Raw genomic sequence first — 56,000 nt, 5'->3', positions numbered from 1 at the left:
CGGGGTCGCCCCACTGGGTGGTCCTGAGGTTGAAGTCGCACGGCAGCGGCACGCCGCCGCGCTCCCGGATGGCCGCGACGAGGGGGTTGACCACCCCGATCAGGCCGACCGCGGCGCCCTCCTCGATGTCCAGCAGACCGGCGATGGCCGCGTCGCGGGCCGCGGCGCGGACCTCCGGGGTGCCGGCCGGGAGGGTGACCGGCTCGGCCTCTCCCGCCTCGGCGGCCGCGCGGTGCGGGCGCTGCTCCGCGAGGTAGGCGTCGAGGGCGGCGATCCGCAGCGGGCGCGGTGCCTCGCGCAGCAGTACGTCGAGCGGCGCTCCCGAGGCATCGCGGCAGATCGAGGGGTCGATCTCCCCGCCCTCGAAGGCGCAGCCGCCGAAGGAGGCGCCGAGGCGGACCAGGACGTACTGGTTGAGGTAGGTGGTGTCGCCGCCGGCCAGCCGGGTGCCGTGGTGGATCCAGAAGACGCTGGTCGCCACGCGCGTGGAGGGCAGCGGGCCGTGCTCGCCGGTGAGCACGGCCGACGTGAGCGAGTCGACCGTCAGCGGGGCGGTGCTCCGGGTGTGGGTGTCGGACTCGGTGCGGGTGGTCATAGGGGGGTCCTTGTCGTTCGATCAGGGGGCGGGTGGGGGAGCGGGGGCGCCGCGCAGCGGCCCGCGGCACAGGACCGCGGGGCGGCCCAGGGCGTCGGTGACCAGTTCGGCGTCCACCTCGAAGACCGCGGCGAGGCGGCCGGGAGTGAGGACGGCGGCCGGGGTGCCCGAGGCGACCAGGCGCCCTTGGTGCATGAGCAGCAGCCGGTCGCAGTAGCGGGCGGCGAGCGAGAGGTCGTGCAGGGCTACCAGGACCGTCCGGCGGGTCGCGGCCAGCAGCTCCATGAGCTCCAACTGGTGTCTGATGTCCAGGTGGTTGGTGGGTTCGTCCAGCAGCAGCGCGTACGGCTGCTGCGCGAGCGCGCGGGCGATGTGGGTGCGCTGGCGCTCCCCGCCTGACAGCGCCTTCCAGGGGCGCTCGGCGAGCGCGGTGAGCCCTACGCGGTCCAGCGCGGCGGCGGTGACCGCCCGGTCCGTGGCGTCCGGGCCGCGCCAGCGGTCGCGGAAGGGGGTCCGGCCCAGCCCGACGACCTCGGCGACGCACAGGTCGGTGTCCGGGGCGGAGTCCTGCTCGACGAAGGCGATCCGGCGCGCGATCCGGCGGGCGCTCCAGCCGCGTACGCGGTCGCCGTCGTAGCGCACGGTGCCCGCGTCGGGCACGCGCAGGCCGGCCAGGCAGCGCAGCAGCGAGGACTTGCCGGAGCCGTTGGGGCCGAGCAGCCCGACCGTCTCGCCCGGCCCGACGTCCAGGTCGACCCCGCGGACCACGGGCGTGCCCGCCGCCGACCAGCAGAGCCCCTCGGTGGTGATCCTCACAGCTCACCCCTCCTGCGCAGGACGAGGAGGAAGAGCGGTACGCCGACCAGGGCCGTGATCACGCCGACCGGCACCTCCCGGGGCGCGAAGGCGACCCGCGCCAGCGCGTCGGTCCACACCAGGAACACGGCGCCCGCGAGCGCCGCGTACGGGAGCAGGACCCGGTGCGTCGGCCCGACGAGGAAGCGCACCCCGTGCGGGACGATCAGCCCGACGAACCCGATGGCGCCGACGGTGGCCACCGCCACCGAGGTCAGTACGGCCGTCACCACGAGCAGCAGCATGCGGGTGCGCCGTACGCCGATCCCCAGGGACGCGGCGGTGTCGGCGCCGAACGCAAGCGCGTCCAGGGCCGGCGCGCACAGCAGGGCGACGGCCAGCCCGAGCGGTGTGACGACCGCGCAGATGACGACGGCGTCCCAGCGGGCCGGGGCCATCGAACCCAGCAGCCAGTGGGTGATCGCCCGGGTGGTGTCGGCGTCCGCCGAGGCCATCAGGACGAGCGAGGTCAGCGCGGTGAACAGCTGGCCCACCACCACGCCGGTGAGGACGATGCGGACCGAGTCCAGCCCCGTCCGGCGCAGCAGCGCGAGGAGCAGGCCGAAGGAGAGCAGGGCCCCGGCCAGGGCGCCACCGGTCACGCCCAGGGCGCCGACGCCGGCCCCGGACAGCGGCAGGACGGCCACGGCGACCGCTCCGGCCGACGCGCCGGAGGACACGCCGAGCAGGTACGGGTCGGCGAGCGCGTTGCGGGTCACGGCCTGGAGCACCGTGCCGCACACCGCGAGCGAGGCGCCGACCAGGGCCGCCATCAGGACCCGGGGCAGCCGCAGGTCCCAGACGAGCGAGTCCACCAGGGGCGGCAGCGGCTCGGCGCCCAGGCCCAGCCGGCTGCCGAACACCCGGGCGAGGTCGGTCCACCCCACCTCGGCGGTGCCGACGCGCACTCCGGCCGCGACCGAGGCGGCCAGTACGGCGACGGCCCCGAGGAGCAGCCCCGCGCGGGCGGGCAGGGACCGGCCGGCCCGGGCCGGTGCGTACGGCGCGGGGTCCGCACCCGGCACCGCCATGCCCCGGGCGGCCGGATCGAGCAGGTCCGGGGGTCGCGGGGGACCCGCCGGCGCGGACCGGACGGCGACGGGGTCAGCGGACATGACCGAGGTCCTTCATCCCGGTCGCCAGCAGTCCCAGCGCGTGCACCGAGCGGACGGAGGGGTCCAGTTCGATGCCCGGTACCTCGACGATCCGGTTGTCGCGTACCGCCGCCAGCCGGGACACCACCGGGTCCTCGGCCATCGCCTTGCGCTTCTCGGCCGCGCTGTCCCCGGGGCGGCCGCGTTCGGACAGGTCGCCGATCACGATGAAGTCGGGGTCGCGCTTGGCCACTTCCTCCCAGGAGACCTCGGGCCAGTCCTCGTTCACGTCGTCGAAGGCGTTCCGCGCGCCGACGATCCGGCTCATCTCGCTGGGCAGGCCGGTCCGGCCCGCGACGTACGGCATGCCGTTGAAGACCGAGTAGAGGTAGACGACGGTGGGCTGCTTCCCGGTGCCGGCGACCTTCGCGCCCGTCTCGCCGGCAGAGGTGACCGCGGCGCGCTGCCGGCGGGCCAGCTCCGCCGCGCGCTCCTCGGCGCCGAAGACCCGGCCCAGTTGCTCGTAGTCGGAGAAGAGCAGCTCGAAGGGGGTCTTGCCGGTCCCGTCGTGCTGCGGGCAGTCCACGGCGCTGACGAACGTGGGGACCTTGAGGGTGCCCAGTTCCTCGCGGGTCCCCGCACGGTCCTTGGTGTAGAGGTCGGCGGAGCCGGCCACGACGAAGTCCGGTGTCGCGGACCGCACTTGCTCGGCCGTGGCGATCTTGGGGGCGATGACCGGCACCGTGGCGTACGCGTCCTGGTACTGCGCGGGGATCTTCGTTTTGAGGTTGGCCGTACCGGCCATCCGGTCCTGGAGCCCGAGCTCCAGCAGGGTCTCCGTCGAGGTCTGGTCCAGGGCGACGGCGCGCTCCGGGGGCCGGGCGAAGGAGAGTTCGCGACCGCAGCTGGTGAGGGTCGAGGCCGTGCCGGCGGACGGACCGGCCGCCGCGGGGCGGTCCGCGGCCGTCGAGCAGCCCGCGGTCGCGAGGACGAGGGCGAGGGTGAGGCCGAGGCGGGTGCGGTGGCGCATGGGGTCTCCGGTCTGGGAAGGGCGTGGGTGTGTTCGTGCACCGGGCGGGAGTGCCGCGTTCGAAGGGTACTGTAATGGTAATCATTTTCATTAGCACCTCCGGGGGTGCGGTTCGACGAACCGCGGCCCGGCACCTGCCGAAGAATCAGGAGCACCACACCGTGGCGACCACACCCGCGCTCTCGACGCCCAAGTCCGTCCCACCGCCCCCGCGTTCCGTCCTGCGCGACGTCGCGTTCCTGCGCCTGTGGGCGGGCACCACGGCCTCCGGACTCGCGACCTGGGCCCTGCCCTTCGTCCTGGGCCTCGCGGTCCTGCACCGCGAACTGGGGGCCGCCGGCCTCGGCCTGGTCCTCGCGGCGCGCACCGCGGGCTTCCTCGCCGCCGTCGCGGTCGGCGGAGTGCTCGCCGACCGGCACTCGCGCCGGGCCGTCGTGCTCTGGTCCGCCCTCGCGGCCGCCGTCGCGGCTCCGCTCCTCGCCGCCGGGCTCGGCCGGTCACTGGTCCTGATGACCGCCGCCGCCGCCCTCGCCGGCGCGGGGCAGGGGGCCTGCCGCCCCGCCTTCCAGGCGCTCACCGCCGAGGTCGTCGACGCCGGCCGGCGGCAACAGGCCAACGCCGCCACGACCCTCGCGGTACGCGGCTCGACGCTGGCCGGCCCCGCCCTGACCGCCCTGCTCGCCGCCTTCCTCGACGTCGGGACCCTGCTGCTGGGGATCGGCCTGCTCTGGCTGGTCGCCGCCCTGGTACCGGGCCGGGGGGCCGCCCCGGGCACGGCGGTGGAGCCCGCCCCGCGCGCCTCACTGCGCGCCGAGTTCGTCGACGGGATACGCGAGGCCCGCCGGCACCCCTGGTTCCTCGCCGGACTCGGCGCACTGACCTCGGTGATAGCGCTGGGCTACTCCGCCACCAGCGTCGCCCTGCCCCTGATCAGCCGTGACCGCTACGGAACCGAGTGGGTGCTGGCCGCCGCCGTGACCGCGTACACCTTGGGCGCGCTCGGCGGGGCCCTGATCACCGCCCGCTTCCGGCCCCGCTCCCCGGGCCGGGTCGCCTTCGCCGGGCTCGCCGCGTACGGCTTCGCCCCGCTGAGCCTGATGCTGCCGGTCCCGCCGGCCGTGGTGATCGGCGCCTACGTGGTGGCCGGCGTCGGCATCGAGCTGTTCAACGTGCCCTGGTTCACGGCCATCCAGCGCGAGGTCGCCCCGGACAAGCTGGCCCGCGTGTCCTCCCTGGACTTCCTCGTGTCCTACGGCCTGGCTCCGATCGGACTGGCCCTCATCGCCCCGTCCATCGGGGTCTTCGGGGTGACCCCCGTGCTCGCCGTGTGCGCCGCGGTCTGCTTCCTCGTACCGGCCGGCGCCGCACTGGTGCCGACCGCCCGACACCTCGGCCGCACGGCGCGGGCGACGCGGGACTGACGGCCACGCCCCGACGGCGGACGTGCTTGGAGGCGGGTGCCCCCGGCCCCGGGCCGACCGGGGGCCGGGGCCGAGGTGCTCAGGCCTCCGGCCGGGACCGGACGAGGGTGAAGACGGCGCCCTCCGGGTCCGCCACCGTGGCCGACCGCCCGCGCGGACCCTCGCGCGGGGGCTCGACGACGCGCCCGCCGAGCGCGACGACCCGCGCGGCGGCCTCGTCGGTGTCGGCGACCTCGAAGTACGCCATCCAGTGCGGTCCGCGGTCGTGCGGAAGCGAACGCCCCACCCCGTGCACGGCCGCCACCGGACGGCCCTCCAGGCGCAGGGTCAGGTAGTCGAAGTCGTCGGAGGCCGTCCCGTGCGTCAGCGCCTCGTGCCCGAAGACGTGCTCGTAGAACTTGCCGACCGTCGAGCTGTCCTGGGTGACCAGCTCGTTCCAGACCGGGGTGCCCGGCGCCCCGTGCAGCCGGGTGCCCATCCGCGTCGAGGCCTGCCAGATCCCGAAGATCGCCCCCAGCGGGTCGGAGCAGATCGCCACCCGCCCGGCGATCCCGGCGTCCAGCGGCCCCACCGCCACCGTGCCGCCGCGCGAGCGGATGGCCTCGGCCGTGGCGTCGGCGTCGTCGGTGGCCAGGTACGTGGTCCAGGCCACCGGCAGGTGCCGGTCCGGGGGCATCTCGCCGATCCCGGCCACCTCCTCGCCGTCCAGCAGCGCGCGCACGTACGGGCCGAGCTGCTCGGGTCCGGGTACGTACTCCCAGCCGAACAGGTCGGCGTAGAAGTCCTCGGTGGTTCCGAGGCTGTGCACCATCAGGCTCACCCAGCACGGTGTTCCGGGTGTACGCCGGGTCGCTTGCGCTGCCTCGGTCATGTCAGCAGTCTCCTCATTCGTCCCGCTCGGTGGAGCCGATGCTTCCACTCCGCGGGGCTCGGCGCGCCCCGACCGGCCGCGTCCGCGGGCGGGGGACAGAGATGACCGGATCGGTGCGTCCTGCTTGGCGACGGGGCGCTACGCGGGCCCGGCGCGCGGAGGAAGATGGCGGCATGACTGCGAAATCCACGATCCTCTCCGCCGCCGAACTCCAGGACGAACTGGCCGGTTCCCGGCCGCCGGTCCTGCTGGACGTCCGCTGGCGGCTCGGCGGCCCCGACCAGCGGCCCGCGTACGAGTCCGGCCACCTGCCGGGCGCCGTGTACGTCGACCTCGACCGCGAACTGGCAGGTCCGGCAGGGTCGGGCGGCCGGCACCCGCTGCCGGATCCGGAGGCCTTCGCGGCGGTGATGCGGCGGGCCGGCGTCTCGGCGGACCAGCCCGTGGTCGTGTACGACGGGGGCCAGGGCTGGGCGGCCGCCCGGGCCTGGTGGCTGCTGCGCTGGACGGGTCACCCCGACGTGCGGGTGCTGGACGGGGGCCTGGCCGCGTGGACGGAGGCCGGAGGCGCGGTGACAGCCGAACGAGTGACTCCTGACAAGGGCGATTTCAAGCCAACTCTGGCGTCGACCGGGCTGCTGGACGCGGACGGAGCGGCCGCGCGGGCCCGCGCGGGGGTGCTCCTGGACGCGCGCGCGGGCGAGCGGTACCGGGGCGAGGTCGAACCGATCGACCCGGTCGGCGGTCACATCCCGGGCGCGGTCTCGGCCCCGACCACCGAGAACGTGGGCCCGGACGGCAGGTTCCTGGCGGCGGACGCGCTGCGCGCCCGCTTCGAAGGCCTCGGCGTCAGCGGCGCGGCGCCCGTGGGGGTGTACTGCGGCTCGGGCGTCTCGGCTGCCCAGCAGGTCCTGGCCCTGGCGGTGGCGGGCATCGACGCGGACCTGTACGCGGGCAGCTGGTCGCAGTGGTCCGCGGACCCGGAGCGCCCGGTGGCCACGGGGCCGGACCCGCAGTAGCCGCGACGCCGGGCGGCGTCACCCGTGGGCGACGCCGCCCGACGTCTTCCCCGCGGGTGTCCTGCTCCCGCCGCCCGCGTCCGCCGCCTATTCCTGCTTCTTGCGCCGGGTGCCGAAGACGATCTCGTCCCAGCTGGGCACCGCGGCGCGGCGCCCCGGTCGGACCCCGTCGGCCTCGGCCTGCCGGTCGGTGGTGCCCGTCAGCCGGTCGCGGTGGCCCGCCACCGTGCGGGGCATCAGGACGTCGGCGTACGCGGAGCCCGCGCCCGCCGAGGCGGCCGGGGCCGGCGGTTCCTCCGCCTCCGGTTCCTCCACCGGGGCTTCGGTGCGCTCCGGGACGACCATGTCGCCGCGGAAGCTGGGGACGGCCTCCAGCAGGCTGGTCAGGGTGTCCCGTTCCTCCTCCGGATCCGGAGCCGGCGGGACGGGCCGTTCCAGCTGCCGGTCGAGCGCGCGGTCCAGCGGCCGGTCGCGCGGCAGCCGCGCGATCCTCGGTACGAACGGGAAGCTCGGCTCCGGCGTCGCCGGCAGGTCGTCCGACTCGCCGATCAGGGAGCGGGCCTCGTCGTCGACGGCCACGACCAGCCGGCGCGGAGGGTCGTAGGTCCAACTCGCCGAGTGCGGCTCGCCGGCGACCAGGTAGACGAGCAGGACCTCCCAGGTCCCGTCGTCGCGGCGCCAGGAGTCCCACTGCACGGACTCCTTCTCGGCCCCGCGCAGGGTCAGCCGTTCCTGCACGGCCTCGCCGAGCTGGGGCCCGGTGTTCTCGCCGGGGCGGCGGACCGGAGTCTTGCGGGCCCGCTCGGCCATGAACGCGCGCTCGGCGAGCACGGGGCCCTCGAAGCGGCGTACCCGGTCGACGGGGATGCCGGCGAGTTGAGCGACCTCCTCCGCGGAGGCACCGGCCCGTATGCGGGCCTGGATGTCGCGGGGGCGGAGGTGGCTCTCGACCTCGATCTCGATCTGGTTCAGGCGCGCGCGGTCGTTGCGCACGGCAGCCCGCAGCCGCTCGTCGATCGGAAGCGTGTACTCCGTGCTGTCCCCAGCCTTGAGCACCAGTCGTGTGCCGTCATTTGAGACGGCCACGACACGCAGTTCGGGCATGGGGACCTCCCGGGTGGTGCCTGCCGACGTCACGTGCGTCGCTGCTTCCGCTAGTCGAGTGTGGCCTGCCCGGGTGCAGCCTGCCACAACCTTGCCGAGTTAAACCGGCGTGTCGGGCATGCGCCCTTGATCGCCGTTATGGCACGGTTACCTGTTGGGCACGCACAGTGACCGAACGATTACTGTGTGCAGCAGGAGCCCGTGCAATGCCGCGGCATCACCGGTCTTCGAGCGCCGTTTTCCATCAGCCGGCCCCCTCTCCCGGGTCCGGACATCCGAAAGGAAGGACGGCCCCAGGGCTCGCCACAGTACTCCATTCGGGCCACCTGGGTGGACCGCCGCGCCGCCGACATTCTGCCGGACGGCGGGAGTTGGCCTGCCCGCTGTCCGGCTCCACCTGCACGCCTGTCTGATTCCAGGTGTCTTGCTTCACGGAATCCCCAGAAACGGAACTAATCGTTTCGCTCGGGTGTCAGTCACTGCTGAGAGCGCCGTCACCCGTCCCCCTCCCCCGCGTGTGCTGCCCATCGCGAGCCCCCGGGCCGGCCGACCGGCCGGCCCGGGGGCTCAGTCGCCCAGGACCCGCCGCAGGTAGTCGTTGCCGAACACCCGGTCCGGGTCCAGCCGGTCCCGCAGTTCGGTGAACTCCCCGAAGCGCGGGTAGACCCCGGCCAGGTACTCGGCGTCCCGGGTGTGCACCTTGCCCCAGTGCGGCCGCCCTCCGTGGGCGGTGAAGATGTGCTCCGCCATGGTGAAGTAGGCCTGGTACGGGGTGCCCCGGTACAGGTGGACCGCGATGTACGCCGTCTCCCGCCCGGAGGCCGTGGACAGCGGGATGTCGTCCGCGGGCGCCGTCCGCACCTCGACCGGGAAGCTGATCCTCAGCCCGGAGCGGTCGACCGTCGCCTTCAGCTCCCGCAGGGCCTCGATCACGCGCTCGCGCGGAAGGGCGTACTCCATCTCCACGAACCGCACCCGGCGCGGACTGGTGAACACCTTGTACGGGATGTCCGTGTACGTCCGCGCGGACAGCGCCCGGCTGGCTACGCGGGCGATGGAGGGTATGGCGGCCGGGACCGCGCGGCCCAGCGAGTTGGCCGCCTGGAACAGGCCGTTGGACAGCAGCTCGTCCTCGACCCAGGCGCTCATCGCGCCGGGCGGGGCGGCCGGGCCCTGGCTGCGGTTGTTGCGCTTGGTGTTGCAGTTGCCGGTGTGGGGGAACCAGTAGAACTCGAAGTGCTCGTTCTCCGCGACGTGTCCGTCGAACTCCGCGGTCACCCGGTCGAAGGCCATCGGCTCCTCACGGGCGGTCAGGAAGAACAGGGGCTCCACGGCGAAGGTGATCGCGGTGACGATGCCGAGCGCGCCGATGCCCAGCCGGGCCGCGGCGAAGACCTCGGGGTTCTCCTTGTCGGAGCAGGTCAGGAGCCGGCCGTCGGCGGTGACCAGCTCCAGGCCGCGGATCTGGGCGGCGATGGAGGCCGAGTCGCGGCCGGTGCCGTGGGTCCCGGTGCTGGTGGCGCCGGAGACCGTCTGCTCCATGATGTCGCCCATGTTGGTGAGCGAGAGGCCCTGCGCCGCCAGGGCCCGGTTCAGGTCTTTCAGTACCGTGCCCGCCGCCACCGTGACCGTGCCGGCTGCCCGGTCGACCTCCCGGATGCCGGCAAGTGCCTGCGGGCGTACGAGCAGACCGTCGGTGGCGGCGGCCGCGGTGAAGGAGTGGCCGGAGCCGACCGCCTTCACCCGCAGCCCCGCCGAGGCGGCCCGGCGGACCGCTTCCTGGAGCTCCCCGACCGAGGCCGGGGTCACCACGCGTGCGGGTGTGGCGGTGACGTTGCCCGCCCAGTTACGCCACGCGGTCGGTTCCCCGCTGCTCTTCCGTGCTGTCGCCGTCCCCATCGGTTGCTGGCTCCTCCCCTTGCGCCGGCATCGTGAGCCGGCGGTATCCCGCGAACGCCACCGCGGCCGCGGCGACCCCCGCCGAGATGGAGACGACGTACCCGGTCCGCGCTCCGGCGGCGTCGACGACCCAGCCGGTCACGGAGGACCCCAGCGCGACACCGACCGCGAGGCCGGTGCTGATCCACGTCATTCCCTCGGTCAGCTTCGCGTGCGATACGTGCGCCTCGATCAGGGCCATCGTGGTGATCATCGTGGGAGCGATGGCGAGGCCCGAGACGAAGAGCGCCACGGCCAGGAACGGCAGGCTCCCGGCCAGTAGGAGGGGGATCATACTCACGGCCATCGCACATACGCCCAGTACCCAGCGGCGTTCTGTCCGGCCTTCGAGGTGCAGCAGGCCGAAGGCGATGCCGGCGAGGCAGGATCCGAGCGCCCAGACGGCCAGGATGAGGCTTGCGGAGGACTTGCTTCCCTGCTCCTCGGCGAAGGCCAGGGTGGCCACGTCGATGGAGCCGAAGATCGCGCCGGTCGCGACGAACGTGGCCGTCAGGACCTGGAGGCCGGGGGAGCGCAGGGCCGAGGTGCGGTCCGAGTGCTCGTCGCGCGGGTGCGGCGCCGGCTCGGTGGACTTCTGGGCGGTGAGCAGCCACACGCCGACCAGCAGGCAGACGGCGGCGATCAGCGGACCGGCCTCGGGGAACCAGGTCGTGGACAGTCCGATGGCGATGATCGGGCCGAAGATGAAGCAGACCTCGTCGACCACCGACTCGAAGGAGTAGGCGGTGTGCAGCTCGCGCGGGGAGTCCCGGTAGATCACGGTCCACCGGGCGCGGACCATCGAGCCGACGCTCGGCACGCAGCCGGCGACCGCGGCGCACACGAAGAGCGTCCAGTCCGGCAGGTCGTACGAGGCGGCCAGCAGCAGCCCGGTGACCGCGGCCACGGAGATCAGGGTCGCGGGGCGCAGGACGCGCCGCTGGCCGTACTGGTCCACCAGCCGGGAGACCTGAGGCCCGATCACCGCGGCGGCGAGCGCCAGGGTGCCGGTGAGCGCGCTCGCCATCGCGTAGCGCCCGGTGATCTCGGAGATCATCGTGAGGATGCCGACGCCGACCATCGAGATCGGCAGGCGGCCTATCAGACCGGCGGCACTGAACCCCTTGGATCCGGTAGCCGCGAAGATCGCGCGGTAGGGATTGGGCAAGGGGGGCCCTCCGTAAGGGACGTCAGTGGCCCATACAGGTTACGACCGCCTCCTGGGCACCCGCACGGGGAAGCTCCGGACGATGGAACTTAGGTTCACCTTACCCATGGGTGGGGGCGGGTGGGCGGCCGGGCCGCTTCTCGGTCGAGGGCGCCGGGTGGCAGGATTCGAGGCATGTCAGACCAGCCCATCCCGCCCGCCGGCGGGCCCGCCGCCCCGTACGACGCCCTGCTGCTGCTCTCCTTCGGCGGCCCCGAGGGACCCGACGACGTCGTGCCGTTCCTGGAGAACGTCACACGCGGCCGCGGCATCCCGCGCGAGCGCCTCAAGGAGGTCGGACAGCACTACTTCGGCTTCGGCGGGGTCAGCCCGATCAACGCGCAGAACCGCGAACTGCTGGACGCGCTGCGCGAGGACTTCGCCCGGCACGGGCTGGACCTGCCGGTCTACTGGGGCAACCGCAACTGGGCGCCGTACCTGACCGACGTGCTGCGGGAGATGGTCCGCGACGGCCGACGCCGCATCGCCGTACTCGCCACCAGCGCGTACGCCTCGTACTCGGGCTGCCGGCAGTACCGCGAGAACCTCGCCGACGCGCTGGCCGCGCTCGCCGAGGAGGGGCTGGAGCTGCCCCGCGTGGACAAGCTGCGGCACTACTTCAACCACCCCGGCTTCGTCGAACCCATGATCGACGGGGTGCTGGCCGCGCTCGCCGCGCTGCCCGAGGACGTCCGGGGCGGCGCCCACCTGGCCTTCACCACGCACTCCATCCCGACCACCGCCGCGGACACCTCCGGCCCGGTCGAGGACCACACCGCCGGCGGCGCGGGCGGCGCGTACGTCAAGCAGCACCTCGACGTCGCGCGGGTGATCGCGGACGCCGTGACCGCCGGCACCGGCCGCACGCACCCCTGGCAGCTCGTCTACCAGTCCCGCAGCGGCGCCCCGCACATCCCCTGGCTGGAGCCGGACATCTGCGACCACCTGGAGGCCCTCCACGCGGCCGGCGCACCCGCGGTGGTCATGGTGCCCATCGGATTCGTCTCCGACCACATGGAGGTCCTCTACGACCTCGACACCGAAGCCGCTGCCAAGGCCGCGGAACTGGGCCTGCCCGTCGCCCGGTCCGCGACCGTGGGCGCCGACCCGAGGTTCGCCGGGGCGGTACGGGAACTCGTGCTGGAGCGGGCTGCCAAGGAGCGCGGCGAGGCCGCCGAGCCGTGCTGGCTCGGCACACTCGGCGCCGGCCACGATGTGTGCGCCGTGGGCTGCTGCCCGGCGCGGGCGCCCCGGCCGGCGGCCGCGGGCGCGGACAGTCCGTACGCGTGAGGAGCGAGACCTTGATCTCCGAAGAACAGAAGGCGGAACTGCTCGCCGTGGGCCTGGAGGCGGCCCGGCGGGCGGGCGCCCTGCTGCGTGACGGCCGACCGGCCGATCTGGCGGTGGCGGCGACGAAGAGCAGCCCGATCGACGTGGTGACCGAGATGGACATCGCGGCGGAGAAGCTGATCACCGATGTCCTGGCGGAGCGCCGCCCCGAGGACGGGCTGCTCGGCGAGGAGGGCGCCGACGTGCCGGGAACGAGCGGGGTGCGCTGGGTCGTCGACCCGCTGGACGGCACCGTGAACTACCTCTACGGGCTGCCGAGCTGGGGCGTGTCGATCGCGGCCGAGTTCCGGGGCGAGACCGTGGTGGGCGTGGTGGCCGCGCCGATGCGCGGCGAGACCTACCACGCGGTCCTCGGCGGCGGGGCGTGGACGGGCGGGCGGCGCATGGCCTGCCGGGCGTCCGCACCGCTGGACCAGGCACTGCTCGGGACGGGTTTCGCGTACGTCCAGACCCGGCGGGTCCAGCAGGCCGAGGTCGTGCGGCGGGTCATCCCGCTGGTGCGGGACATCCGGCGGGGCGGGTCGGCGGCGCTGGACCTGTGCGACGTGGCCGCGGGCCGGCTCGACGGGTACTACGAGCGCGGCCTCAACCCGTGGGACCTTGCGGCGGGGGAGCTGATCGCCCGCGAGGCGGGCGCCCTGACCGGCGGCCGCCCGGGGGAGCCGGCCTCGGGCGAGCTCGCCCTCGCCGCGAGCCCCGCGGTCTTCGCCTCCCTCCAGCCGCTGCTGGAGGAGGCCGGGGCCTGGCACGACTGACGCCCGGCGCGAGCCCTCGCGACGAGCGCGGACATGACGGGACCCCGGCCGCCCGAGGGCGGCCGGGGTCCGGCGTGACGTCTGGGACGTCAGGGAGTTCGATCAGAGGGCCGGCACGGGAGCCGAGACCGGGACCCCGTGTTCGGCGGCGAGGCGCTGGAGATCCTCCAGCTCCGCCAGCTCCACTTCCGCGAGGAAGTCGTCGCCCGCCTCGCGGGCCTGCCTGAGGTCCGACTGCGTGGTCCTGATGCGCTGCAGGAGACCCGCGGTGAATGCGTCCATGGTGGGTTCGCCCCCTCTTCGTGGGACGACGGCGGCACGTGGCGATCCGCCGTCAGGGAGTGGATGGGGTGTGATCTCGTCCTCCCCGGCACTCCGCGCCCAGAAACCTCGCGAGGCCGAAGAATCCTCACTTCCGCCCCGTCAGGCCCTCCGAGCACCGCCTTACAGCCGGTTTACGGCCGAAACGGGCAGGATGGACGACGCAATACACGTGTGCCCTTCTGGGCTCGAAGGAAGGAAACGACGTGCGCGTACTCGTCGTCGAGGACGAGCAGCTGCTCGCCGATGCGGTGGCCACCGGACTGCGCCGGGAGGCCATGGCCGTGGACGTCGTGTACGACGGCGCCGCGGCCCTGGAGCGCGTCGGGGTGAACGACTACGACGTGGTCGTGCTCGACCGGGACCTTCCGCTGGTGCACGGCGACGACGTCTGCCGGAAGATCGTCGAGCTGGGCATGCCCACCCGCGTGCTGATGCTCACCGCCTCGGGCGACGTGAGCGACCGCGTGGAGGGCCTGGAGCTCGGGGCGGACGACTACCTGCCCAAGCCCTTCGCCTTCACCGAGCTGACCGCCCGCGTGCGGGCGCTGGGCCGGCGCACCACCGTCGCCCTGCCGCCCGTACTGGAGCGCGCCGGGATCAAGCTGGACCCGAACCGCCGCGAGGTGTTCCGCGAGGGCAAGGAGGTGCAGCTGGCTCCCAAGGAGTTCGCGGTGCTGGAGGTCCTCATGCGCAGCGAGGGGACCGTCGTCTCCGCGGAGCAGCTGCTGGAGAAGGCCTGGGACGAGAACACCGACCCCTTCACCAACGTCGTGCGGGTGACCGTGATGACGCTGCGCCGCAAGCTCGGCGAGCCGCCGGTCATCGTGACCGTGCCCGGCTCGGGATACCGGATCTGACGCGCGTGGCAGCCACCCCGGCGCCACCGGCGGCGCCACCGAAACCGACCTGGGACCCCGGCCAGCCCGAGGGTCCTTTCCCTTGGCTGCGGCCGACCATCCGGATACGGCTCACCCTGCTGTACGGCGGGATGTTCCTGATCGCCGGCATCCTGCTGCTCTCGATCATCTACCTGCTGGCCGCGCAGGCCCTGCGGGAGGGCAACGCCCTGCCGTTCAAGATCGTGGGCGGCAGCCAGGTGCAGGTCACCAGCACCACCTGCCCCGGCGTGAACAGCGGCAGCGGACTGACGATCGACGAGTTCTACACCGCGATCAGCCAGTGCGCCCTCGATCAGCGCCGGCACGCCCTGGACGACCTGCTGAGCCGGTCGCTGATGGCCCTGCTGGGCCTGAGCATCATCGCCTTCGCCTTCGGCTACGCGATGGCCGGCCGGGTCCTCTCGCCGCTGGGCAAGATCACCCGGACCGCCCGCCGGGTGGTCGGCTCCGACCTGACCCGGCGGATCGAGCTGGACGGGCCGGACGACGAGCTCAAGGAGCTCGCCGACACCTTCGACGAGATGCTGGAGCGGCTGGAGCGGGCCTTCACCGCCCAGCAGCGGTTCGTGGCGAACGCCTCGCACGAGCTGCGGACGCCGCTGGCGATCAACCGGACGCTGCTGGAGGTGCACCTCTCCGACCCCGGGGCCCCGGTCGAGCTCCAACAGCTCGGGAAGACCCTGCTCGCCACCAACGAGCGCAGCGAGCAGCTGGTGGAGGGCCTGCTGCTGCTGGCCCGCAGCGAGAACCAGATCGTCGAGCGCAAGCCCGTGGATGTGGCGGAGGTGGCCTCGCGCGCCCTCGACCAGGCGCGCGCCGAGGCCGAGGCGAAGGGCGTGGAGATCCGCGGCGAGCGGGCTCCGGCCGTGGTCCAGGGCAACGGCGTGCTGCTGGAGCGGATCGCGCTCAACCTGGTGCAGAACGCCGTCCGGTACAACGTTGCGGAGGACGGCTGGGTGGACGTCACCACCGAGGTCCAGCACGGCCAGGCGGTGCTCCTGGTTTCGAACACGGGTCCCGTGGTTCCCGCGTACGAGGTGGACAACCTCTTCGAGCCCTTCCGGCGGCTGCGTACGGAGCGCACGGGCAGCGACAAGGGCGTCGGGCTCGGCCTCTCGATCGCACGCTCCGTGGCGCGCGCACACGGCGGACGGATCCAGGCGACGCCCCGGGAAGGCGGTGGCCTCGTGATGCGTGTCACTCTTCCTGTGTGAGACGTTGAGCCCGTGTTCGCTGCCGGCTGAATCGTTGGCGCATGCAGACACCGGTCACTGTGTGATCGATCACAGTGGCGAGTGTCGGGCCATGTGCGTTCAGTGACCCCACGGCGGCCGGAACGCCCGGGAAGTCCGGGTTTCCGGCCCCCTGGATGGCGGGAAATACACGGGGTGGCGTTTGTGCAAGACGGCCCCCGGACCGTGTACGGTCCCGGTCGTCATCCCAGCCAATCGCACCTCCCGGTGCGCGGCTGGGTGTCGATTGAGTAACAGACCTTGATGTGAGGCAAAATCTCCGCCTCAGGTCGGGCACAAGTCCGGCCTCTCGCGCGTTACGTGCGCTGAGACACCGCTAACACCCAGAGGGGGAGAGCGAACAATGGCAACGGACTACGACACCCCACGCAAGACCGACGACGACGTCGACAACGACAGCATTGAAGAGCTGAAGGCCCGGCGCAACGAGAAGTCGTCCTCGTCCGTCGACATGGACGAATTCGACTCGGCCGAGAGCCTTGAGCTTCCCGGCGCGGACCTCTCCAACGAGGAGCTGGCCGTCCGGGTCCTGCCCAAGCAGGCGGACGAGTTCACCTGCATGAGCTGCTTCCTGGTGCACCACCGCAGCCAGCTCGCACGAGAGAAGAACGGTCAGCCGATCTGTCGCGACTGCGACTGAGAGGCATCGGCCGTGGCTGGCTCGACACCATTTCGGAAGCTCCGCTTCCGGAAGTCCGGTGATCAGGCGGAGACGGCGGGAGCCACGGACCCGGTAACGGGTACCGCAGCCCCCGGCGGCCCCGTCGTCGAGGCGTCTGCCGTGTCCTCCGACACCGCTCCGGCGGTGCCGTCGGCCACGGAGGCCGACGAGGAATCCCGGCACAGGCCCGGGGCTCGTCGGCTGCAAGCCGTCAAGCACGGTGTACGCAGGGGCGGTGAGGGCGTCAGGGACGCCGCCCTGTACATCGCCGAAAGGATCATCGAGAACGCGCCACGCGTTCCGGTTCGGGACCTCGCGACCCTGCGCGCGCAGTTCCCGGGCCTCGGTCCCGATCAGCTCGCCGACAAGTTGATCTCGGGCGCTGCCAACGCCACCTCGACCGTCGGCGCGGGCATCGGCGCGGCGGCGATGCTGCCCGTCCCTCCCGCCATGCCGGCGGAACTCGCCGCGGAGATCACCGGCGTCGCGGCCATCGAACTCAAGCTCGTCGCCGAGCTCCACGAGGTCTACGGCCAGCGGCCGGCCGGCGGCCTGAAGGACCGCAGCTTCGCCTATCTGACCGCGTGGACCGAGGAGCGCGGGGTCGACCTGACCAAGCCGACCACGCTGAACGCGGCGCTCGGCGGCCAGATGAAGCGCGAACTGCGCCAGCAGATCACGAAGCGGATGGTCCGCAACCTGCCGAACCTGATGCCCTTCATGATCGGCGCCGCCGTCGGAGCGGTCATGAATCGCCGCGACACCCGCAAACTCGCCGAGAAGGTCCGTAGCGACCTGCGGAGCCGGGCGGTGTCCTGGGATGCCCTGCCCGCCCTGCCGCCCCTGGAGCACCCCACCCAGCCCCTTCCGGAGGCCACCAGGGCCGCACTGGAAGGACGCCGGCAGCCCCCGCCGCGCGACTGAACCGTCCGGGCGCGGGCCGACCGGACCGCCCGCCGGGCCGCGGCGGCCTCCCCTTACGGCGCGTCCGCGCCCTTCGCGGCGATGAGCGCCGCCCGCAGGGCCTCGGGCTCGCGCGTGGAGACGTACACGTACGGGGTCGGGTCGGCGGGGTCGGTGACCTCGATCCGGACCGCCGTGGGCACGTAGCTGCGCATCAGCATGAAGGCGCGGCTGTCCGCCTTGTACGTGCGCCAGGCGCGCGCCTGCTCGGCGTCCAGGATCTCGGGCTCGCCCAGGGCCGACACCGGGATCCGCGCGTCCCCCGCGGCCAGCGCCCCGTTCACCACGCGCACGCGCGCGGAACCGTACGAGCTCACCAGCAGCCCGGCCAGGGCCGAGCCGCCGACCAGTCCGGCCAGCAGCGGCAGGGTGCCCAGCGGCAGCAGCATCAGCGCGCAGGCCAGCCCGATCAGTGCGGCGATGCCCCACCAGGAGCCGGGGGCGGTCAGACGTTCGTCGTGGTGCGCGGGGGGGAGCGGCATACGCCAAGCCTGCCACGAGGCGACCGGCGGGTAGCCGCGCGGGTAAGGTCTGCGGCTGTGAGTGGACGAAACACAGCGTTGACGCCTCCGGCCGATGCCGCGGCACCGGTGCGGCATCCCGACGCCCCGGCACCCGGCGAGCTCCTCGGTGCGCACTACGAGCACTGTTTCGGCTGCGGCGGGGGCCAGCCGCACGGGCTCCACCTGGAGGCCCGGGCGGGCGAGGGTGTGCGCGTCACCGCCGAGTTCACCGTCAAGGCGGCGCACCAGGGTGCCCCCGGTCTCGCCCACGGCGGCGTGCTCGCCACCGCGCTCGACGAGACGCTGGGCTCCCTGAACTGGCTGCTGCGCGTCATCGCCGTCACGGGGCGGTTGGAGACGGACTTCGTCCGGCCCGTCCCCGTGGACACCGTGCTGTACCTGGAGGCCGAGGTCACGGCCGTGGCCGGCCGGAAGATCTACTGCACGGCGGTGGGCCGGACGGGCGGCCCGGAGGGCCCGGTCGCACTGCGCGGCGACGCCCTCTTCATCGAAGTGAAGGTCGACCACTTCATCGACAACGGACGGCCCGAGGAGATCCGGGCGGCGATGGCCGACCCGGACCAGGTCAGGCGCGCACGCGCCTTCGAGGTGAACCCCTGATGTCCCAGAACAGCAACGGGCCGCGTCACGACGTCGACGTGCTGATCCGCCGCATCGACCCGGACGTCCCGATTCCGGCCTATGGCCACCCCGGCGACGCCGGCTGCGACCTGGTGACCACCGAGGCCGCCGAACTGGCCCCCGGCGAGCGCGCCGTGCTCCCCACCGGGGTGTCCATCGCGCTGCCCGACGGGTACGCGGCGTTCGTGCACCCGCGTTCCGGCCTGGCCGCCCGGTGCGGGCTCGCGCTCGTGAATGCCCCCGGGACGGTGGATGCCGGGTACCGTGGGGAGATCAAGGTGATCGTGGTCAATCTCGACCCTCGCGAGAGCGTCCGGTTCGAGCGTTTCGACCGCATTGCCCAGCTGGTTGTCCAGCGGGTCGAGAAGGTGCGCTTCCACGAGGTGGCGGAACTTCCCGGCTCGGCCCGGGCCGAGGGGGGCTTCGGCTCCACCGGCGGTCATGCGGCCGTGGCCGGATCCGGCGCTGGTCAGCAGGGTGGGAATGGCTACGCTTCGGTCGTAACCGACCGGGAAGGACAGTGACGTGTTCGGACGTCGCAAGAAGAACGACTCCGCCAGGGACGGCGGCGCGGCCGAGCAGGTCGTTGACGGCGTCGGCGCCGACGAGCTCGACGACGCCGAGCAGCGGGACGACTCCGCCGCACCGCGCCGCGTGAACCTGCCGCCGGCCCCGCGTCCCGACGGCCCCTGGGACATCTCCGAGGTACCCGGCAACCCGGCCGAGGGCCGGGTCGACCTGGGCGGCATCCTCGTCCCCGGCGTCGAGGGCATGGAGCTGCGCGTCGAGGTCGCCGGTGACGCGATCGTCGCCGCGACCGTCGTCCTGGGCGACAGCGCGGTGCAGCTGCAGGCCTTCGCCGCACCCAAGAAGGAAGGCATCTGGGGCGAGGTCCGCGAGGAGATCGCCTCGGGCATCACCCAGCAGGGCGGCATCATCGACGAGGTGCAGGGCGCACTGGGCTGGGAGCTCCGCGCCCAGGTCCCCGTACCGCTCCCGGACGGACAGACCGGCGCCCAGCTGGTCCGCTTCGTCGGCGTCGACGGCCCCCGCTGGTTCCTCCGGGGCGTCATCTCCGGCCAGGGCGCGGTGCGCCCCGAGTCGGCGGGCGTACTGGAGCAGATCTTCCGGGAGACCGTCGTCCTGCGCGGCGACGGTCCGATGGCTCCCCGCGACCCGATCGTCCTGAAGCTGCCGAACGACGCCCAGATGGTGCCGGACGGCGTGCAGACGGAGGAGCAGGAAGGCTCCCGCTTCGGCGGCGGCATGGGTCAGCTGGAGCGCGGCCCGGAGATCACCGAGGTCCGCTGACCTCCCCTCCGATCCCGCCCTGGATCCCGCCGCGCGGCGGGGGCCCGGGACGGCCCGCACACACGTTTTCGGCCGGTGGGCCCCACTCTCGCGGGTGGGGCCCACCGGCTTTCGTGCGGGCGCGTCAGGGATCCGTCAGGGATGGGCGCCGGGGCCCCCGTCGGTGAGTGATCGGCGCAGGCGTCATCGAGAATGGGCGCATGGGACGCGGCAAGCTAAGGATCTATCTCGGCGCGGCGCCCGGTGTGGGCAAGACCTACGCGATGCTCTCCGAGGGCCACCGCCGGGTGGAGCGGGGCGCCGACTGCGTCGTCGGCTTCGTCGAGCACCACGGGCGGCCGCGCACCGAGGTCATGCTGCACGGCCTGGAGCAGGTGGAGCGCAGGGAGCTGACGTACCGCGACGCCCTCTTCACCGAGATGGACGTGGACGCGCTCCTCGCCCGCGGGCCGGGCCATCGCGCTCGTGGACGAGCTGGCGCACACCAACGTGCCCGGCTCGCGCAACGCAAAGCGCTGGCAGGACGTGGAAGAACTGCTGCGGGCCGGCGTCGATGTGGTGTCCACCGTCAACATCCAGCACCTGGAGTCCCTCGGGGACGTGGTCGAGGCGATCACCGGGGTGCGGCAGCGCGAGACGGTGCCGGACGAGGTGGTCCGGCGGGCCGACCAAGTGGAGCTCGTCGACATGTCCCCGCAGGCCCTGCGCCGCCGGATGGCACACGGAAACATATACAAACCGGACAAGGTCGACGCGGCCCTGTCCAACTACTTCAGGCCCGGGAACCTGACCGCCCTGCGCGAGCTCGCGCTGCTGTGGGTGGCCGACCGGGCCGACGAGTACCTGCAGCAGTACCGCGGCGAGCACGGCATCCGCTCCGCCTGGCAGGCGCGGGAGCGGATCGTCGTCGGGCTCACCGGCGGGCCGGAGGGACGCACGCTCATCCGGCGGGCCTCCCGGGTGGCCGCCAAGGGCTCGGGCAGCGAGATCCTGGCCGTGTACATCGCCCGCAGCGACGGCCTCACCGCCGCCTCCCCCAAGGAGCTCGCGGTCCAGCGGACGCTCGTCGAGGACCTCGGCGGAACGTTCCACCACGTGATCGGCGACAACATCCCCGACGCGCTCCTCGCCTTCGCCCGGGGGGTCAACGCCACCCAGATCGTGCTCGGCTCCAGCCGCCGCCACCACCCCTGGCAGAACGTCTTCGGCCCCGGAGTGGGCGCGACGGTGGCCCGCGACTCGGGGCCCGACCTCGACGTGCACATCGTCACGCACGAGGAGGCCGCCAAGGGGCGCGGCCTGCCCGTCGTCCGCTCGGCGGCCCGGCTGGGGCGGCCCCGGCTGGTCGCCGGCTGGGCGGTGGGCGTCATCTGCCCGGCCCTGCTGTGCCTGCTGCTCACGCACATCGACGCGGACCCCGGCATCGCCAACGACATGCTGCTGTTCCTGGCGCTGACCGTGGCGGCCGCGCTGCTCGGCGGACTCTGGCCCGCCCTGGCCTCGGCCGCCGTCGGCTCGCTGCTGCTGAACTACTACTTCGCTCCGCCGCTGCACCGGTTCACCGTCTCCGACCCGCGCAACATCGTCGCCATCGCCGTCTTCTTCTGGGTCGCGGTCTCCGTGGCCTCGGTGGTGGACCTGGCGGCCCGGCGCACCCACCAGGCCGCGCGGCTGCGCGCGGAGTCCGAGATCCTCTCCTTCCTGGCCGGCAGCGTGCTGCGCGGCGAGACCACGCTGGACGCGCTGCTGGAGCGGGTGCGCGAGACCTTCGCGATGGAGTCCGTGGCGCTGCTGGAGCGCGCGAACGACGTCGAGCCCTGGAACCGGGCCGCGAGCGTCGGCCCCCACCCGGCCGACCGGCCCGAGGATGCGGACGTGGACATGCCGATCGGGGACCACATGGCGCTGGCCCTGTCCGGGCGGGTGCTCCCGGCCGAGGACCGGCGGGTGCTCGGCGCCTTCGCGGCACAGGCCGCCGTGGTCCTGGACCGGCAACGGCTGGTCGGGGAGGCCGAGGACGCCCGCCGGATGGCCGAGGGAAACCGGATCCGGACCGCCCTGCTGGCCGCGGTCAGCCACGACCTGCGGACCCCGCTGGCCTCCATCAAAGCCTCGGTCACCTCCCTGCGCTCCGACGACGTGGAGTGGTCCGAGGAGGACCGCGCCGAACTCCTGGAGGGCATCGAGGCCGGCGCCGACCGGCTCGACCACCTGGTGGGCAACCTGCTGGACATGTCCCGGCTGCAGACCGGCACCGTCACCCCGCTGATCCGGGAGATCGACCTCGACGAGGTGGTCCCGATGGCGCTGGGCGGCGTACCGGAGGACAGCGTGCTGCTGGACGTGCCCGAGGAACTGCCGATGGTGGCGGTGGATCCCGGGCTGCTGGAGCGGACCGTGGCCAACGTGGTGGAGAACGCCGTCAAGTACAGCCCGGCGGGAGCGCCCGTACTGGTGGCGGCCAGCTTCCTCGGCGACCGGGTCGAGGTGCGCGTCGTCGACCGGGGACCCGGTGTGCCGGACGAGGCCAAGGACCGGATCTTCGCCCCCTTCCAGCGGCACGGGGACGCCCCGCGCGGGGCCGGGGTGGGACTCGGGCTCGCGGTGGCCCGGGGCTTCGCCGAGGCCATGGACGGCAGCCTGGCGGCCGAGGACACCCCCGGTGGCGGGCTGACCATGGTGCTCACCCTGCGCGCCGTGACCCGGGGGCGGGCGGCGGCGCCGGTCACCGTGGACGGGGAGCAGCTCGGCCGCGGCCGGACGGGGCCCACCCGAAGGACCCCCACCGACCCGACGGGCCCCTGTCCGGCGGGCCCCGACCCCACCGCCCCCGACCCCGTGAAACCTGATCCGATGCGACAGAAAGCAGGACCTCGATGACCCGGGTGCTCGTGGTGGAGGACGAGCCGCAGATCGTCCGAGCCCTCGTGATCAATCTGAAGGCGCGCACGTACGAGGTGGACGCGGCCTCCGACGGTGCGACCGCCCTGGAGCTCGCGGCCGCCCGCCACCCCGACGTGGTCGTCCTCGACCTCGGACTGCCCGACATGGACGGCGTCGAGGTGATCAAGGGCCTGCGCGGCTGGACCCGGGTGCCGATCCTGGTCCTCTCCGCCCGGCACAGCTCCGACGAGAAGGTCGAGGCCCTGGACGCCGGCGCCGACGACTACGTCACCAAGCCCTTCGGCATGGACGAGCTGCTGGCCCGGCTGCGTGCGGCCGTCCGCCGGGCCGAGCCCGCCGCGGGCACCGGCGAGGACGAGGTCGTCGTGGAGACGGCGGGCTTCACGGTGGACCTGGCGACGAAGAAGGCCGTCCGTGGGGGCCGCGACGTACGGCTCACGCCCACGGAGTGGCACCTGCTGGAAGTCCTCGTCCGCAACGGCGGCAAGCTGGTCAGCCAGAAGCAGCTGCTCCAGGAGGTCTGGGGCCCTTCGTACGGAACCGAGACGAACTACCTGCGGGTCTACATGGCCCAACTGCGCCGCAAGCTGGAGACCGACCCCTCGCACCCGAGGCACTTCATCACCGAACCGGGCATGGGATACCGCTTCGAGAGGTAGTGGGGACGCCGGTACGCTTCCTGTATGAGTGCTGAACCGCGTCCCGAGAAGCCCGCGAAGCCGGTGAGGCCGGCGGGCCGGTTCCGCCGGATGATAGAGCGGCTGTCCACCTCGCAGGAGGAGCTGCATTCGGCGGAGCTGCAAGAGGACGCAGAGGCCGCGGGATGCACGCGGATCTGCGACTGCCACGACCGCCAGATAGTCAAGGTGACCGGGACGCTGCGTACGGTCACCCTGCGGCCGAGGGCGGGCGTCCCCGCCCTGGAGGCGGAGCTGTTCGACGGCTCGGCCGGGCTGGACGTGGTCTGGCTCGGGCGTCGCTCGATCGTGGGAATCGAGCCCGGCCGACGCATGATCGCCTCCGGACGTATTTCCATGAGCCACGGCCGTCGGGTGCTCTTCAACCCGAAGTACGAACTCCGACCGCTCGGACAGGAGCAGTAACCGGTGACGTCACTCGACAAACCGACCACGCCAGAACCCGGCGCCGCGCCTTCGGAGGACCAGAAGGCGGTGACGCAGGCGGCGCTCTTCGACGCCTTCGGGGGCATCCGGGGCACCGTGGAGACGATGCTGCCCGGACTGCTGTTCGTGATGATCTACACGATCAACAAGGACGTGAAGATGTCCGCCATCGCGGCGGGCGCCGTCGCGGTCCTGCTCGTGATCGTGCGGCTGCTGCGCAGGGACACGGTCAAGCACGCCTTCAGCGGTGTCTTCGGCGTGGGCGTGGGCGTGGCCTTCGCCCTCTTCACGGGCAGTGCGAAGGGCTTCTACCTGCCGGGCATGATCTACGGGGTCGGGCTGGGCGTCGCCTTCACGGTGTCGGCGCTGGTGGGTTTCCCGCTGCTCGGCGTGATCCTGGGGCCGGTGTTCAAGGAGAACCTGTCCTGGCGCACCCGCAACCCCGGCCGCAAGAAGGCGTACACGAAGGCCAGTCTGGCCTGGGGCATCATCTTCCTCGCCAAGTACGCGATCCTCTTCCCGATCTACTGGTGGGGCGACGCGACGCAGTTGGGCTGGGTCCTGATCGCTCTGAAACTCCCGCCGATGGTGCTGGCGGTGTACTTCACCTGGCTGTTCCTGGCGAAGGCCCCGCCGCCGATCGACGTGATCGCGGAGTGGGAGGCCAAGGAGGCGGCCGCCGAGCAGCGCAAGGCCTGACGGCCTGCGGCCCGCACGGGACGACGCGAGGGGCGGAGCCCCGGCCCGCACGGCCGGACTCCGCCCCTCCGCGCTGCCCGCGCGCCTGGGGCCGGGGGGCGGACGCGCAAGCCGAAGGGGGCGGGCGACCACCGGTCGCCCGCCCCCTTCGTCGTCCGCACGTGCCCGCAGGACTAGCGGCGGGCCTGGAGGAGGTCCTCCAGTTGCTCCTCACGGGCCTGCGCGGCCACGAACAGCAGCTCGTCTCCCGGCTCCAGGGTCTCCTCCGCGTGCGGGGTGAGGACCCGGTTGCCCCGGATGATCGTGACCAGCGAGGTGTCCTCGGGCCAACTGATGTCGCCGATCTGGGTGCCCGTGACCGAGGAGTCGGCCGGCAGGGTCAGTTCGACCAGGTTGGCGTCGCCGTGGCTGAAGCGCAGCAGCCGCACGAGGTCGCCGACGCTCACGGCCTCCTCGACCAGGGCCGACATCAGACGGGGCGTGGAGACGGCGACGTCGACGCCCCAGGACTCGTTGAACAGCCACTCGTTCTTCGGGTTGTTGACGCGGGCCACCACGCGCGGGACCCCGTACTCGGTCTTGGCCAGCAGCGAGACGACCAGGTTGACCTTGTCGTCGCCGGTCGCCGCGATGACCACGTTGCAGCGCTGGAGCGCCGCCTCGTCCAGCGAGGTGATCTCGCAGGCGTCGGCCAGCAGCCACTCGGCCCGCGGTACTCGTTCCACGGAGATGGCGCTCGGCGCCTTGTCGACGAGGAGCACCTCGTGGCCGTTCTCCAGCAGTTCGCCCGCGATGGAACGACCCACCGCACCTGCCCCGGCGATCGCGACCCTCATGCGTGTGCCTCCTCAGGCCCTTCGGAGAAGGCCGCCTCGACCTTGCCGATCTCGTCCGTGCGCATCATCACGTGGACGAGGTCGCCCTCCTGGAGGACCGTCGCCGACGTGGGCAGCATGGCCTCGCCCAGGCGGGTGAGGAAGGCCACGCGGACGCCGGTCTCCTCCTGCAGCTTGCTGACCTTGTGCCCGATCCAGGCGGCGGAGGTGTGCACCTCGGCGAGTTGGACACCGCCGCTCGGGTCGCGCCACAGCGGCTCGGCGCCCGAGGGCAGCAGCCGGCGCAGCATCTGATCAGCGGTCCACCGCACGGTGGCGACGGTGGGAATGCCCAGACGCTGGTAGACCTCGGCGCGCTTGGGGTCGTAGATACGGGCGGCGACGTTCTCGACGCCGAACATCTCCCGGGCCACGCGGGCAGCGATGATGTTGGAATTGTCACCGCTGCTGACCGCGGCGAAGGCGCCCGCGTCCTCGATACCGGCTTCCTTCAGGGTGTCCTGGTCGAAGCCGACCCCGGTGACGCGGCGGCCGCCGAACCCGGCCCCCAGCCGGCGGAATGCGGTGGGGTCCTGATCGACGACTGCGACCGTATGCCCCTGCTGTTCCAGGGTCTGCGCGAGGGCGGAGCCCACTCTTCCGCAGCCCATGATGACGATGTGCACGGCCGTCCTTCCGGCTGTCAGCGCTCGCTGGTTCCCAGCCTCATTGCATGCTCTGGCATAACAGGGTCTCAGACCATGGCCCAAGCTACACACGGGCGGTCACGAGTGCGGGCTGTTGCGACCCAGTCGGGGAGGAATTGCGGGGGGATCGCGGTGTGAAGGGGTGGGGGGTTCGTCCCTTCCATTTCGAACGCTTACGATCCTCTCCGTGTCCAAACTGACCGACGTGCCCAAACGGATCCTGATCGGCCGGGCGCTGCGCAGCGACCGACTGGGGGAAACCCTCCTCCCCAAGCGGATCGCCCTGCCCGTCTTCGCGTCCGACCCGCTCTCCTCTGTGGCATATGCCCCGGGCGAGGTCCTTCTGGTCCTGTCGATCGCCGGCGTATCGGCGTACCAGTACAGCCCCTGGATCGCCCTCGCTGTCGTCGTGCTGATGTTCACGGTGGTGGCCTCCTACCGCCAGAACGTCCACGCCTATCCGAGCGGGGGCGGTGATTACGAGGTCGCCAACACCAACCTCGGGCCCAAGGCCGGTCTCACCGTGGCGAGCGCCCTGCTCGTCGACTACGTGCTGACCGTGGCCGTCTCGATCTCCTCCGGCGTCGAGAATCTCGGTTCCGCCGTCGATTTCGTCATCGAGCACAAAGTGCTCTCGGCGATGATCATGATCGTGCTGCTCACGCTGATGAATCTGCGCGGCGTGAAGGAATCCGGCAGCCTGTTCGCCATCCCGACCTACATCTTCGTCGGGGCCGTCTTCGTCATGGTCGCTTACGGCGCCTACCGGGGCCTCGTGCTCGACGAGACGATGTCGGCGCCGACCGCCGACCTGGAGATCAAACCCGAGCACGAGGGACTGGCCGGCTTCGCGCTCGTCTTCCTGCTGCTGCGGGCCTTCTCCTCGGGCTGCGCCGCACTGACCGGCGTCGAGGCCATCAGCAACGGCGTCCCCGCCTTCCGCAGGCCCAAGAGCAAGAACGCGGCCACCACCCTCGCCCTCATGGGCGGCCTGGCGGTCACCATGTTCTGCGGGATCATCGGCCTGGCCATGGCCACCGACGTCCGGATGGCGGAGCAGCCCGCCACCGACCTGCTGCAGGACGGGGTCCCGGTCGGCGACGACTACGTCCAGAACCCGGTGATCTCCCAGGTGGCCGAGGCCGTGTTCGGCGACGGCAGCTTCCTGTTCATCCTGCTCGCCGCGGCCACCGCGCTGGTGCTGTTCCTGGCCGCCAACACCGCGTACAACGGCTTCCCGCTGCTCGGCTCGATCCTCGCCCAGGACCGCTACCTGCCGCGCCAGCTGCACACCCGCGGCGACCGGCTCGCCTTCTCGAACGGCATCGTGCTCCTCGCGGGCGCCGCCATGCTGCTCGTGTGGCTCTACGACGCGGACTCCACCAAGCTGATCCAGCTCTACATCGTCGGCGTCTTCGTCTCCTTCACGCTGAGCCAGATCGGCATGGTCCGGCACTGGAACCGCCACCTGCGGTCCGAGCGCGACCCCGCCGCCCGCCGGCGCATGCACCGCTCCCGGGCGATCAACACCTTCGGTGCCTTCTTCACCGGCATGGTGCTGGTGGTCGTCCTGGCCACCAAGTTCACCCACGGCGCATGGGTCGCCCTGCTCGGCATGGTGATCTTCTACGGCACCATGTCCGCGATCCGCAAGCACTACGACCGGGTCTCCGCCGAGATCGCCGCGGCCGAGGGTCCGAGCGACGACAGCGTGCGGCCCTCCCGGGTCCACTCGATCGTCCTGGTCTCCAAGGTCCACAAGCCCACGCTGCGCGCCCTGGCCTTCGCCAAGCTGACCCGCTCCGACACCCTGGAGGCGCTCAGCATCAGCGTCGACCCGGTGGAGACCAAGGCCCTGCGCCAGGAGTGGGAGCGGCGCGGGATCAACGTCCCGCTCAAGATCCTCGACTCCCCGTACCGGGAGATCACCCGCCCGGTCGTCGAGTACGTGAAGGGCCTGCGCAGCGAGAACCCGCGCGACGCGGTCAGCGTGTACATCCCCGAGTACGTCGTCGGACGCTGGTACGAGCACCTGCTGCACAATCAGAGCGCCCTGCGGCTCAAGGGCCGGCTGCTCTTCACCCCCGGTGTGATGGTCACCTCGGTGCCCTACCAGCTGGAGTCCTCCGAACTCGCCAAGCGGCGGGCGAAGAAGCGCCAGGAGTGGAACGCCCCCGGCGCCGTGCGCCGCGGCCCGGTGGACACCCCGCGGCCGCCGAAGGACCCGGCCGGCAAGGCCTGACCCGGTTGGTGAACGGCCGGACGAGATCCACGTAAACTGGTGGGTCGGTCGTCCGGCCGTTCCCGTTTATTTTTTGGAGTCTCCCCACCATGACCGAGCAGATCGAGAAGCAGTCACTGGTCGGGGAGGAGTACGAGGTCGAGGTCGGCCCCGTCGCGCACGGCGGGCACTGCATCGCCCGGACGGCAGACGGCCGGGTCCTGTTCGTCCGCCACACCCTGCCCGGCGAGAAGGTCGTCGCGAAGGTGACGGAGGGCGAGTCGGACTCCCGCTTCCTGCGCGCCGACGCGATCACCGTGCTGGAGGCCTCCAAGGACCGGGTGCCCGCCCCGTGCCCGTACGCCGGCCCCGGCAAGTGCGGCGGCTGCGACTGGCAGCACGCCAAGCCCGGCGCCCAGCGCCGCCTCAAGGGCGAGGTCGTCGCCGAGCAGCTGAAGCGGCTCGCCGGGCTCACCCCCGAGGAGGCCGGCTGGGACGGCACGGTCATGCCGGCCGAGGGCGACAAGCTGCCGGCCGGGCAGGTCCCGCAGTGGCGCACCCGCGTCCAGTACACGATCGACGAGGACGGCGTCGTGGGCCTGCGCAAGCACCGCTCGCACGACATCCAGCCCATCGACCACTGCATGATCGCCGCTGCCGGCGTCAGCGAGCTGGGCGTCGAGAAGCAGGACTGGCCCCAGATGGCCTCGGTCGAAGCCATCGCCGCCACCGGCTCCAACGACCGCCAGGTCGTCCTCACCCCGCGCCCGGGCGGCCGCCTGCCCCTCGTCGAGCTGGACCAGCCGGTCTCGGTCCTGCGGGTCGAGGAGAAGGACGGCGGCGTCCACCGCGTCCACGGCCGCCCCTTCGTCCGGGAGCGCGCGGACGGCCGCACGTACCGCGTCGGCATGGGCGGTTTCTGGCAGGTGCACCCCCAGGCCGCCGACACCCTGATCAAGGCCGTCATGCAGGGCCTGATGCCGCGCAAGGGCGAGATGGCCCTGGACCTCTACTGCGGCGTCGGCATCTTCGCGGGCGCGCTGGCGGAGCGGCTGGGCGAGACGGGCGCGGTGCTCGGCATCGAGTCGACGAAGCGCGCGGTCGAGGACGCCCGGCACAACCTGACCGACTTCCCCCGGGTCCGGATCGAGCAGGGCAAGGTCGAGCAGATCCTTCCGAAGACCGGCATCACGGAGTGCGACCTGGTCGTCCTGGACCCGCCCCGCGCGGGCGCCGGCAAGCAGACGGTCCGCCACATCGCCGGCCTCTCGGCCCGCCGCATCGCCTACGTGGCCTGCGACCCGGCGGCCCTGGCCCGCGACTTGGGCTACTTCAAGGAGAACGGCTACAAGGTCCGCACCCTCCGCGTCTTCGACCTCTTCCCGATGACGCACCACGTGGAGTGCGTGGCGATCCTCGAACCGGTGCGGGAAGACGCCTGACCTGCGGTTTTGTCAGTGCACATTATGTGCGCTGTGGGCGTTACGGGCGATATCTTGACGCTGATCTGACGCTCGTTTGACGCTCACCGGAGGTGCTTCTTGATGGGGCGTCAGCATTAGCTGACGTAGCGTCAGCACCGGGAGTCGCCTCCCCGGCTGGGCCGTGTGGGCCGGGGAGGCGGCCTTGTGCATGCCGTGGTGCCGAATGCCGGGCCTTGCCGGTTCGATGTGCGAGAGCCCCTGCCGGTCACACTCTGTAGCAATTTTTGCTATCCGCTATTCGTGTCGGCGGTAGGGGCCAGGCCCCTCAGCCTGTCTTTTACCGTCCTGGCCGCCGTCCCCACTTCCGTGGGCAGAACGTCTAGCCGATGCCGGTCGAGGTGGGGTCAGGTCGTGTCCCTTCTCGTGGTGTAGCCGATCAATCGGGCGTTGTGTTGGTGGTGTTGGGTAGCGTGGGGGCGCTTTCGGGGAGCTTGGCGGGGTAGAGCTGGTCCATGCTGCCTTCGGGCAGGTAGCGGCGGGGGAAGGCGGTCCACTCGTCGTGGAGCTCGAAGGGCACGGCGGCGACCAGCCGTAGGAGCGCGTCGTCGTTCGGGAAGACCTGGACGACGTCGGCGCGGCGTTTGACCTCGCGGTTGACCGTTCCAGCGGGTTCGTCGACTGGATCTTCTTCCAATGTCGCTCCGGAAGGCCGCGAAGGCGGTCAGGTCGTCCTTGGCCCCCAGCAGCATCGCTTTGACCTTGGGGAACTGGGTGCCGAGCATGTCGGCGACGGTGTCGAGCTGGGTGCGGACCGCGTCGGCGGTGCGCTGGGCGAAGATCGTGCCCCCGGTGTCCGCGCCGAGGGCCTTGACCAGGGCCGTCGACAGACCGGGGACACCCCCCGGATGTAAGCCTCCATGATCACCGCGTATAGGGCCTGGTTGATCCGGCGCCGCCGTTCCAGCAGGGCGGGGAAGAAGCTCCCCGACCGGAGCTTGGGGATCGCGAGGTCCAGGTCGCCGGCCTGGGTGGTCAGCGCCTTGTCCCGGTGGCCATTGCATAACGCGGTGCGCGTGTCGGTGTGCTCCTTCCACTCCGCGCCGATCCTCGCGGTGGCCTCGGCCTCGATCCTGTCGATGACGTCGCAGCCGTCGGGGCATCCCTGGCCGAACCCCGCTGTCGGCGGGTCAGGGCAATGATGCCCCGTGACCGCAAGCACTTCCACCGAGGCCTGGATACGGGCACGCAGCCTCTCTGCAGGAGTTCCGCGAAGTCGGAGGTCCCAGGTATGCGCGTACAGGCTTCCCGCGCCCGGGAGCGGAACGGCGCCGCGCGCCGGCGGGCTTCTCGGAGCGCTGGAGAACCATTTGCGGGATTCGCTGGAGCGGGTTGGGTCAGCCCGGGCTCGGGCCGTCGTCGCTGAGGCTCGGGGGCAGGGGGCCGATGAGGTAGAGCTGGATGGTGGGGGCGATGAGGTCGGTGACGGAGGAGGCGGGGAGGGTGGCGATGGTGCCGATCTGCCAGATGTAGCGGTTCATGACCATGCCGACGATCTGGGTGGAGATGAGGCTGGCCCGCAGGTTGCGTTCGGTGTCGGGCAGGCTGTGGGAGACGACGGCCAGCACGAGTTCGGAGAAGAGCTGCCGCAGGCGTTGCAGGGCGGCGGGTTCCTGTGCGGCGGTGAGGATGATGGCGCGCAGGGTCTCGGCGGAGACGGGGTCCTCCCACAGGTTCAGGGCGGCCGCAACGAAGGCGTGCCCCCGGCGGTCCATGGGCTGTTCGGCGGCGGCGGCCACGGCTGCGCCGAACGCCTCGGGGGGTTGCATCACCTCTTCCAACAGCCCGGTCTTGGTGCGGAAGTAGTAGTTCACCAGGCCGGGGTCGACGCCGGCCTCCTGGGCGACCGACCGGAGTGAGGTCGCGGCGTAGCCGCGCGTGGCGAAGGCTCTGCGGGCGGCGGCAACGATCTTGTCCGCCTGCTCTCCGCGCTCACCCCGAGGTCCTCGACCGGTCACACCGCATCACCTTCCGTAACGGCTGGAAGAGGGGCTTCCCTCAGCGAGAGTTTCAGTATACGTTGAAATTAATTTCCACGCATGAGGAAATTAGGAGCTGCCATGCATACGATGAAGAACGAGTGGATCACCGCGTCCGACGGCGTTCGGATCTGCGCCGATGTGTACCTGCCGGAAGGGGACGGGCCGTTCCCGGCTCTGTACGCGGTGGCGCCGTACCAGAAGGACCTGCTGTACCTGCCGGCCGTGCCGATGTTCCGGTTCATCGAGACCGGCCCCCTCGACTACTGGACCGGCCACGGCTATGCCGTCGTGGTCGGCGACCAGCGCGGCACCGGCAGGTCCGAGGGGCAGTTCGAGCTGTTCGGCCCCGCCGAGCAGCGCGACTTCTACGACACCATCGAGTGGATCGCCGCCCGCCCCTGGTCGACCGGCAAAGTGTCGATGATCGGGGAGAGCGCCTACAGCGTGAACCAGTGGCTGGCCGCCGCGCAGCGCCCGCCGCACCTGACCTGCGCGCTCATCTACAGCGGATTCACGGACCTCTACCACGACGCGGTCTACCACGGCGGGGTCTACTCCATGGGGTTCCTCAACTTCTGGTCGACCGACAATCTCCGCGCCGGCGCCACGATCGGCGGCGGCACCGCGCCCCGGCCCGGCGGCACCGCCGACGTCGTCGGCATGACCCTGGACCGGCCCGTCTTCGACGACTGGTGGAAGCAGCGGGCGGTGAAGGTGGAGGACATCGACGTCCCGGTGCTGAACATCGCCTGGTGGTACAGCGTCGGCCTGCACCTGCGCGGTCAGCTCGACGGCTACGAACGGCTGGGGGGCACCGACAAGCGTCTCGTCGTACTCGCCGGCACCGACAGTCATGAGCGTTACTACCAGCCCGATTTCCTCGACACCCACATCCGCCCCTGGTACGACCACTGGCTCAAGGGCGTCGACAACGGCGTCATGGACGGCCCGGCGGTCCGCATCGAAGTCGCCAACTCAGGGCGCCCGCCACGGGAGGAATCCGAATGGCCGCCCCGGCGCGCCGTGCCGGTCACCCTCTACCTGGACCCCGAACCCGCACGCGCCGTCCCCTCACTCAACGACGGCAGCCTCTCCACCACCCCGCCCACCCGGCAGGCCTCAGCGGCGACCGCCTACGACTACCCCAACCCCGAGTGGACGGTGGGCACCACCGTCATCACCGAAGGCATCCCCCAACCCACCCGGGGCATCCTCACCTTCACCACCGCGCCCCTGAAACACGACACCGAGGTCACCGGGAAGATCACCCTGGTGCTGTACGCGGAGTCCGACCAGACCGACACCGACTTCCACGTCAAGATCTCCGAGCAGAAGGCCGTGCCCAGGCTCAAGAAGGCCCTCATGCGCAAGGTCGCGGAGAACGTACCGCCGCCGTCCGTCATGGTCACCCGCGGCTGGCTGAAGGCAACCCATCGCACCCACCCGCCCCAGCCGATCGAGCCGGGAAAAGTCGTCCGCTACGAGATCGAGGTCTGGCCGACCTCCTACCTCTTCCCCAAGGGCAGCCGAATCCGCCTGGAGATCGCCAACGGCGACTCGGCGGTCGCCGACGGCCTGTTCCACCACTACTACGGCCACCAGGTCGGCCGGACCCTGATCCACCACCACGCCGACCACCTCTCCCACCTCGTCCTGCCCGTCATCCGCCAACCCGCCAACTGACAACGGAGCATCCATCATGGCCATCACATCGTCCTCACCGAGACCGCCCGCCCGCCACCTCACCGACACCCCCGGCAGAGCGGCTCGACCGGCTGCCATCGGCATCGGCCTCCTCACCAATCTCGTCTACGTCGTCGTCCTCACCACCGTCGCCGGATACGATCTGATGGCCCCCGCAGGTTTCGGCCGGCCGGCCCAGACCGTTCAGATCGGCGTGGTGATCGCCGCCTCCGTCGTTCCTGCGCTGCTCGGCTGGGGACTCCTGGAGCTGCTGGAACGATTCATCCCACGGCGGGCCACCCTCATCTGGTCGACACTCGCGATCCTGCTGCTCGTCGGCGGTCTTCCCTACAACGGGGCCGGTGTCACCGCAACAGACCAGTTCCTGCTGGCCCTCATGCACCTGGTGGTCGGCGCGGCGGTGATCCCCGCATTCGTGATCACGTCGCTGCGCAAATCCTGACGCCCGGCTCGGGCCGCCCGACGAACGCGTGGTGCACATCGCCGAGGCCGCTGAGGAGGTCTGCGCTCCCTCCCGGCCGAATGGCGCCGCCCCGCAGGCCCTCGCCGACGCCAGCGCCCAGCCCCCTTCCCCACCCGGCCCACCACACGGGCCGCCCCACCCACGCCCGTCGGTAGCACGCACGCCGCGCCGCCGACTGGAGTCCGCCTGTCATCGGCCTGTTTGCACTGTCGCCCGCTGCTGACCGGCGTGGGCTGACGAGAGAAGTGAGGAATCCTTCATGGTCGTTGTGCGCGGCCGCCTGGGATGGCGGGCCGTTTGGCATGGTCTGCGAGCGATGGCGGACCGGCTGGGCGTGGGGGCCGGCGGGCGCGGCCCGTCCGTGGCGTGGTGGCGCCGTGATTCGCGGATGGCGACGGCGCTCTTGCTCCTGATGGCGACGCTTGCTGCCGGCGCAGTGGTGACGCCACCCGTGCCGGCGCAGGCCCAGGTGAACGGACACCATGCCCTTACCTGGAACAGCAACGGCGCGCGCTGGGATGAAGTTCGCGGGCTGACTGACCACTACGACGTGATTGCCATTCAGGAGGCAGGGACGCGGGATCCTGCAGGCACCGGCCAGTTTGATACGGGGACGGTGACCGGGAATTCATGGACTTCCCCCAGCGGCAACTGGACCGTGAACGAGTACACCTGGCGAATGGGATCGGGCACCCGAGGCCGGACGGTCTATCTGTACTACCTGGATATGCCGGCGACAGCCATCCGCAACAGCCTCGCGATCGTCTCGCGGGAGCAAGTCACCGACGTGTTCTTCGAGGAACCGCAACCCTGGGAAGGCGTCGCCACCGCTTCCCCCAGCGCGCCGACTCCGACGCCGCCCTCGCGGATCACTCCCGCAGCCGAGCCGAGCAAGTGCCTGCAGACCGCCTCCCCGGTCCCCGATTTGGCCAATGCCAACAACCGCACCGTGACCGCCTGCAACCCACGGACCAGCGACGGGTACTGGACGATCAAATCGGACGGCACCGTGCGCAACACTGCCCACGGAACGTGCCTGTACAACGACGGTGCCAATTCCAACAACGGCAATCGGGTCAGTACCCGTTCCCCTATCCCTCCTTGGGGTCCCAGCAGTGGTCCTACTCGTTCGGGAAGATCGTCAACCTCCCGACCAACAAGTGCCTGGATTCCACCCCACCCACCTCCAGCGACGGCGTTCCCCTGCCCGCGAACACTGCGGGCATGAGCCTACGAGCGTGCAACGGAGGCGCCAGCCAGAAGTGGAACATCGTCCCAACGGCCCCGCCCGCCACGCAGATGTCGGTCGCCGGCGACGGGACCAACGGCGCGCTGGTCGGTGAAGTGGATGCGAACGGCACGGCCTGGGTCCAAGAGGGTTCCGGCTCGTGGATCCAGGTGCCCTACACCGGGGTGACTCAGATCGCGGTGGCCACCGACCCCACCAACGGCCCGCTGATCGGGGTCGTGGCACACACTTACGGCTACATCAACCAGGGGAGCCCGACCAATCCCTGGCTATCAGCCATCAATTCGTTCTTCATCCGAAGTTCGCGGTTCTCTTTTTCGACCTCTCGCAGGCGGGCGCGCTCGGAGACAGTCAACGGCGATTCTTCGACGGGGTGCTCACGCCGGTAGGTGTTGACCCAGTTTCCAAGGGTTCCCTCGATGATCCCGAGTTCTCGGGCAACCTGAGCAATCGGACGGGACCCCTCGATCACCATCTTGATCGCCTCGTCCTTGAATTCAGGACTGAACTTCCTGCGCTGTTGTGCCACGTACCTTCTCCGTTGTTCCGGACAAAAATTCTAGTTGGCCCGGTGTCCGGAAACTTCGGGGCGCCTCAATGGAACATCTGTCCGCCGTACCGGCGGATCGTGTGGGACAGGCCCCACCCACGAGAACTACCGGCCGGCCCCCACTCAACCCGGAAGGCATCCGTCCCAGGCGCGACCCTTGTGACCGTCTTCGGGAACCTGGTCGACGACCTCGAACCCGGGTTCGCCCCAAGGCGCAGTAGCCGCCGCGTGCCGCATCGCATCCGTACCGCGCACGACCCATTGGCCCCACACAACTGCTCACAGGTGCCATTCCAGCCACTCATGCATGAGCAGCACCTTGATCCCGACAAGGAGTCCCGCCCCCGTGACCGCTTCCCTCGACACTCATCGCCTGATCGTCACCCTTCCGAACCAGGGCCCCGCCGACGTCCGCTCGAACCTCCCGCGCGCCACCGCCGCCGCCATGCTGCGCCGTCTCGCCAACGAGCTCGACGCAGAGCGGCCGCTCGCCGTCCTGCCCGGGGAAGCCTTCGCCGCCCTCACCCAGCAGCTCGCCCGCCGCCACCGCCCCGCCGAGGCAGCCCGGCTCGCCGCCACCGCCCTCGCCGACCACACCCGCGAGCTCGCCGGCATGCTCTCCGCCGCCCTCGACCGAGGCATCCCCGCGGAAGCCCCGTCGGTCGGCCGGCACCTGGTCTCGATGCTGCGCAGCCACGCCATCAATCTCGACAGGCCGCCCCGGACCGCCATCGACGACGTACTCGACCTCGCAGCCGCCCGCCGCGCCCGCCTCACCCGCCGGACGCAACGATGAACAGCGACACCACCCTCGGCGTGGCCGCCGCCGTCGACGCCCCCCACCGGGCCCGCGCCGGGCGGGCAGGCCCCGGCCGAGGCCGCAGTGGGCGTCAGCCACGACGAGACGGCTGTCCTTGCCCGCGTTGCGCAGTGGTGGTGGTCATGGCTGTCACGGGTTGCCAGGCTGCTGCCGTCAGGCGCTCATCGCGACCTGACAGCACCATGGACGCGACCCTCCACTCCCCCTCAGCTCGGGGCACGCACCACGGCTGAGCCCGCGCAGCAGCCGTCCACCGCTTGCTGTGTGCGCCTGGCCGACTTCGCGGGCGCCATCGGGCCCAGAATGCCCAGACGGATGCGAGAAAGAAGCGTCAGCGCACTGCACATATCGCCCGCTCTGCCCGTAACGCACATAGGAGCCCTGTCCAGTTTGCTCCATACGGGCCGCTGACCTGCGGTTTTCTTCACATGTTTGCGCTAGATCTTATTCCGATGACGCACCACGTCGAGTGCGTGGCGATCCTCGAACCGGTGCGGGAAGATGCCTGACCTGCGGTTTTGTCAGTGCACATTATGTGCGCTGTGGGCGTTACGGGCGATATCCTGACGCTGAAATGGCGCTCATGACGCATATTTGTCGCTCGTCCTGATGAGATGTCAGGTCATTTGATGGGCAGATCGCAGACCTCGGACTGCCCTAGTCGAAGGGCCCCGAAGGGTGGAGGGGCGCCGCCGTTCGAGCTCCTTCGCGTAATTTCGGGACGAGGATCGGTGCCTGCTGTGTGAGTCCGTTGCGGTTCTGCACACACTCTGGTCGGCCGACCGGGTCGAGAGGGCCGAAGGGGCCAATCTGGCTCACTCATGCGCCACGGAGAGCGACCAGACGGCGACGGGGCGCCTGCCTCCGTGGTCGGGGCCTCAGCTGTCTTCCGCGCGGGGACAAGGCGAGGGTCCTCTGGGTCAGCGTAGGGGCTGAGGATCTTCGCGGCGACCAGCAGCAACATCAGCTTGCCGTCCCGGTTTTCGAGGTCGTTGCGCCGCTCGCTGCGGACGCGATCGGCCAGAGCCGGGACGGCGAGGGAGGCTCCCAGATTCGCTGCGTCCAAGCCGCGGGGGGCGATGCCCCAGTCCTCCCAGTCAAACAGGCAAAACACCGACGCCGTCACATGCGCCCAGTTCAGATCCGCGTGGGCCGGACGCCATTCGACCACTGCCGTGTCCACGCCGGGGAAGACGCTGTGGACCGTTCCCGTGACCAGTTCCTGCGTGAGGGTCTCGGTATCCGGTGTTGCGACCCGGTTCGTGTGCTGCTCGGCAAACGTGGGCGCCGACCTGCGACCAGGTCGTACGGCGTGGCGGATCGAGGCGGCTGCCCTGGGGATGGTGAGGAGCCTCCAGTCAGTGTGGCCGCGGTGGGCGGTGGGGAATTGACGGCGGAGCATCGCGGTCACTGAAATCCTCGTGAGGGGTCAGGAGTACGTCCCTGGCGTCACGGGAATCACCTGCGCCCAGCGCCATCTGGGTATCAGCGCGGACAGCGCTGCGAACCAGAGCCGGTCCGCCTGCTCGTACCGCACCGGGCCCGCAAGTTGCCTACGCAGCACCGCGTCCTCGTGCCGGAGCGCCAGCAATTCAGCGTCCTTGGCCGCCTACCGACGCAGCAGCACCGCCGGGACCGACAACAGCTTCTGCGTCACCCGATACACCAGCGAGACGATCATCCCGGCATGGTCCCAGTACCCCAGCAGTTCCCGCCAGACCCCCTATGAGCTGCAGCGACGCATTCCTGAACGGCTCACGCTTCACTCCGTCAGCGTGCCCGCTCCACGCGGCGCTCGTCCCACACCGGCTCCGGCGCCTCGCGTACCCGGCCGTCGCTGCCGAACACCAGGAAGCGGTCGAAGGACCGTGCAAACCAGCGGTCGTGGGTGACCGCCAGGACCGTCCCCTCGTACGCCTCCAGCCCCTCCTGCAGGGCCTCCGCCGATTCCAAGTCCAGGTTGTCGGTCGGCTCGTCCAGCAGCAGGGCGGTGGTTCCCTGCAGTTCCAGCAGCAGGATCTGAAAGCGCGCCTGCTGCCCGCCGGAGAGCCGGTCGAAAGCCTGGTCACCCTGCCGGTCCAATTCGTAGCGGCGGAGCGCCGACATGGCCGCGCCCCGGTCCCGGGCGTGCTCGGTCCACAGGATGTCCACCAGGGTGCGCCCCATCAGTTCGGGATGCGCATGCGTCTGGGCGAAATGACCCGGCACCACCCGTGCGCCCAGTGTCACCGTGCCCGTGTGCGCCACGCCCTCCCCGGCCAGCAGCCGCAGGAAGTGCGACTTGCCCGACCCGTTGGAGCCGAGCACCGCCACCCGCTCGCCGTAGAAGATCTCCAGAGAAAAGGGCTTCATCAGCCCAGTCAGCTCCAACTGCTTACAGGTGACGGCCCGCACGCCGGTGCGCCCGCCGTGCAGACGCATCCGAATCTCCTGCTTGCGCGGTGGCTCCGGCGGCGGACCGGCCTCCTCGAACTTGCGCAGCCGGGTCCGCGCCGCCTGGTAACGAGAAGCCATGTCGTCGCTGCGCGCGGCGTACTGCTGTAGGTCCCGCACCAACTTTTTGAGTTGGGCGTGCTTCTCGTCCCAGCGGCGGCGCAGCTCCTGAAACCGGGCGAACCGTTCCTGCCGCGCCTCGGGGAAGGTGCCGAAACCGCCGCCGTGCACCCAGACGTCGGAGCCGGCCGGGCTCGGCTCCACCGCGATGATCCGCTCGGCGGCCCGTTCCAACAGCTCCCGGTCGTGCGAGACGAACAGCACGGTCTTGCCGGTCTCACCGAGCCGGTCCTCCAGCCACCGTTTGCCCGGTACGTCCAGGTAATTGTCGGGCTCGTCCAGCAGGAGCACCTCGTCGGGACCGCGCAGCAGCACCTCCAGGACGAGCCGCTTCTGCTCACCGCCCGAGAGCGTGCGAATCTGACGCCACTGCGCCTTCTCGTACGGCACGCCGAGCGCGGCCATGGTGCACATGTCCCACAGGGTCTCCGCCTCGTAGCCGCGTGCCTCCGCCCAGTCGGCCAGGGCCTGGGCGTACTTCATCTGAGCGGCCTCGTCGTTCACCGTCATGATCAGGTGTTCCGCCGCGTCCACGGCCTGCGCGGCTTGCCGGATGCCCGGCGGCGCCACCGACACCAGCAGGTCGCGGACCGTGCTCTCGTCCCGCACCGAGCCGACGAACTGCCGCATCACCCCGACACCGCCGCTCGACGTGACCGTGCCGCCGTGCGGCTTCAGCTCGCCGGACAGCAGCCGCAGCAGGGTCGTCTTGCCGGCGCCGTTCGCGCCGACCAGGGCCGCCACCGCTCCCTCGCCCACCCGGAACGACACGTCGCCGAGCAGTGTCCGCCCGTCGGGCAGGTAGTACTCGAGGTGAGAGGCCTCCAGATGTCCCATGTTTCCTGTGTCCTTGTCTGCTGTACGTGTACGGATACGGCGTGGTGCGTCGGCGCGCTGTGTGGGCGGGCGGCTCCCGGACCACGGTGCCAGGCAGGCCCGGTCGACGGCTGCTCATTTTTTTCCGGGCCGCCGGCGGACGGGTCCCCGGGGCCGCCGGGGCATCCGCTCAGGCCGCCTGGTCGAGGACCTCCATCCGGAAATGGTCCAGCACGGCTTGCATCCGGGAGACGGTTTCGGCCACGTCGCTGCCCTCCACGTGTACACAGCCCGACGACGCGTGGGAGGCGCGCTGCGGTGTGACCTCCGTGCCCGGCACGAGCAGCACGCCCGCCGAGCACGCCGGGCAGCCGCCGTAGTTCCGCGAGCGGGGTGACCGCCACGACCCGTCCGGTGAAGTGTCGATGCTGGAGAAGGAGTCGGTCGGCTTGAGGATGAGCGGCCAGCAGAGTTTCCCTGGCATGCGCCCGGATGTCGTCGAGCGTGGCGGCCGTGCGGTATCGGGCGCAGGGGATGCCCAGCTCGGGGAAGCGGCCTTTCATCCGCGGCTTGTGGCGCGGCCAGGCGACCTGTTCCTCGTCCAGGTGCGGCAGCCCGGCGAGTGCGGCAAAGGCCTGCGAGATCTCCTGCAGCGGCTCCTGCGGATTGCAGAAGTACCGGGGCGGTGACGACTGCCGCGCCGCCCAGTCCCGGTAGCGGGCCGCCTCCCGCTCCAGCGGCACCCCGTCGGCGAAGGTGAAGGACGGCCGGTGCTTCGTGCGTTCGCAGTACTCCGCCGGCAGGTAGGTCCGGCGTTCGAAGCGGAGCAGGGTGACGTCGAGTCCGGCCGGCCGATGACGTAGTCCGTGAAACTGCCCGGACGTCCGTCGACCAGCAGGAAGGAGGGAGGGGGATCGGTCATGCGGAAGCCTTGGGTGGGCGGAGGGCGGTGGAGTCGTACCGTTCCGGGTCCGCTGGATCCGGGTGGCTAGGGCCGGGGATGCCGTACGGGGCCGTGAACCGGTGGCGTACGGCGAAGGCGATGGCGGCGCCTGCGAGCAGGGCGGCGACCGCGGCGACGAAGCCCGCCCAGGTGCCGTAGGCGCCGACGAGGAGACCGCCGAGCTGAGCGCCGACGGCGGTGCCGACGACGTTCACGGTGATGACCCAGGTGAAGGCCTCGGTGATGGCGCCTGACGGGGCCGTGCGCGCGACGAGTTCGTACTCCACGGCCGTCACCGGGGCGATGACCACACCGCCGAGGGCGAGGGCCACGCCCATCGACCAGTTGTCCCAGGCGAGCAGGGGCAGTGCGGTGAGCGCGGACAGGACGAGCAGGCCGATGGCGAAGGTGCGTTCGGCGGGCCACTCCCGGGTACGGCTGCCGTACCAGAGCCCGCCGACGACCCCGCCGACGCCCCAGGCACCGAAGATCAGGCCGACGCTGTCCGCGGAGCCGTGTTCCTCGGCAAAGGCGGGCAGGACCAGGTTGAACACGCCCATGGACACGGCCGCGCAGACCAGGACGGCCAGCAGCCGGACCAGGCCCGGCGAGCGCAGCGCCCCCAGCAGGTCGCTCTGGGTCTCCGTGGCGCTCCAGTTGCGCGAGGCTTGCGTGGTGGCGAAACCGATGGCCCCCACGCCCGCCAGGATCCCGCCGACGACCAGGGCCGTGGCGGGGGTCCCCCAGAACAGCACGGCGCTGAGCAGCAGCGGTCCGCCGATGACGAAGACCTCGCTGAGCACCGCCTCCAGGGAGAAGCCCGCCTCCCGGCCGCTGGGCAGCGCGCTCCACAGCGACCGGACACAGCCACTGATCGGCGGGATCGTGGCGCCCGCGACGCTCGCGCACACCAGCTGCGGGATGCGGGCGTCGGGCGCCGTGCACACCAGGCCGATCAGCGCCAGTGGGTGGACGACACCGGTCAGGAGGAGCAGGGGAGTCTGGCCGTGCACGTCGACGCGGCGGGCGACGACCGGCGCAAGCACCGCACCGCCCAGCGTGTAGCAGGCCAGCAGCAGGCCCGCGGAGCCGTAGCCCGTGCCGCGCGAGGTGGCGAACACTACGAGGGCGAGCGTGACCAGGTACAGCGGGAACCGGCCGACGGTGCTCCACAGCAGTGGGGCGCGCATGGCCTTGTCGCTCAGGACGGTGAGGAACCGGTTCCTGGCGGGCGGAGTCTTGGAGCCGGTTTCGGTGGACGGGTCTTCGGGCCGGCTGTCGGATGCGGCATGGGTCATGGTCTTCTCTCGGTTCTCGTGGGGACGGTCCACGACGAGGGATGGTCCGCCGGGCAGGGAGGTTCCGTTCAGAGCGCGGCGACGACGGCGGCGATCTCCTTGGCCAGCAGGATCTGTTCCGCCTCGTCGAGTTCCGGGGTGAGCGGTACGCACAGGGTGCGGCTCAGCCCGTCGCGAGTTGCGGCGAAACCGTCCCGGCTCAACGGTGCGTAACGGTCGTCGCCGTCGGCCAGGTTCCACGGGAACCCATCCGCGTACAGCGAGGCGCGGCCCGCCACCACCGGGTGCTCGGGCAAAAGGTACTTGTCCAGGCTCCAGCAGGGCAGCCCCCGTTCCTCCAGCCGCTCCATGGCCCTGTCTCGCAGCTGTCGCGACTCCAGCAGCAGCCGCACGCTGGTCTTGACGTCACCGAGGCGCTTGGCGATCACGGTGACGTCCGAGCGCTCGCCGAGCGCCTCCAGCGTCAGGGCGTAGTGCCGCTCCAGAGAGGAGAGGATCTCGTCCAGCCGCCGGAACTGCTGGAGCTGTACGGCGGCCACGGCCTCGTTGGCACACAAGTTCTCGCCGTAGAACGCGCCGGGGTTCCAGCCCGGGTACTTGCCCTGCTCGCGGGCCGAGCCATGGTCGGTGTAGGACCGCAAGACGTCCCAATGAGCGTGGTCACGGACCACGACCAGGCCGCCCTCGCCGGAGGTGAGGATCTTGGCGTGGTGGAAGCTGAACGTGCCCGCATAGCCGACGGTCCCGGCGTGCCGCCCGTCCGTGTGGCGTCCGCCTATGGCCTGCGCGGTGTCCTCGATCAGGTACGGCACCCGCTCGGGCAGGTCGACGACGGTGCCCTCCATGTGCGCCACCACGACTCGCTCCGCGTCCGCGGGCAGCAGCGAGGCGTCCAGGCCGAACCGTTCATCGACGTCGACGAGAACCGGAACCAGTCCGCAGGACAGCACGGCACCGGCCACCGCGACGAACGTGACCGCCGGTATGTACACGGGGTCGCCGATCCGCGGTCGGGTGCCCATCAGCGCCACGCGCAGGGCCTGTGTGCCGTTCGGCACGGTCAGCGCCCGCCCCGCGCCGAGCCGCTCGGCCGCGTACGCCTCCAGCAGGTCGGCGTTGCTCGGCGCGGGGGCGCTGTACCGGAAGAGGACCTTGTTGTCGAGGGACCGGTGCAGTTCGGGGGTGTCCTCCAGGGAGAGGTAGTTGGCGCCGTAGGGGAAGGGACGCAGCATCAGCAGGCTTCCGTTCGAGGTGGGTTGACAGGGGCTGCGGGGAGAGGCCGCGTCAGAACGGGGCGAGCAGGAGCTGCCGGACCTGACGCGCGACGCGCTGGGCGCCGCGCCGGTCGTCGCCGGCGTGCTCCAGCGCCCGGGAAATACGGTTCCAGAGCGGGTCGGCACCTCGGACGGCGCGGTCGGCCGAGGTGTCCGGTGCGGCCGCATCGAGCACCTCGACGCCGGTCGCCTCCGTGATCCCGGCGAGCCGACTGGCCTGGTCCGCGTCCAGAGCCGGGAGCAGCAGCAGCGGGACCCGGGCGGCGTGCGCCTGGTTGACGGCAGTCAGCAGGGGCGAGGAGACCAGCAGCGACGCCTCGGCCAGCAGCCGCTCCGTGGCGGCCTCCTCGACCCCTGCGACGGGCAGCGCGCCGGTGTCCTCTCCGGCCGCGGACAGCAGGGCGGACCGCACGGGCACCGGCGCGTCCAGGACCACACCGAGCAGCGGTTTCCCGTCGTACCGTGCCGCTTCCGCGGCGGCGCGCAGGGCCGCGCCCGCCCGGGCGACGGCCGCGTGGTCGTCGGGGTGCAGATCCGGTGTGGACAGCTGGACGACCGCGCCGCGCGCCGCACGCGCCCGGGCGGCCCGGGGCGGGGCGATCGTGCCGACAGTGTGCACGCCCTTGGCGCGCTGCCCGCCCAGCCAGCCGGGCCGGTGCAGGCAGCGGACGGTCGACGGCGGCCAGGTGCCGCCGGGCGGGGGGCCACCGGAGGCGACGAACACAACTGGTACGCCGGAGGTGCTCAGGCGCGCGGCGAGCACATCGTCGTCGCACACCACGGCGGCCTCGGGGGCGGGGGCGGCGTCCGGCTCAGCGGTCAGCTCGACTTCGGAGAGGTGGGCGCTGACATGGCGCAGCGCGGCCTGGGACTCCAGCGTGGATCGGGCGGCGGCGAGCACGCGCGGCCGCGGCGGGGCGGTGGTGGGTGAGGACATGGTGGCTCCGGGCGCGGTCGGTTCCAGACGCGGGCGTGAGGGGAAGGCGGGGCCGTCAGTAGTGCCAGGCCGGTACGGCGCCCATGCGGGCGAGGTCGTCGCTGTAGCCGGCGGCGGTCGCGGAGCAGCCGCCGCACATCGTCGGACCCTGCTGCTTGAAGAGATCCGCGTGGGTGCGGAAGACCGGGCTGTCGAGCATGACCTTGCCGTCGTCGGTGCGCAGCGGCGCGCCGCCGGGGCCCTCGTCCCCCTCCTTGTGCGGAAGGCAACTGCACGAGAACATCCGGCCGTTCTTGCCGTCCAGGTAGATCACGTCGTCGGTGACCAGACACAGCGGCTCCGATGCGCGCGGCGGCAGGGACTCCTCGAAGAAGGCCTTCTGCTCCTCGGGTGTGTCGCCGTAGAAGCGCTTGCCGAGCGGTACGAGGGTGGTGGCCGGGTCGGCGGCGTAGATGGGATCACAGGCGGCGATGACCTCCTCCGCCGACGGATAGCGGATCTCACGGTCCAGCTTGATCGCGGACAGCTCCCACTGCTGAACGCCGAGGTCGGTCAGCACCCGCTGCAGGTCGGACATCTGCGCGAAGTTGTGCGGCCCCACGACGGAGTTGACGCGCGGGATGATCCCCAACTCCTTTGCCCGGCGCAGCCCTTCCAGACCGTTGTCGAACATGCCGGGAGAGCGGCGGTAGACGTCGTGGGTGGCAGCGGAGGAGCCGTCCAGGCTGACGATCACCTGGGCCAGCCCGGCGTCGGCGAGCCGGTCGACGAAGCGGGGCAGGAACATGCCATTCGTGATCAGCGACATGCGCATGCCGTGCTCCGTGCCCAAGCGCACCAGATCGACGACGTCCCGGTGCATCAGCGGCTCGCCGCCGGTGAAGCGGACGTAGCCCACCCCCTTCGCCACCGCTTCCGGCAGCAATTCGGCGAAGTCCTCCGGGCTGAACCGGTAGGTGTCCCGAGACAGGGCGAACTCGCACATGAAGCAGTCGGCGTTGCATGCCTCAAGCACACGGATGAACAGATAACGGTGTCGTTCCTGCATGATCGGTCAGCCTTTCAGGAAGGGAGGTCGGCGGGGCGGTGGCTGGTGCCGCGGCGGGCCGCGGTGGCCAGCACGATGTCGGCGACCTGGGCCGCGCCACCGGTGCCGACCAGCCGGGCCAGGGCAATCCATTGGCCTTGCTGCCGCTCGACCGCGGCGAGGCAAGCGCCGATGCGCTCGGTCAGGGCCGCGCGGACTGGTTCGGGGGTGCGGGCGGCGCGCGCGATCCCGCCGTAGATCAGTTCCAGGGCGGCGTCCTCGCCGGGCGATCCACCGCCGTCCGCGACGTCACCGGATGCCGTGACCAGGCGGGCGTCGAGCACCTCGTGGGCGCGGAACACCTCCTCGGGCCACTCGGCGACCGGCGCCTCGGTGGCCTGGGCGTAGAAGGAGGCGTTGAGGATCTGGCTGATGTTCTGCGGGGGCAGGCACACCACGGGCACCCCGCGCGTGCTGGTCTCCAGCAGCGTGGTCAGACCGGGGGAGGTGAGCAGGACGTCGGCCTCGGCGATCTCGGCCAGGAAGCCCTGGTGGCCGAGGGCGCCGCTTCGTACGTCCAGGCCCGCCGGAACGGTGATGCCGTCGAACACCCCCTCGGGCACGTTGCCGCACAGCGTGACCTGCCGGACGCCCCACGCGGCGAGAGCGCCGAGCGCGGCCGGGACCGTCAGGGACAGGTAGGCGGAGGGGTCGTCCAGCAGCGGTGACAGCAGGCCGCCCAGGCTGACCACCGCGCGGCGTTCGCCGGCCGGCCGCATCTCGCGTCCTGTCCGGACCGGCCCGGGGACGATCACCGACTCGACCCAGCGCAGGTTCTCCACACGGGCCAGCACGGGCCAGGCCGGACCCGGCAGCCCGGGAACCAGCTGCGCGCAGTAGACGCTGGCTCGCAGCGGCAGGCTGTCCAGATCGTCCTTCGTCCACAGGAAGGGCAGGCTGTCGACGAACACGACGGGGCAGCCGGCGTCCTCCAGCGCCACCGCGGCGGCCCGGTCCAGGACGCACACGGCGGCGTCGAGGGCTCGCTCGTCCACCAGGGCGCGCAGCGCCCGCGCATCCGTGAGGTCGACGTCGTGCCACTCTTCGACACCGTGGCCGCGTACGATCTCGCGGCCGAGCCGCGAGCCGATCCCGACGAAGCGCACGCGGTTGCCGAGCTCCGCCCGCAGCGCGTGCACGATCGCGCCGAGCTTTCCGGCGCTGCCCCAGCCGAACTCGACACCGCACAGGGCGACGGTCACGGCGGTGGGCGGCTGGGCGGGCCCGGCGGCCGCGGGGAGTGTCCGCAGTGCGGTCGTCATGCCGGCACCACCGTTTCCGCAGCGGCCGGCTCCGCCGCGGGCGTGTCGGGGCGGTCCGTCGCGTGCCGGTGGTAGGCGAGGACCGGGTCCAGTTCCGGTGCGCTCCACGGCCCCGGCCGGACGCCGAGACCGGCCGCCCAGTCCAGGGCGGTGTGGACCGCTCCGTCGAGGCACTGCGCGGACCAGCTGCCGTCGAACGGCAGCTGCAGCACCGGGGAGACCTCGCCGAGTGCCGAAATCATCGGACTGTAGGTGGTGCCGGGGTCGAGCAGCAGGCCGACGGGCTTGCGCAGCGCGGAGGCCCAGCCCAGTTCGAGCGCAACGCCCGTGGAGGGCGGGGTTCCAGGGTAGGCGAGCACCAGGTCGGCGCACTGCATCGCGCGGAAGTCGGAGGGGACGCACTCCTGCGGGGGTAGACCCCATTCGCCCCACCCCTCGTTGTGGTGGGCATTGAAGACTGCGTGCCCGGCGTCGAGAAGTGCCTCACGCAAGGCCGACAGCCGCTGTCGCCACTGACGGCGGACCACGCCATCGGCCGGATCGATGAACTGCACGAACGGCGCGGCGAGAAAGACACGCAGGCCACCGGTGAGGTTGTCGCCGGTGCGCCGGCCGGCCGCGGTGTGCGCCGCGGCAGCGGACGTAGGGGGCAGGGGAGTGGTGCCGCTCATGCCTGTTCTCCCGCCTCGGTCAGCCGGTCGTACTTCAGGGCATTACCGCGTGCCAGCTCCACCGGGTAGCGCTGCTCGTTGAGGGCGAGCTTCTCGCGGGCGGCCGCGAGCAGGTCGATACCGGCCGAGCGGGACAGCCGCAGCAGATAGTTGAGGATGTCGGCCAGCTCGTGGGCGAGTTCGCGGCGGAACTCGGGGTCCTCGAAGGGGCGTGCCGCGGCCTCCTCCGGGGTGAGCCACTGCAGGAGCGCCAGCAGTTCCCCGCTCTCGCCGCCGAGGGCCATCGCCAGGTCCTTGGGGTTCTGGAAGGCGTCCCAGCCGCGTGCGGTTACGAAGGAATGCAGTTCGTCGGCGTACTGGTCCAGGTCATTCATGTGCGTCTCCGGTGCGGTGTGGCGCTGCGGGCAGGGTCAGGCCCCATTGGACGGTGCAGGTGTCGGGGTGGTACGCGGCGGGCATCAGGCCCTCCAGGGACCAGCGGCGGCTCTGCATGAGCGCGGTGATGGCGGGATCCGGCGGCTGGTGGGTGTAGAGCTTGCGACCGAGCCCGCGGTACAAGTCGGGCAGCCGGTCCAGGAGCTGGGCGAGGACGGCTGGACGGTCCGCGCACAGCGGCATCATCTTGACGGACAGGCCCTTCTTCGGGCCCGCGGCGGCCACTCCGCGCACGGTGCCCGTTTCGTCCACCGCCACGTGGATGATCTTGAACTTTTGGTTGAGATCACCGTGGTGGCGACGGTCGTGCCCGGCAATCAACGCATCCACCCAGTCCGCGTTCACACCCCGGTACGCGGGCTGCATCACGCGCAGCACGAGGTCGCGCAGCCCGGGCGCGTCCTGTGGCCGGAAGAGGCGGATGCGGGTGCCGCTCACGGCGCCGGTGTGGTCGTCCCCGGCGGGCTCCGTGCGCAGGGTCAGGTCCTTGTAGAGCATGCGCTCGGTGCTGTCCGACTTGTACTGGCCGGGCGCGCTGCCCGCCGGCACGAAGGCATGCCGGAGGAAGAAGTCGATCGCGGCGGTGTTGGCGGCGGCGACCGTGCAGTAAAGCTGCCGGGCCCCCGCCTTGCGGGCGAAGTCCTCCGCCGCGCGCAACAGCATGGTGCCGAGCCCGGAGCGACTGCGATGCTCCGGCACGAGGATCAGCGGACTGATCTTCACTGTGCCCTGGCGCTTGACCACCATGTGCAGCACACCCAGCCGCTCGGCGTCGGGCGTGTCGTCCGAACACAGCATGAAGGTGCGCTGGGAGCGGGAGAAGTGGCCGAACGGGTCGTGTCCGGAGGCGAGGTGCGCATCGAGGACGCGATCGGCGTGCGCGGCGTGGTCACCGTCGTAGAACGGGCTGAGCGCGCTGGTGAAGAGGGACCTGAGGAAGTCCCGGTCGTCCTCGCCGGCCGCGCGGATGCGCAGGGAACCGGCCGGGGGCGGCTCAGTCGTGGGCAGGGGCGTATGGGTGAGGGCTGTCACCGTGTGACCACCTTGGTCTGGGTCTTTGGGCTGCTGTCGCTGTTCACACCAGGTGCCGTCCGGCCGAGGACTCCCGCCTGGCACGGGACTTACGCATTCCCGGGTGGGCACGGTCTTCTTCAGCCAGTGGTCGGTGCCGTGGGGCTCCGCATCGTGGGTCGCCGTCTGTCGCGGTAACCCACGCCCTGTCGTCACCGCGCGCGCCCGCTGCGGCGGCCGCCGAGGCATCCGGGACAGGGCCTCGGCATCACCGCGGCTCTCTCGTTCGTGACAAAACGCTAGGCGCGGCCGAACAAAGTTGTCAATCTTTCTTGAGAGTTGTCAAGCTTTGGCAAGTGATCTAGCTTCGACCTGACCGAGCGGCCGCCGCCGGCTCCGGGGACTCCCCGTTCCGAGCCGGTCCGACCGCGTATTTGTCAGCCTCCGGTGGGCCTACAGCACCACCACCAACATTCCGGGGGAATACTCATGGAAAACGCCCGTCGTCGCACCACCGTCGCCGTCCTGTCGGCCGCCGTCCTCGCGCTGGGTGCGGCCGCCGTCGGCGCCGGCACGGAGGGCCCTGCGGCCCAGGCCGCGCACGTGAGGATCGACTGGCCGCTTCACGGCGCGCACGACGTCAGCGTGCAGTTCGCTCCGGCCGTGACGGACCACATCGACTGGCCGTAACCCGCGGGGCACCCGTCGCGGGGAGGGTTCGCGCCGCGTGCGGCGTCCCACGCCGGGCGGACGCGGTGTCCGGGCGGGGCTGCGCAGTCCGCAGCCCCGTGCCGGCCCGGTTTGCCGGGGGTCGCCGCCCCCTCCCCGGTCATGAGTTGCCAAGAGTTGACAACCCTGTGTCCCACGCTGAAGATGGTTCCGTTCACGGGGACCCACAGGCTCAGGGATGGCTAAGTGCTCGAACAACCCCAGTTCGGACAGCTATTGAGAACTCTCCGGCAGGAACGGGGCCTGTCCCAGGCCGAAGTTGCCGATGGGGGCATGTCCACCGCGTATCTGTCACGCCTGGAGTCCGGGGCCCGGCGCCCGACCGCCAAGGTGCTCGACCATCTCACCCGGCGACTGGGCGTGCCTCCGTCCGTTTTCCAGGGCACCCACACCTCGCTCCTGGGTCAGGCCCTCGCCTCCGCCAGTTCCTCGGACGACACCGACGACGCCATACGGTTGCTCGGCGAGGCCGTCCAGGCGCACAGCGGCGAGGATCTCTCCCTGCGCTGGCTGTCCCTGTGGAAGCTGGCCCAGCTGCACGCCAAGCGGGGCAGGCGCCAGGGCGAACTCGCCGCGGCACGCGAACTCACCGAGCTCAGCGACCGCCTCGCGGTGTCCACCCTGCAGGTGCGCTCCCGCACTCTCCTCGCCCGCTGCCTGCGTGCCGTCGGTGACATCGACGAGGCCCGCGCCGTCGCCCAGACCGCCCTCGTTACCGCCGACAACGGGGCCGTCCCCGTGGCGGACACCGTCCGCGCCCGACTGGTGCTCGTCTCGGTCGAGGCGGAGTCGGGCCTGATCACGGAGGCGCGCCGGCTCGCCGACCAGCTGCTGGAACCGATCGACGTCCTGCCCCCCGTGCTGCGCGCCGAGGCCCTGTGGTCGGCCGCCAACGTACGCATCCGCCAGGGTGACCACCAGGGCGCCGCCGAGCTGTTGCAGCGGGCCCTGACCGACCTGCCCAGTCACGACGACCTGACGCTGCGGCTGCAGCTGGCCGCCTCTTCCCTGTACCTGCAGATGATCCCGCGCCGGGTGACCGAGGCCCAGCAGTGGCTGGCCGAGGCCGAACGCGCCCTGGGTCTCTTCGGAGGCCCGCTGCACCGCCAGGAGGTTCTCGTCATCAAGGCCCATCTTGCTTTCCACCAGCGCGACTTGGCGTTGGCCAAGGGGCTGTGCGAACTGCTCGCGGACGCCCTGCCACAGCTGACCTTCCGCGACCGGATCCGACTTGAGGTCCTCGCCCACCAGATCCGCATCCTCGAGGGCGACCGCGAAGCCGGCGTCCGCCGTATCGAGGAACTCGCCCAGGAGGCCCAGAACGCCTCCAACGTCCACCTGTCCTCTGAGATCTGGCGCACGCTGGCCGAGACCCTGGCCTGGGCCTCGGAGAGACAGGCCGCTCCCGGCCTCCGGGAGCCCTCGAACCTCCACGAAGGAGTCACCCGCTGATGCAGTCCGCGCTCCACGCCGACGCCGACGGGACGGCGGTCCCGGCCTCGTCCCCCTTCCAGACGGTGGACGACCCGGCCACGTACACCGCGGCCGTCGAGCAGTTCCTCACCGACCCCTCGCCCGCGACCGTCCCGGTGTGGACCGGTGGCCGCCCGGACCTCGTCGCCTCCGCCCGGCGCGCAGCCACGGTGTACGCGGGTGTCCGCCGCCCGGCCCCCCACGCACGCGGCATCCTGCTGAGCCCCGGCATCCTCCCCGCCGGGCTCGCGGCACTGATCGCACCGCTGGCCGAGGAGTGGCTCGACGAGAAGGAACTCGCAGCCGAGCTCTTCGATGAACCCGGCGCGCGACGCCGGGCGCCGGACGAGGGGGAGGGCCCTGGCGATGGCAGCACCACGGAGGCCGGACCCGCCCCCGCGCGTTCCCTGGTGATCGCCGGCCTGTACGAGCACTTCACCCTCGACCCGCTGTGGAACGCCCTGTTGGCTGCCGCCCGCCGCGCCGACATGCAGATCACCTTCCTCACCGGCCGTGACGCTGCGTCCCTCGCCTGGTTCACCGCCAAGCAGTACGCCCACATCGCCACGGACGTCCAGCAGCTGGGCCTGTACACCTCCACCGACCGCCCCCTGGCCCAGGCGGGCATCCACCTGCGCGACGAACGCGGCGTGGAGAGCGAGGACATCAAAACCGAGATCCTCGGCACCCGCTGGAGGCGAATCCTCTTCCAGGGCCACGGCAAGGACGACTCGATCAACCTCGCCGACTTCACCGTGTGCGGCCTGAACGAGACCGCCCCGCGTGCCCCAGGGCTTCTCGGCCCGGCCTGCGCCTACGGCCCCACCTGCTACAAACCCATGGACAAGCTGATCCAGCTGCGCGAGGTCCGCGCCGCCGAGATCGTCCTGAGCTCGTGCAACAACGCTCCCTTCGCCGACACGGCCAGCTACGACCCGAAGTTCCAGCTGATGCTCAACGCGATCGACGGCACCGCCAAGGACGTCGTCGCCGCAGTCACCATCCATGACTCCGACCGCGTCGAGAACCGGGTCTGGATGGACGCCGCCCTCTCCGGAGCTCCCTCCGCCCCGAGCCTGAACGCCGGCATATCCACCGCCCAGCCCTTCCCCGCCTACCTCCACTTCGGCATGGCCGCCGACGACGCGAGCCCCACACCCGAGCCGCCGTCCGTGGACCCCGAGCCGCTGCTCCTCACCACCTCGGCCCGCCTCACGGCCTACCTCGCCGGCGGGCTGCTGCCCCCCAACAACCCGCTGCGTCCCCGGCTGGACAAGCTCGCCGCCAAGGTCGACGGACTGGTCACTCGCCGCTCATTGGCGGTGCGTGACCAGACCGGCACGATGCGCAGCCTCCTCGACGATCTGCAGTCCCTGGACCACGCCATCGCCGCACGGATCGCCGAGGACCCGGAGACCGAACTCAACGACTACCCGGCCCACTTCGGCGACCGCAGCCGCCTCGACGCGTCCTCCGCGGCACAGGTGCAGTGCCACTGCGGTCGGCCCGCCGAGCGGTACACCCGCAGAGCCCTGGTGCCCACCGCGCTCGACACCGAGTGCGTCATCTGCCCGCGCTGCGGGGACGTCTCCTTGCGCCTGCCCGGCGCGCCAACGGTCCTGGTCTACGCCGACGACGAGGTGCCCCAGGGCGGCGTCCTCCGGGTACGGCTGGTGGTTCGCGGCGCCCGCACCGGCCCGCTGCGCCTCGGCGTCTACGTTCCACGCTACCTGCGCGCCGACTGCGCGGTGGAGCCGGCCCTGCACAGGATCCGCGTCGCGCCCGATGAGGACCGTGAGGCCGAGTTCACCTTGCGTCTGTCCGCCGGCACCTCGCCCCAGGCCTACTATCTGACCGCGTACGCCGTGCAGGACCTGGCCGTGACGATGGCCCGCCGCCACTTCGGCGTCGTACCGGGCTGATCTATCGGAGTCCTACCAGTGCCTTGGCCAAGAGGCGCCAGATGTCGGCGGCGAGATCCAAGCTGCCCTCGTCACGGGCGCTGGACGCCACTCGTTCGAGACTCTCCGTACCTTCGGTCGTCTTCCCTTCACTGATGAGGAGCAGGCCGTCGAGCGCCGCCAATCGCGCCTTGTCACGGTATGTAAGCAGCAGCGCGGAGTCGTGCAGGGCTTCGTAAGCCGCTCTGGCGTCGGACAACCGGCCTTCGTGGTAGGCCAGGTAGGCAAGGAGAAGCTGCATTTCCTGGCGGTGCAGAGGACTTCCGGTGATCTCGACCGCGTGGGAGGCCTCAACGAGCCGACGGCGCGCCATCTCCGTCTTGGGCGGAGACAGTTGCAGATACAGGGAGGCGGTCGCGAGCCTGGCGCGGAGCCAGAAATTCGCATCGTGGTGAGTGGCGAGCAGTTGCAGCGCTTCTTCCAGGTGCCGCTCCGCGGTCGCGTAGTCGCCCAGCCGGACCCGGACGGTTGCCGACGCCCACAGTGCCTCGACCCTCAGGTCGGGCCTGTCATTCGGAACGAGGCTGCGCAAGTCGTCCGCGTAGGACAGGGCAGCGGTGAGCTGGCCGTCCTCGGCCTCGACGGAGATCATCGTGATCAGAGCACCGGCGATCTCGGGCGCATCAAGCGGCGTTCCGCGAGCGATCTCCAGGGCCCCTGTTGCGATTTCCCTTGCCCGACGCATCGCTCCCGTCGCCCGGAGGGAGCGGCCCAGCCGGGACCGGGCTCGGGACCTCAGGTCGTCGAGCCCCAGGTCATCACTGAGTGAGACGAGGCGTTCCAGGTAATCCTGTTCCTCTTGTCGGCTTCCGGTCCGTCCTGACACATCAGCCAGCAGCCAAAGAGCCTGGGCGCGAAGGAGCGGGTCTTCCTCGGGATCGAGGGCCCCGTGTTCCGCCAATGCCTCCACTGCCGCGTCCGACCCCGCAGAGGTCGCGGAAACGAGAGCACGTGCAAGCGAACTGACGTCCCTCGGCTCTCCTGCGAGCTCCTCCACAGTGATGTTCAGTCGCTGGGCGAAGTAGGCGACCACCTGCGCGGTGGGCGGCCGGGCGCCGGATTCCAGGCGGGAGAGGTAACCCGGCGACATGCCTTCACCGGCAAGGGCCGCCTGCGACAGGTGCCGCTCGGTTCTCAGTTGCTTGAGGCGGCGCCCGAAGTCGGGCTGCTTCAGAGATTCCACGTTCCACTCGTCACGTATTTGCAGGGCGACTGTGTCAGATCACTAAGAACTCGCTACACCATTGCCAGCTGTGGCAAGCTGTTGGAAATTCCTGGCACGACAGCCGTGCTGAGGGGGCTGTACCCACTACTTTAGGCCACACGCTGTGATGGAGGTTCGCCAGCTCGCCACAGCGACCCTCCTCCCCGGTCGATGTCCCCCTGCCCATGGCTGCGATGCCCGCTTCCCGCTCCCCATACCGCGAGGTCGAGGAGCTGATGCCCGAGCGCGGCGTCGAGGTCTCGTACGGGACCATCCGCCAGGTAGTGGGCCAAATTCGGCCATGAGAATGCGAACCGGCTGCGCCGGCGCCGCCCGTGGCCCGGGGCGGATGACACCTGGATGAGGCCTTCGTCAAGAGCAACGGCAAGTTGCCCCCAGGCACATCGCAGGCAAGAGAAGTTGTCAAGAGTTGACATCGTTTTGGCAACTGAAGCAACATCGTCTCAGTGCCGAGGATCTCCAGCCATGCGGGCCGGGGCCTTCTTTCGGCTGAAGCAGAACTGTGGCGGGGTTCGACCGCTGCCGTTGGACCACAGGAGATACGGAGGAGGGTCTAGATTGTCAGCCCTTCATGCAGACGTGGAGCGCCGGACGATGGCAGACGCTGATCGACGTGGCGCACCACCCCTGGACGGCCCGGGGCAGCCGGTCCCCAGGACCCTCGCCGACCACCTGGCGAACTACGCTTTGCTCACACCCGACGCGCCGGCCATCCAGCATGGCGGTGCCGTGCTGACCTACGCCGAGCTCGACGAACAGGCGACGCAGCTCGCGATCCGATTGCGAGACCTGGGCGTCGGGCATGGAGCGCGGGTCGCGGTGGAGATCCCGCGCTCGATCGACCACTTCGTGGCGCTCCTGGCAGTCTTCCGGGCCGGTGGGACCCACGTCCCGATCGATCCGGACCAGCCGGCCGAGCGCAGGCAGTCGATCGTTGAAGCCGCACAGGCCCACGTTCGCATCGGTCGCGGCCTGAGCACTGAGCGTCTGTCGGCGTTCGCGGCGACGGCGGCAGCGCCCGATACGCATGATGATCTCGCCTACATCATCCACACTTCGGGCTCAACCGGCACGCCCAAAGGCGTGATGGTGAGCCACGAGGCGTTCCTCCACCACCTGACGAGGGTCGGGGACGTCTACGGTTGCAGCTCCGGCGATCGGATCCTGATGGTGGCGGGCCCGGTCTTCGACGTGTCACTGGAGCAGCTCGGCCTCGCGGTCCTCAGCGGCGCCACGCTCATCCTGCCCGACGCAGATTTCTGGATGCCGCAGGAGATTCCCGGCAAGATCGCGGAGTTCGGCGTCACGGTGGCCGACATCTCGCCGGCCTACTTCCGCGAGACGCTTGCCCATGTAGAACGCCGCGATCCCCGCCTGCGCACCCTGCGGCTGCTCAACATCGGCAATGACGTCATCCGCTACGGGGACCTCCAAGAGTGGTTCGCCAAGGACGTTCCGGCGGATGTCATCTGCTGCTACGGGCCCACTGAGGCCACGATCACCGCCACGGTGTACCCGGTCACTCCGGCGATGGCTGAGGGGAAGAACCCGTCGGCGTCGGTCCCGATCGGGTCGCCGCTCCCCGGAACTCGTGTCTACGTGCTGGACGAACAGCTGCACCCCGTCGGGGACGGTGCTGTCGGGGAACTGTTCATTTCCGGGCCGCGAGTCGCCGCCGGCTATCTGCACCGCGCAGAGGAGACCGCCGCCCGCTTCCTGCACGACCCGTTCGCGGGTGAGTCCGGTACACGCATGTATCGGACCGGGGACATGGTCCGCAGGCGGTCAGATGGCGTTCTTGAGTTTCACGG

General features: G+C 71.2%; 49 protein-coding genes and 6 pseudogenes (2 of these 55 cut by a window edge). 26 read left to right on the top strand and 29 right to left on the bottom strand.

What is annotated here, in order from left to right:
• The 4 genes in view from ACWFQ8_RS08160 to ACWFQ8_RS08145 are tightly spaced (at most 21 nt apart) and all read right to left on the bottom strand, a layout consistent with a single transcriptional unit that may run on beyond the window.
• Positions 1–595: the 5' portion of a Rossmann-like domain-containing protein gene (locus tag ACWFQ8_RS08160; protein WP_453785370.1), read on the bottom strand. 269 nt of this gene lie to the left of the window's left edge; only the first 595 of its 864 coding nucleotides appear in the window; the start codon lies at positions 593–595; the stop codon falls past the left edge of the window.
• Positions 596–616: 21 nt separating this feature from the next.
• A complete protein-coding gene (locus tag ACWFQ8_RS08155) occupies positions 617–1,411 on the bottom strand; it encodes an ABC transporter ATP-binding protein (RefSeq protein WP_453785369.1) in 795 nt (264 codons plus the stop codon).
• Entirely contained in the window at positions 1,408–2,565 is a 1,158-nt protein-coding gene (locus ACWFQ8_RS08150; protein ID WP_453785368.1) for a FecCD family ABC transporter permease, read from the bottom strand. Before ACWFQ8_RS08150 ends, ACWFQ8_RS08155 begins: the two co-directional genes overlap by 4 nt.
• Complete coding sequence (locus tag ACWFQ8_RS08145; protein WP_453785367.1) at positions 2,555–3,574, bottom strand: ABC transporter substrate-binding protein; 1,020 nt, start codon at positions 3,572–3,574, stop codon at positions 2,555–2,557. The genes ACWFQ8_RS08150 and ACWFQ8_RS08145 overlap by 11 nt, the downstream gene beginning before the upstream one ends.
• Before the next feature lie 161 nt (positions 3,575–3,735).
• Between ACWFQ8_RS08145 and ACWFQ8_RS08140 the strand changes: the two genes are divergently transcribed.
• Positions 3,736–4,995 (top strand): MFS transporter, encoded by a 1,260-nt coding sequence (locus ACWFQ8_RS08140; RefSeq protein WP_453785366.1) that lies wholly within the window; start codon positions 3,736–3,738, stop codon positions 4,993–4,995.
• 79 nt (positions 4,996–5,074) lie between these two features.
• Here ACWFQ8_RS08140 and ACWFQ8_RS08135 read toward each other — a convergent pair whose 3' ends face one another.
• Positions 5,075–5,866, bottom strand: coding sequence for a VOC family protein (locus tag ACWFQ8_RS08135; protein WP_453785365.1), 792 nt, complete (start codon positions 5,864–5,866; stop codon positions 5,075–5,077).
• Between the two features lie 173 nt (positions 5,867–6,039).
• Between ACWFQ8_RS08135 and ACWFQ8_RS08130 the strand changes: the two genes are divergently transcribed.
• Positions 6,040–6,885, top strand: a complete 846-nt coding sequence (locus tag ACWFQ8_RS08130) for a sulfurtransferase (protein WP_453785364.1) — start codon at positions 6,040–6,042, stop codon at positions 6,883–6,885.
• An 87-nt stretch (positions 6,886–6,972) separates the two neighbouring features.
• On the opposite strand, the gene sepH is transcribed toward ACWFQ8_RS08130, so the two are convergent.
• From sepH to ACWFQ8_RS08115, 3 genes are all read right to left on the bottom strand, one after another.
• Positions 6,973–7,989, bottom strand: coding sequence for a septation protein SepH (gene sepH / locus ACWFQ8_RS08125; RefSeq protein ID WP_453785363.1), 1,017 nt, complete (start codon positions 7,987–7,989; stop codon positions 6,973–6,975).
• A 567-nt stretch (positions 7,990–8,556) separates the two neighbouring features.
• On the bottom strand, positions 8,557–9,888 hold the full coding sequence (locus tag ACWFQ8_RS08120; protein ID WP_453785362.1) for a D-arabinono-1,4-lactone oxidase: 1,332 nt from the start codon (positions 9,886–9,888) through the stop codon (positions 8,557–8,559).
• On the bottom strand, positions 9,836–11,095 hold the full coding sequence (locus tag ACWFQ8_RS08115; RefSeq protein WP_453785361.1) for an MFS transporter: 1,260 nt from the start codon (positions 11,093–11,095) through the stop codon (positions 9,836–9,838). Before ACWFQ8_RS08115 ends, ACWFQ8_RS08120 begins: the two co-directional genes overlap by 53 nt.
• A gap of 174 nt (positions 11,096–11,269) precedes the next feature.
• Here ACWFQ8_RS08115 and ACWFQ8_RS08110 point away from each other — a divergent pair, with 174 nt between their 5' ends.
• Both ACWFQ8_RS08110 and ACWFQ8_RS08105 read left to right on the top strand, forming a co-directional pair.
• Positions 11,270–12,424, top strand: coding sequence for a ferrochelatase (locus ACWFQ8_RS08110; RefSeq protein WP_453785360.1), 1,155 nt, complete (start codon positions 11,270–11,272; stop codon positions 12,422–12,424).
• Positions 12,425–12,438: 14 nt separating this feature from the next.
• Positions 12,439–13,239: an inositol monophosphatase family protein gene (locus ACWFQ8_RS08105; RefSeq protein WP_453785413.1), complete on the top strand. Its 801-nt coding sequence runs from the start codon at positions 12,439–12,441 to the stop codon at positions 13,237–13,239.
• Between the two features lie 102 nt (positions 13,240–13,341).
• Here ACWFQ8_RS08105 and ACWFQ8_RS08100 read toward each other — a convergent pair whose 3' ends face one another.
• Complete coding sequence (locus tag ACWFQ8_RS08100; protein WP_453785359.1) at positions 13,342–13,521, bottom strand: hypothetical protein; 180 nt, start codon at positions 13,519–13,521, stop codon at positions 13,342–13,344.
• 245 nt (positions 13,522–13,766) lie between these two features.
• Between ACWFQ8_RS08100 and ACWFQ8_RS08095 the strand changes: the two genes are divergently transcribed.
• From ACWFQ8_RS08095 to ACWFQ8_RS08080, 4 genes are all read left to right on the top strand, one after another.
• The gene (locus ACWFQ8_RS08095; RefSeq protein WP_030008767.1) at positions 13,767–14,420 is read left to right on the top strand and encodes a response regulator transcription factor; all 654 of its coding nucleotides are present in this window, start codon (positions 13,767–13,769) and stop codon (positions 14,418–14,420) included.
• A 5-nt stretch (positions 14,421–14,425) separates the two neighbouring features.
• Entirely contained in the window at positions 14,426–15,676 is a 1,251-nt protein-coding gene (locus tag ACWFQ8_RS08090; protein ID WP_453785358.1) for a sensor histidine kinase, read from the top strand.
• 382 nt (positions 15,677–16,058) lie between these two features.
• Complete coding sequence (locus ACWFQ8_RS08085; RefSeq protein WP_030036261.1) at positions 16,059–16,355, top strand: DUF4193 domain-containing protein; 297 nt, start codon at positions 16,059–16,061, stop codon at positions 16,353–16,355.
• A gap of 12 nt (positions 16,356–16,367) precedes the next feature.
• A complete protein-coding gene (locus tag ACWFQ8_RS08080; protein WP_453785357.1) occupies positions 16,368–17,300 on the top strand; it encodes a hypothetical protein in 933 nt (310 codons plus the stop codon).
• Between the two features lie 53 nt (positions 17,301–17,353).
• On the opposite strand, the gene ACWFQ8_RS08075 is transcribed toward ACWFQ8_RS08080, so the two are convergent.
• Entirely contained in the window at positions 17,354–17,821 is a 468-nt protein-coding gene (locus tag ACWFQ8_RS08075; RefSeq protein ID WP_453785356.1) for a DUF3093 domain-containing protein, read from the bottom strand.
• 57 nt (positions 17,822–17,878) lie between these two features.
• Between ACWFQ8_RS08075 and ACWFQ8_RS08070 the strand changes: the two genes are divergently transcribed.
• From ACWFQ8_RS08070 to ACWFQ8_RS08040, 7 genes and pseudogenes are all read left to right on the top strand, one after another.
• Positions 17,879–18,463, top strand: a complete 585-nt coding sequence (locus ACWFQ8_RS08070; protein WP_453785355.1) for a PaaI family thioesterase — start codon at positions 17,879–17,881, stop codon at positions 18,461–18,463.
• Positions 18,463–19,008 carry a dUTP diphosphatase gene (dut, locus tag ACWFQ8_RS08065; RefSeq protein ID WP_453785354.1) on the top strand — a complete coding sequence of 182 codons (546 nt, stop codon included), beginning with the start codon at positions 18,463–18,465 and terminating at the stop codon, positions 19,006–19,008. The genes ACWFQ8_RS08070 and dut overlap by 1 nt, the downstream gene beginning before the upstream one ends.
• A 1-nt stretch (position 19,009) precedes the next feature.
• On the top strand, positions 19,010–19,795 hold the full coding sequence (locus tag ACWFQ8_RS08060; RefSeq protein WP_453785353.1) for a DUF3710 domain-containing protein: 786 nt from the start codon (positions 19,010–19,012) through the stop codon (positions 19,793–19,795).
• Between the two features lie 200 nt (positions 19,796–19,995).
• Positions 19,996–22,675 (top strand): annotated as a pseudogene (locus ACWFQ8_RS08055) (DUF4118 domain-containing protein).
• Positions 22,672–23,358, top strand: coding sequence for a response regulator (locus ACWFQ8_RS08050; RefSeq protein WP_453785352.1), 687 nt, complete (start codon positions 22,672–22,674; stop codon positions 23,356–23,358). Before ACWFQ8_RS08055 ends, ACWFQ8_RS08050 begins: the two are co-directional and overlap by 4 nt.
• Positions 23,359–23,382: 24 nt before the next feature.
• A complete protein-coding gene (locus ACWFQ8_RS08045; protein WP_453785351.1) occupies positions 23,383–23,802 on the top strand; it encodes an OB-fold nucleic acid binding domain-containing protein in 420 nt (139 codons plus the stop codon).
• A 3-nt stretch (positions 23,803–23,805) separates the two neighbouring features.
• Entirely contained in the window at positions 23,806–24,522 is a 717-nt protein-coding gene (locus tag ACWFQ8_RS08040) for a DUF3159 domain-containing protein (protein WP_384543258.1), read from the top strand.
• A 173-nt stretch (positions 24,523–24,695) separates the two neighbouring features.
• Here ACWFQ8_RS08040 and ACWFQ8_RS08035 read toward each other — a convergent pair whose 3' ends face one another.
• Positions 24,696–25,358 (bottom strand): potassium channel family protein, encoded by a 663-nt coding sequence (locus tag ACWFQ8_RS08035; RefSeq protein ID WP_453785350.1) that lies wholly within the window; start codon positions 25,356–25,358, stop codon positions 24,696–24,698.
• A complete protein-coding gene (locus ACWFQ8_RS08030; protein ID WP_453785349.1) occupies positions 25,355–26,023 on the bottom strand; it encodes a potassium channel family protein in 669 nt (222 codons plus the stop codon). The genes ACWFQ8_RS08035 and ACWFQ8_RS08030 overlap by 4 nt, the downstream gene beginning before the upstream one ends.
• Before the next feature lie 208 nt (positions 26,024–26,231).
• Here ACWFQ8_RS08030 and ACWFQ8_RS08025 point away from each other — a divergent pair, with 208 nt between their 5' ends.
• Both ACWFQ8_RS08025 and ACWFQ8_RS08020 read left to right on the top strand, forming a co-directional pair.
• On the top strand, positions 26,232–28,286 hold the full coding sequence (locus ACWFQ8_RS08025; protein WP_453785348.1) for an APC family permease: 2,055 nt from the start codon (positions 26,232–26,234) through the stop codon (positions 28,284–28,286).
• An 89-nt stretch (positions 28,287–28,375) separates the two neighbouring features.
• Positions 28,376–29,707, top strand: a complete 1,332-nt coding sequence (locus ACWFQ8_RS08020) for a class I SAM-dependent RNA methyltransferase (RefSeq protein ID WP_453785347.1) — start codon at positions 28,376–28,378, stop codon at positions 29,705–29,707.
• A 418-nt stretch (positions 29,708–30,125) separates the two neighbouring features.
• Here ACWFQ8_RS08020 and ACWFQ8_RS08015 read toward each other — a convergent pair whose 3' ends face one another.
• The 3 genes and pseudogenes from ACWFQ8_RS08015 to ACWFQ8_RS08005 form a co-directional block, all read right to left on the bottom strand.
• Positions 30,126–30,383 (bottom strand): transposase, encoded by a 258-nt coding sequence (locus ACWFQ8_RS08015; RefSeq protein WP_453785346.1) that lies wholly within the window; start codon positions 30,381–30,383, stop codon positions 30,126–30,128.
• Between the two features lie 198 nt (positions 30,384–30,581).
• Positions 30,582–30,818 (bottom strand): annotated as a pseudogene (locus ACWFQ8_RS08010) (transposase); the annotation flags it as partial.
• A gap of 265 nt (positions 30,819–31,083) precedes the next feature.
• Positions 31,084–31,704, bottom strand: coding sequence for a TetR/AcrR family transcriptional regulator (locus ACWFQ8_RS08005; protein ID WP_453785345.1), 621 nt, complete (start codon positions 31,702–31,704; stop codon positions 31,084–31,086).
• Positions 31,705–31,806: 102 nt separating this feature from the next.
• Between ACWFQ8_RS08005 and ACWFQ8_RS08000 the strand changes: the two genes are divergently transcribed.
• The 4 genes and pseudogenes from ACWFQ8_RS08000 to ACWFQ8_RS07985 form a co-directional block, all read left to right on the top strand.
• Positions 31,807–33,411: a CocE/NonD family hydrolase gene (locus ACWFQ8_RS08000; protein WP_453785344.1), complete on the top strand. Its 1,605-nt coding sequence runs from the start codon at positions 31,807–31,809 to the stop codon at positions 33,409–33,411.
• Positions 33,412–33,427: 16 nt separating this feature from the next.
• Positions 33,428–33,874 (top strand): DUF6069 family protein, encoded by a 447-nt coding sequence (locus tag ACWFQ8_RS07995; RefSeq protein WP_453785343.1) that lies wholly within the window; start codon positions 33,428–33,430, stop codon positions 33,872–33,874.
• 337 nt (positions 33,875–34,211) lie between these two features.
• Positions 34,212–35,123: a hypothetical protein gene (locus ACWFQ8_RS07990; RefSeq protein ID WP_453785419.1), complete on the top strand. Its 912-nt coding sequence runs from the start codon at positions 34,212–34,214 to the stop codon at positions 35,121–35,123.
• Positions 35,060–35,209 (top strand): annotated as a pseudogene (locus ACWFQ8_RS07985) (hypothetical protein); the annotation flags it as partial. The gene ACWFQ8_RS07990 and the pseudogene ACWFQ8_RS07985, both read left to right, overlap by 64 nt.
• A gap of 191 nt (positions 35,210–35,400) precedes the next feature.
• Here the strand turns inward: ACWFQ8_RS07985 and ACWFQ8_RS07980 are convergent.
• Positions 35,401–35,673 (bottom strand): annotated as a pseudogene (locus ACWFQ8_RS07980) (transposase); the annotation flags it as partial.
• Between the two features lie 367 nt (positions 35,674–36,040).
• On the opposite strand from ACWFQ8_RS07980, the gene ACWFQ8_RS07975 reads away from it, so the two are divergent.
• Entirely contained in the window at positions 36,041–36,490 is a 450-nt protein-coding gene (locus tag ACWFQ8_RS07975) for a hypothetical protein (protein WP_453785342.1), read from the top strand.
• 880 nt (positions 36,491–37,370) lie between these two features.
• Here ACWFQ8_RS07975 and ACWFQ8_RS07970 read toward each other — a convergent pair.
• The 12 genes and pseudogenes from ACWFQ8_RS07970 to ACWFQ8_RS07915 form a co-directional block, all read right to left on the bottom strand.
• Positions 37,371–37,805, bottom strand: a pseudogene (locus tag ACWFQ8_RS07970) (hypothetical protein); the annotation flags it as partial.
• Between the two features lie 147 nt (positions 37,806–37,952).
• Positions 37,953–38,195 (bottom strand): annotated as a pseudogene (locus tag ACWFQ8_RS07965) (integrase core domain-containing protein); the annotation flags it as partial.
• Positions 38,196–38,284: 89 nt separating this feature from the next.
• Positions 38,285–39,904: an ABC-F family ATP-binding cassette domain-containing protein gene (locus tag ACWFQ8_RS07960; RefSeq protein ID WP_453785341.1), complete on the bottom strand. Its 1,620-nt coding sequence runs from the start codon at positions 39,902–39,904 to the stop codon at positions 38,285–38,287.
• A gap of 169 nt (positions 39,905–40,073) precedes the next feature.
• The gene (locus tag ACWFQ8_RS07955) at positions 40,074–40,367 is read right to left on the bottom strand and encodes a hypothetical protein (RefSeq protein WP_453785340.1); all 294 of its coding nucleotides are present in this window, start codon (positions 40,365–40,367) and stop codon (positions 40,074–40,076) included.
• A 434-nt stretch (positions 40,368–40,801) separates the two neighbouring features.
• The gene (locus ACWFQ8_RS07950) at positions 40,802–42,157 is read right to left on the bottom strand and encodes an MFS transporter (RefSeq protein WP_453785339.1); all 1,356 of its coding nucleotides are present in this window, start codon (positions 42,155–42,157) and stop codon (positions 40,802–40,804) included.
• Positions 42,158–42,192: 35 nt separating this feature from the next.
• Positions 42,193–43,356, bottom strand: coding sequence for a DegT/DnrJ/EryC1/StrS family aminotransferase (locus tag ACWFQ8_RS07945; protein WP_453785338.1), 1,164 nt, complete (start codon positions 43,354–43,356; stop codon positions 42,193–42,195).
• A 52-nt stretch (positions 43,357–43,408) separates the two neighbouring features.
• On the bottom strand, positions 43,409–44,335 hold the full coding sequence (gene blsF, locus ACWFQ8_RS07940) for a CGA synthase-related protein (RefSeq protein ID WP_453785337.1): 927 nt from the start codon (positions 44,333–44,335) through the stop codon (positions 43,409–43,411).
• Positions 44,336–44,390: 55 nt separating this feature from the next.
• Entirely contained in the window at positions 44,391–45,383 is a 993-nt protein-coding gene (gene blsE / locus ACWFQ8_RS07935) for a cytosylglucuronate decarboxylase (RefSeq protein WP_453785336.1), read from the bottom strand.
• 14 nt (positions 45,384–45,397) lie between these two features.
• On the bottom strand, positions 45,398–46,684 hold the full coding sequence (locus tag ACWFQ8_RS07930) for a hydroxymethylcytosylglucuronate/cytosylglucuronate synthase (protein ID WP_453785335.1): 1,287 nt from the start codon (positions 46,682–46,684) through the stop codon (positions 45,398–45,400).
• Positions 46,681–47,355 (bottom strand): hypothetical protein, encoded by a 675-nt coding sequence (locus ACWFQ8_RS07925; protein WP_453785334.1) that lies wholly within the window; start codon positions 47,353–47,355, stop codon positions 46,681–46,683. Before ACWFQ8_RS07925 ends, ACWFQ8_RS07930 begins: the two co-directional genes overlap by 4 nt.
• Positions 47,352–47,729, bottom strand: a complete 378-nt coding sequence (locus ACWFQ8_RS07920) for a nucleotide pyrophosphohydrolase (RefSeq protein ID WP_453785333.1) — start codon at positions 47,727–47,729, stop codon at positions 47,352–47,354. The genes ACWFQ8_RS07925 and ACWFQ8_RS07920 overlap by 4 nt, the downstream gene beginning before the upstream one ends.
• Positions 47,722–48,822 carry an N-acetyltransferase family protein gene (locus ACWFQ8_RS07915; RefSeq protein ID WP_453785332.1) on the bottom strand — a complete coding sequence of 367 codons (1,101 nt, stop codon included), beginning with the start codon at positions 48,820–48,822 and terminating at the stop codon, positions 47,722–47,724. Before ACWFQ8_RS07915 ends, ACWFQ8_RS07920 begins: the two co-directional genes overlap by 8 nt.
• Positions 48,823–49,290: 468 nt before the next feature.
• Between ACWFQ8_RS07915 and ACWFQ8_RS07910 the strand changes: the two genes are divergently transcribed.
• From ACWFQ8_RS07910 to ACWFQ8_RS07900, 3 genes are all read left to right on the top strand, one after another.
• On the top strand, positions 49,291–49,491 hold the full coding sequence (locus tag ACWFQ8_RS07910; protein WP_453785331.1) for a hypothetical protein: 201 nt from the start codon (positions 49,291–49,293) through the stop codon (positions 49,489–49,491).
• 225 nt (positions 49,492–49,716) lie between these two features.
• Positions 49,717–50,982 (top strand): helix-turn-helix domain-containing protein, encoded by a 1,266-nt coding sequence (locus ACWFQ8_RS07905; RefSeq protein WP_453785330.1) that lies wholly within the window; start codon positions 49,717–49,719, stop codon positions 50,980–50,982.
• Positions 50,982–52,925 (top strand): hypothetical protein, encoded by a 1,944-nt coding sequence (locus ACWFQ8_RS07900; RefSeq protein ID WP_453785329.1) that lies wholly within the window; start codon positions 50,982–50,984, stop codon positions 52,923–52,925. The genes ACWFQ8_RS07905 and ACWFQ8_RS07900 overlap by 1 nt, the downstream gene beginning before the upstream one ends.
• Before the next feature lies 1 nt (position 52,926).
• Here the strand turns inward: ACWFQ8_RS07900 and ACWFQ8_RS07895 are convergent, their stop codons facing one another.
• Positions 52,927–54,147 carry a helix-turn-helix domain-containing protein gene (locus tag ACWFQ8_RS07895; protein WP_453785328.1) on the bottom strand — a complete coding sequence of 407 codons (1,221 nt, stop codon included), beginning with the start codon at positions 54,145–54,147 and terminating at the stop codon, positions 52,927–52,929.
• A 636-nt stretch (positions 54,148–54,783) separates the two neighbouring features.
• On the opposite strand from ACWFQ8_RS07895, the gene ACWFQ8_RS07890 reads away from it, so the two are divergent.
• A protein-coding gene (locus ACWFQ8_RS07890; RefSeq protein WP_453785327.1) for an amino acid adenylation domain-containing protein crosses the window boundary here: on the top strand, positions 54,784–56,000 show its 5' portion. Its footprint extends 1,393 nt past the window's final position; 1,217 of the gene's 2,610 nt are visible here — the first part of the coding sequence; it begins with the start codon at positions 54,784–54,786; the stop codon falls past the right edge of the window.

Source organism: Streptomyces sp. NPDC055254 (assembly GCF_053606025.1).
The sequence above is the reverse complement of the archived record's forward strand: the minus strand, read 5'-3'. Positions and strand labels throughout refer to the sequence as shown.

Bases quoted from the DNA above. Each gene is read 5' to 3' on its own strand.
- ACWFQ8_RS07990 (WP_453785419.1), top strand. From the start codon at position 34,212: ATGGCGGACCGGCTGGGCGTGGGGGCCGGCGGGCGCGGCCCGTCCGTG.
- ACWFQ8_RS08130 (WP_453785364.1), top strand. From the start codon at position 6,040: ATGACTGCGAAATCCACGATCCTCTCCGCCGCCGAACTCCAGGACGAA.
- dut (WP_453785354.1), top strand. From the start codon at position 18,463: ATGTCCCAGAACAGCAACGGGCCGCGTCACGACGTCGACGTGCTGATC.
- ACWFQ8_RS07960 (WP_453785341.1), bottom strand. From the start codon at position 39,904: ATGGGACATCTGGAGGCCTCTCACCTCGAGTACTACCTGCCCGACGGG.
- ACWFQ8_RS07995 (WP_453785343.1), top strand. From the start codon at position 33,428: ATGGCCATCACATCGTCCTCACCGAGACCGCCCGCCCGCCACCTCACC.
- blsE (WP_453785336.1), bottom strand. From the start codon at position 45,383: ATGCAGGAACGACACCGTTATCTGTTCATCCGTGTGCTTGAGGCATGC.
- ACWFQ8_RS08045 (WP_453785351.1), top strand. From the start codon at position 23,383: ATGAGTGCTGAACCGCGTCCCGAGAAGCCCGCGAAGCCGGTGAGGCCG.
- ACWFQ8_RS08150 (WP_453785368.1), bottom strand. From the start codon at position 2,565: ATGTCCGCTGACCCCGTCGCCGTCCGGTCCGCGCCGGCGGGTCCCCCG.
- ACWFQ8_RS08020 (WP_453785347.1), top strand. From the start codon at position 28,376: ATGACCGAGCAGATCGAGAAGCAGTCACTGGTCGGGGAGGAGTACGAG.
- ACWFQ8_RS07925 (WP_453785334.1), bottom strand. From the start codon at position 47,355: ATGAGCGGCACCACTCCCCTGCCCCCTACGTCCGCTGCCGCGGCGCAC.
- ACWFQ8_RS08145 (WP_453785367.1), bottom strand. From the start codon at position 3,574: ATGCGCCACCGCACCCGCCTCGGCCTCACCCTCGCCCTCGTCCTCGCG.
- ACWFQ8_RS07920 (WP_453785333.1), bottom strand. From the start codon at position 47,729: ATGAATGACCTGGACCAGTACGCCGACGAACTGCATTCCTTCGTAACC.
- ACWFQ8_RS08120 (WP_453785362.1), bottom strand. From the start codon at position 9,888: ATGGGGACGGCGACAGCACGGAAGAGCAGCGGGGAACCGACCGCGTGG.
- ACWFQ8_RS08135 (WP_453785365.1), bottom strand. From the start codon at position 5,866: ATGACCGAGGCAGCGCAAGCGACCCGGCGTACACCCGGAACACCGTGC.
- ACWFQ8_RS08050 (WP_453785352.1), top strand. From the start codon at position 22,672: ATGACCCGGGTGCTCGTGGTGGAGGACGAGCCGCAGATCGTCCGAGCC.
- blsF (WP_453785337.1), bottom strand. From the start codon at position 44,335: ATGTCCTCACCCACCACCGCCCCGCCGCGGCCGCGCGTGCTCGCCGCC.
- ACWFQ8_RS07955 (WP_453785340.1), bottom strand. From the start codon at position 40,367: ATGCCAGGGAAACTCTGCTGGCCGCTCATCCTCAAGCCGACCGACTCC.
- ACWFQ8_RS08035 (WP_453785350.1), bottom strand. From the start codon at position 25,358: ATGAGGGTCGCGATCGCCGGGGCAGGTGCGGTGGGTCGTTCCATCGCG.
- ACWFQ8_RS07900 (WP_453785329.1), top strand. From the start codon at position 50,982: ATGCAGTCCGCGCTCCACGCCGACGCCGACGGGACGGCGGTCCCGGCC.
- sepH (WP_453785363.1), bottom strand. From the start codon at position 7,989: ATGCCCGAACTGCGTGTCGTGGCCGTCTCAAATGACGGCACACGACTG.
- ACWFQ8_RS07910 (WP_453785331.1), top strand. From the start codon at position 49,291: ATGGAAAACGCCCGTCGTCGCACCACCGTCGCCGTCCTGTCGGCCGCC.
- ACWFQ8_RS08075 (WP_453785356.1), bottom strand. From the start codon at position 17,821: ATGCCGCTCCCCCCCGCGCACCACGACGAACGTCTGACCGCCCCCGGC.
- ACWFQ8_RS07945 (WP_453785338.1), bottom strand. From the start codon at position 43,356: ATGCTGCGTCCCTTCCCCTACGGCGCCAACTACCTCTCCCTGGAGGAC.
- ACWFQ8_RS08110 (WP_453785360.1), top strand. From the start codon at position 11,270: ATGTCAGACCAGCCCATCCCGCCCGCCGGCGGGCCCGCCGCCCCGTAC.
- ACWFQ8_RS08100 (WP_453785359.1), bottom strand. From the start codon at position 13,521: ATGGACGCATTCACCGCGGGTCTCCTGCAGCGCATCAGGACCACGCAG.
- ACWFQ8_RS08085 (WP_030036261.1), top strand. From the start codon at position 16,059: ATGGCAACGGACTACGACACCCCACGCAAGACCGACGACGACGTCGAC.
- ACWFQ8_RS08000 (WP_453785344.1), top strand. From the start codon at position 31,807: ATGCATACGATGAAGAACGAGTGGATCACCGCGTCCGACGGCGTTCGG.
- ACWFQ8_RS07930 (WP_453785335.1), bottom strand. From the start codon at position 46,684: ATGACGACCGCACTGCGGACACTCCCCGCGGCCGCCGGGCCCGCCCAG.